Annotated in this window: 41 protein-coding genes; 30 read left to right on the top strand and 11 right to left on the bottom strand. The window is 30.1% G+C overall.

Annotated features, from left to right (window positions below; translation table 11 throughout):
• Window positions 1-825: 825 nt before the first annotated feature.
• The 8 genes from ACREVX_RS00435 (at window position 826) to ACREVX_RS00400 (ending at window position 6,921) form a co-directional block, all read left to right on the top strand.
• Window positions 826-1,392: an ATPase gene (locus ACREVX_RS00435; RefSeq protein WP_431542061.1), complete on the top strand. Its 567-nt coding sequence runs from the start codon at window positions 826-828 to the stop codon at window positions 1,390-1,392.
• Between the two features lie 1,225 nt (window positions 1,393-2,617).
• A complete protein-coding gene (locus tag ACREVX_RS00430; protein ID WP_431542071.1) occupies window positions 2,618-2,860 on the top strand; it encodes a type II toxin-antitoxin system prevent-host-death family antitoxin in 243 nt (80 codons plus the stop codon).
• An 88-nt stretch (window positions 2,861-2,948) separates the two neighbouring features.
• Entirely contained in the window at window positions 2,949-3,239 is a 291-nt protein-coding gene (locus ACREVX_RS00425) for a type II toxin-antitoxin system death-on-curing family toxin (protein WP_431542069.1), read from the top strand.
• 295 nt (window positions 3,240-3,534) lie between these two features.
• Window positions 3,535-4,923 (top strand): RNA/DNA-binding domain-containing protein, encoded by a 1,389-nt coding sequence (locus ACREVX_RS00420; protein WP_431542067.1) that lies wholly within the window; start codon window positions 3,535-3,537, stop codon window positions 4,921-4,923.
• 64 nt (window positions 4,924-4,987) lie between these two features.
• The gene (locus ACREVX_RS00415; RefSeq protein ID WP_431542065.1) at window positions 4,988-5,116 is read left to right on the top strand and encodes a hypothetical protein; all 129 of its coding nucleotides are present in this window, start codon (window positions 4,988-4,990) and stop codon (window positions 5,114-5,116) included.
• Between the two features lie 621 nt (window positions 5,117-5,737).
• On the top strand, window positions 5,738-6,037 hold the full coding sequence (locus tag ACREVX_RS00410) for a CPBP family glutamic-type intramembrane protease (RefSeq protein WP_431542074.1): 300 nt from the start codon (window positions 5,738-5,740) through the stop codon (window positions 6,035-6,037).
• A 150-nt stretch (window positions 6,038-6,187) separates the two neighbouring features.
• Window positions 6,188-6,352, top strand: coding sequence for a hypothetical protein (locus ACREVX_RS00405; protein WP_431542063.1), 165 nt, complete (start codon window positions 6,188-6,190; stop codon window positions 6,350-6,352).
• Window positions 6,353-6,354: 2 nt separating this feature from the next.
• Window positions 6,355-6,921: an ATPase gene (locus ACREVX_RS00400; protein WP_431542061.1), complete on the top strand. Its 567-nt coding sequence runs from the start codon at window positions 6,355-6,357 to the stop codon at window positions 6,919-6,921.
• 885 nt (window positions 6,922-7,806) lie between these two features.
• Here ACREVX_RS00400 and ACREVX_RS00395 read toward each other — a convergent pair.
• The gene (locus tag ACREVX_RS00395) at window positions 7,807-7,950 is read right to left on the bottom strand and encodes a hypothetical protein (RefSeq protein ID WP_431542060.1); all 144 of its coding nucleotides are present in this window, start codon (window positions 7,948-7,950) and stop codon (window positions 7,807-7,809) included.
• A 615-nt stretch (window positions 7,951-8,565) separates the two neighbouring features.
• Here ACREVX_RS00395 and ACREVX_RS00390 point away from each other — a divergent pair.
• Genes ACREVX_RS00390 through ACREVX_RS00375 form a run of 4 tightly spaced genes read left to right on the top strand, consistent with a single transcriptional unit; the run spans window position 8,566 to window position 10,814 of the window.
• Entirely contained in the window at window positions 8,566-9,174 is a 609-nt protein-coding gene (locus ACREVX_RS00390; RefSeq protein WP_431542073.1) for a DUF3231 family protein, read from the top strand.
• 12 nt (window positions 9,175-9,186) lie between these two features.
• Entirely contained in the window at window positions 9,187-9,558 is a 372-nt protein-coding gene (locus ACREVX_RS00385) for a DUF3231 family protein (protein WP_431542072.1), read from the top strand.
• Between the two features lie 49 nt (window positions 9,559-9,607).
• Window positions 9,608-10,621: a DUF3231 family protein gene (locus ACREVX_RS00380; protein ID WP_431542058.1), complete on the top strand. Its 1,014-nt coding sequence runs from the start codon at window positions 9,608-9,610 to the stop codon at window positions 10,619-10,621.
• A 31-nt stretch (window positions 10,622-10,652) separates the two neighbouring features.
• A complete protein-coding gene (locus tag ACREVX_RS00375; RefSeq protein WP_431542056.1) occupies window positions 10,653-10,814 on the top strand; it encodes a hypothetical protein in 162 nt (53 codons plus the stop codon).
• Window positions 10,815-11,700: 886 nt separating this feature from the next.
• Here the strand turns inward: ACREVX_RS00375 and ACREVX_RS00370 are convergent.
• The 3 genes from ACREVX_RS00370 to ACREVX_RS00360 all read right to left on the bottom strand — a co-directional run bounded on the left by ACREVX_RS00370 (window position 11,701) and on the right by ACREVX_RS00360 (window position 16,252).
• Entirely contained in the window at window positions 11,701-14,679 is a 2,979-nt protein-coding gene (locus ACREVX_RS00370) for a DEAD/DEAH box helicase (RefSeq protein WP_431542055.1), read from the bottom strand.
• 568 nt (window positions 14,680-15,247) lie between these two features.
• Window positions 15,248-15,463, bottom strand: coding sequence for a hypothetical protein (locus ACREVX_RS00365; protein WP_431542053.1), 216 nt, complete (start codon window positions 15,461-15,463; stop codon window positions 15,248-15,250).
• Window positions 15,464-15,853: 390 nt separating this feature from the next.
• Complete coding sequence (locus ACREVX_RS00360) at window positions 15,854-16,252, bottom strand: (deoxy)nucleoside triphosphate pyrophosphohydrolase (RefSeq protein WP_431542052.1); 399 nt, start codon at window positions 16,250-16,252, stop codon at window positions 15,854-15,856.
• Window positions 16,253-16,430: 178 nt separating this feature from the next.
• On the opposite strand from ACREVX_RS00360, the gene ACREVX_RS00355 reads away from it, so the two are divergent.
• The 3 genes from ACREVX_RS00355 to ACREVX_RS00345 all read left to right on the top strand — a co-directional run bounded on the left by ACREVX_RS00355 (window position 16,431) and on the right by ACREVX_RS00345 (window position 20,441).
• Entirely contained in the window at window positions 16,431-19,607 is a 3,177-nt protein-coding gene (locus tag ACREVX_RS00355) for a DEAD/DEAH box helicase (protein ID WP_431542051.1), read from the top strand.
• 46 nt (window positions 19,608-19,653) lie between these two features.
• Window positions 19,654-19,857, top strand: coding sequence for a DUF6440 family protein (locus ACREVX_RS00350; RefSeq protein WP_431542050.1), 204 nt, complete (start codon window positions 19,654-19,656; stop codon window positions 19,855-19,857).
• Between the two features lie 158 nt (window positions 19,858-20,015).
• Entirely contained in the window at window positions 20,016-20,441 is a 426-nt protein-coding gene (locus ACREVX_RS00345) for a helix-turn-helix domain-containing protein (protein WP_431542049.1), read from the top strand.
• Between the two features lie 81 nt (window positions 20,442-20,522).
• Here the strand turns inward: ACREVX_RS00345 and ACREVX_RS00340 are convergent, their stop codons facing one another.
• Entirely contained in the window at window positions 20,523-21,884 is a 1,362-nt protein-coding gene (locus ACREVX_RS00340; protein WP_431542048.1) for a homing endonuclease associated repeat-containing protein, read from the bottom strand.
• A 298-nt stretch (window positions 21,885-22,182) separates the two neighbouring features.
• Here ACREVX_RS00340 and ACREVX_RS00335 point away from each other — a divergent pair, with 298 nt between their 5' ends.
• The 6 genes from ACREVX_RS00335 (at window position 22,183) to ACREVX_RS00310 (ending at window position 30,037) form a co-directional block, all read left to right on the top strand.
• Complete coding sequence (locus tag ACREVX_RS00335; RefSeq protein WP_431542047.1) at window positions 22,183-22,698, top strand: SF0329 family protein; 516 nt, start codon at window positions 22,183-22,185, stop codon at window positions 22,696-22,698.
• Window positions 22,699-22,720: 22 nt separating this feature from the next.
• On the top strand, window positions 22,721-23,977 hold the full coding sequence (locus ACREVX_RS00330) for a nuclease domain-containing protein (protein ID WP_431542046.1): 1,257 nt from the start codon (window positions 22,721-22,723) through the stop codon (window positions 23,975-23,977).
• 174 nt (window positions 23,978-24,151) lie between these two features.
• Window positions 24,152-26,410 (top strand): McrB family protein, encoded by a 2,259-nt coding sequence (locus ACREVX_RS00325; protein ID WP_431542044.1) that lies wholly within the window; start codon window positions 24,152-24,154, stop codon window positions 26,408-26,410.
• Window positions 26,385-27,989, top strand: coding sequence for a DUF2357 domain-containing protein (locus tag ACREVX_RS00320; RefSeq protein ID WP_431542043.1), 1,605 nt, complete (start codon window positions 26,385-26,387; stop codon window positions 27,987-27,989). The genes ACREVX_RS00325 and ACREVX_RS00320 overlap by 26 nt, the downstream gene beginning before the upstream one ends.
• Window positions 27,990-28,381: 392 nt before the next feature.
• Window positions 28,382-29,308: an SMR family transporter gene (locus tag ACREVX_RS00315; RefSeq protein WP_431542042.1), complete on the top strand. Its 927-nt coding sequence runs from the start codon at window positions 28,382-28,384 to the stop codon at window positions 29,306-29,308.
• Between the two features lie 96 nt (window positions 29,309-29,404).
• On the top strand, window positions 29,405-30,037 hold the full coding sequence (locus ACREVX_RS00310; protein WP_431542041.1) for a hypothetical protein: 633 nt from the start codon (window positions 29,405-29,407) through the stop codon (window positions 30,035-30,037).
• Window positions 30,038-30,441: 404 nt separating this feature from the next.
• On the opposite strand, the gene ACREVX_RS00305 is transcribed toward ACREVX_RS00310, so the two are convergent.
• Window positions 30,442-31,503 carry a 4Fe-4S dicluster domain-containing protein gene (locus tag ACREVX_RS00305; RefSeq protein WP_431542040.1) on the bottom strand — a complete coding sequence of 354 codons (1,062 nt, stop codon included), beginning with the start codon at window positions 31,501-31,503 and terminating at the stop codon, window positions 30,442-30,444.
• 218 nt (window positions 31,504-31,721) lie between these two features.
• On the opposite strand from ACREVX_RS00305, the gene ACREVX_RS00300 reads away from it, so the two are divergent.
• Complete coding sequence (locus ACREVX_RS00300; RefSeq protein ID WP_431542039.1) at window positions 31,722-32,558, top strand: nitroreductase family protein; 837 nt, start codon at window positions 31,722-31,724, stop codon at window positions 32,556-32,558.
• A 13-nt stretch (window positions 32,559-32,571) separates the two neighbouring features.
• Here ACREVX_RS00300 and ACREVX_RS00295 read toward each other — a convergent pair whose 3' ends face one another.
• Together ACREVX_RS00295 and ACREVX_RS00290 are read right to left on the bottom strand one after the other, a co-directional pair.
• Window positions 32,572-33,444: a cation diffusion facilitator family transporter gene (locus ACREVX_RS00295; RefSeq protein ID WP_431542037.1), complete on the bottom strand. Its 873-nt coding sequence runs from the start codon at window positions 33,442-33,444 to the stop codon at window positions 32,572-32,574.
• A gap of 341 nt (window positions 33,445-33,785) precedes the next feature.
• Window positions 33,786-34,661, bottom strand: coding sequence for a YitT family protein (locus ACREVX_RS00290; RefSeq protein WP_431542036.1), 876 nt, complete (start codon window positions 34,659-34,661; stop codon window positions 33,786-33,788).
• A 272-nt stretch (window positions 34,662-34,933) separates the two neighbouring features.
• Between ACREVX_RS00290 and ACREVX_RS00285 the strand changes: the two genes are divergently transcribed.
• Window positions 34,934-35,428 carry a GNAT family N-acetyltransferase gene (locus tag ACREVX_RS00285; RefSeq protein ID WP_431542035.1) on the top strand — a complete coding sequence of 165 codons (495 nt, stop codon included), beginning with the start codon at window positions 34,934-34,936 and terminating at the stop codon, window positions 35,426-35,428.
• A 148-nt stretch (window positions 35,429-35,576) separates the two neighbouring features.
• Here the strand turns inward: ACREVX_RS00285 and ACREVX_RS00280 are convergent, their stop codons facing one another.
• From ACREVX_RS00280 to ACREVX_RS00270, 3 genes are read right to left on the bottom strand one after another with little or no spacing between them, the layout of a single operon-like run.
• Window positions 35,577-37,712, bottom strand: coding sequence for a methyl-accepting chemotaxis protein (locus ACREVX_RS00280; RefSeq protein ID WP_431542034.1), 2,136 nt, complete (start codon window positions 37,710-37,712; stop codon window positions 35,577-35,579).
• 37 nt (window positions 37,713-37,749) lie between these two features.
• A complete protein-coding gene (locus ACREVX_RS00275; RefSeq protein ID WP_431542033.1) occupies window positions 37,750-39,834 on the bottom strand; it encodes an efflux RND transporter permease subunit in 2,085 nt (694 codons plus the stop codon).
• A 24-nt stretch (window positions 39,835-39,858) separates the two neighbouring features.
• Entirely contained in the window at window positions 39,859-40,482 is a 624-nt protein-coding gene (locus ACREVX_RS00270) for a TetR/AcrR family transcriptional regulator (protein WP_431542031.1), read from the bottom strand.
• A 264-nt stretch (window positions 40,483-40,746) separates the two neighbouring features.
• On the opposite strand from ACREVX_RS00270, the gene ACREVX_RS00265 reads away from it, so the two are divergent.
• From ACREVX_RS00265 to ACREVX_RS00235, 7 genes are all read left to right on the top strand, one after another.
• Window positions 40,747-41,142 carry a hypothetical protein gene (locus ACREVX_RS00265; RefSeq protein ID WP_431542030.1) on the top strand — a complete coding sequence of 132 codons (396 nt, stop codon included), beginning with the start codon at window positions 40,747-40,749 and terminating at the stop codon, window positions 41,140-41,142.
• Window positions 41,143-41,493: 351 nt separating this feature from the next.
• Window positions 41,494-43,167, top strand: a complete 1,674-nt coding sequence (locus ACREVX_RS00260) for a PTS transporter subunit IIBC (RefSeq protein WP_431542029.1) — start codon at window positions 41,494-41,496, stop codon at window positions 43,165-43,167.
• A 1-nt stretch (window position 43,168) separates the two neighbouring features.
• On the top strand, window positions 43,169-44,014 hold the full coding sequence (locus ACREVX_RS00255; RefSeq protein WP_431542028.1) for an endonuclease/exonuclease/phosphatase family protein: 846 nt from the start codon (window positions 43,169-43,171) through the stop codon (window positions 44,012-44,014).
• 128 nt (window positions 44,015-44,142) lie between these two features.
• Window positions 44,143-44,790 carry a beta-phosphoglucomutase gene (pgmB, locus tag ACREVX_RS00250; RefSeq protein WP_431542026.1) on the top strand — a complete coding sequence of 216 codons (648 nt, stop codon included), beginning with the start codon at window positions 44,143-44,145 and terminating at the stop codon, window positions 44,788-44,790.
• A 22-nt stretch (window positions 44,791-44,812) separates the two neighbouring features.
• Window positions 44,813-47,110: a glycoside hydrolase family 65 protein gene (locus ACREVX_RS00245; RefSeq protein ID WP_431542025.1), complete on the top strand. Its 2,298-nt coding sequence runs from the start codon at window positions 44,813-44,815 to the stop codon at window positions 47,108-47,110.
• A 57-nt stretch (window positions 47,111-47,167) separates the two neighbouring features.
• Window positions 47,168-48,166, top strand: coding sequence for a LacI family DNA-binding transcriptional regulator (locus tag ACREVX_RS00240; RefSeq protein ID WP_431542024.1), 999 nt, complete (start codon window positions 47,168-47,170; stop codon window positions 48,164-48,166).
• A 265-nt stretch (window positions 48,167-48,431) separates the two neighbouring features.
• The gene (locus tag ACREVX_RS00235; protein WP_431542022.1) at window positions 48,432-49,085 is read left to right on the top strand and encodes a DUF975 family protein; all 654 of its coding nucleotides are present in this window, start codon (window positions 48,432-48,434) and stop codon (window positions 49,083-49,085) included.
• Window positions 49,086-49,280 lie beyond the last annotated feature (195 nt).

Genomic DNA, 49,280 nt, shown 5'->3' with positions numbered 1-49,280 from the left:
TAATAAAGAAAAACTAGATAATCTTCTTCCATGGTCTAAGGATTTACCGGATAGTTGCAGAAAGCCACTAAAGAAATAATATCATAGCCCAAGCCTTAGTTTAAGGTGTGGGCTATTTTACGCTTACCGTTGTAAAATTTGTAAGCATAGCGTAAAAGTTTTACTTTCTAACAATCTTTTATGTCATTGTAGTGACAAAACTAAAGATTAATTGTAAACTAAAGAAATTAATTTTAAAGTACTCAGTGGGATTGAAGCTTCCCTGAATTTTCAACACTTATTGACAGGAATGGTAATCTGAATAAAGGTATTTGGAAATTAATGTAGAATTATAATATGTGTAAAGTTAAGTATCTAGAGGGTGTATAGCTATAGATGACTTAATACTGTTATGGCTAATAAGAAATAAACGCTGCAACTGTTAGGGCCATACTTTATGATGAAGTGTCCAGTGGATTAATATATAATATATAAGGTGAAAATAAAATAGTAATTGAAAATAATCAACACTTTTAAAGAAAAAATTGGAATTAAAAAGTTTTTTAGGATTTTGAGAAATTATGGGTTAAATATAGGAGGTGACTATAAGCTTTTATACATATTTACATTTATTAGTTGGCTGATGCGACCCCATTACAGAAATTGGTAACGCAGTGGACAAGTTCTGTTTGTTAACGAAATATATGACATTTTTTTAAGCCTATCTTATAGTCAATTAAAGGATTTATTTAGGAAGTCAAAGAGTAAACAAGAGCAAGATTTTTATATGATGTTATCTAATATGGTTTTACAAAGAGAACAAGAAAAGGTAATAGGTAAGTAATTATGCCAACCTATACAATATTTGCAGGTACCAATGGTGCTGGTAAAACTTCAATATATAAGTCGATATATTATAATGAAAATAAAGATGAAAAAAGAATAAACACTGATGAAAGTGTAGCCCGTATAGGCGCTTGGCAAGATAATAATCTTCAAATGAAATGTGCTAGAGAAGCAGTGAAACTAATAAAAAGTTATATTTCACAAGAAATATCATTTAACCAAGAGACTACACTATCTGGTAGAAGTATAATAAAAAATATAATGATTGCAAAGGATAATGGATTCTATATAGTGATGAATTATATAGGGGTTGAAAACCCTGAAATTGCAAAAGAGAGGGTTAGGCATAGGGTAAGTAAAGGTGGGCATGGAATACCTGAAGATACCATTGAAAGAAGATATTATGCATCACTAAAGAATTTAAAAGGGACTATTGAAATATGTGATGAAATCAATGTGTATGATAATACAGAAATATTTAAGGAAATAATTGAGTTCAAGGATGGCAATATAATTTGGGAAGATAAAAACATACCAAACTGGGCAAATAATTTATTAGATGTATAACTATTAAATATAATTATATTCAATAGTTATTTTTTTTATGGACCCACTCCATATTTTTTGATAACAAGATGAATTTAATTATAGTTAAATAAGTTATTGCTGGTATGCTTTTCTGCCCAATATATTATTCTGGTATTAATTATGATGATGATGTATATGGTAATACAAAAATTTTTAAGCAGATGATTGATTTCAAAGATGGTAAACTAATCTGTAAAGATAAAAATGTGCCGAGGTGGACAAATACTTTATAAACAAATAGCTTATAAAGAGATGGAGCCAGCAGATATACTTATCCGCTGGCTCCATCTCTTTGGTTTATATAAATTTATATTTAATTAAAAGGGGCTATAATTATTAAAAATCAATTACTTTCTATGTACTTATAATAAGAATTCTTTGTGTCATTATAGTAACAAAACTAAGATTAATTGTAAATTAAAGAAACTGATTTTAAAATATTTATTACATTTGAAGATTCGCTAACATTTCAACACTTATTGACAGTAATGGTAATCTATATAAGGTTATTTGGAAGTTAATGTTGAATTATAGTATATGTGAAGTTAAGTATTTAGAGGATGTATATATATAGATGACTTAATACTATTGGAACTAATAAGAAATAAACTCTGAAACTGTTATTGCAACACTTTATGATGAGTGTTCAGGGGATGAATATATAAAAGGTGAAAATAAAATAGTAACTGAAACAATCAACACCTTTAAACAAAGATTTAGAATTAAAAAACCTTTCAGCATTATGAGGAAGTATGGGTTAAATAATTGAAAGTAATATAAACTTTTATACGAATCTTACATATATTAGTTGGCTGGTGCGACCCCATTACAGAAATTGGTAACGAAGTGGATAAGTTCTGTTTGCTAATTTAGACGTATAGAGAAATTGTATAAGGACTCAATATTAAAACCAATAGACTTAGCTGATATGTGGAGAGAAATCTTGCCAAAGATATGAAATAGATAATGCAGTTGAATATTTTGCAAGTGATTTCTTTAGGAAACATAAATGCACGAATTTTACTCTGAAAATAGTAGATACACATTTAAAGAAAGATTTAGAATTAAAAAGTTTTTCAGGATTTTGAGAAGGTATGAATTAAATATATGATTATAAGTATAATATATATTATATTTAGGATATATTTATCCTAAATATGATATAATAATAGTATAATAATTTTAAATTATAGGAGGGTTGAATATGTTAGTAAATAGCCAAAAGATAGTTTCGATATCGGAAGCTAATCAGAATTTTTCTAAAATAGCTAAATTAGTAGATGAGGACAAATCTGTAGTCATAATGAAAAACAATAAGCCTAAATATATCCTTTTAGATTTTGATGAGTTTAGCAAAGGGGCAATAACAGAGGAGGAAAAATTAGAGACAATTGCTGATAGAATATTATTTGAAAATTTAGAAGCATTTCAGGAATTAGCTAAATGAAATATATATCAGTCCAATATATTCAGAAAATGCATGAAAACTTGATAATTGCAACCGGTGGTTCAAAGGGGATAAGGATATAGAACTTTTGAAATCTTCAATTGAAAACTCAAAAGTAACATTCGGCGGAGAAGATTTATACAAAACAATTGAAGAAAAATGCTCTAATATATGCTACTGCATAATAAATAACCATACTTTTATAGATGGGAATAAAAGAGCTGGAATATATGTAATGTTAATTTTATTAGAATATAATCAAATTAAATTATCATTTACACAAAAAGAATTAATAGATTTAGGATTAGGTGTAGCAAAAGGAGAAGTGAAACAGGAAAATATAACTCAGTGGATAAAAAGCCATAAAGATGTCTGCTAATGAGTATATTGAAAAATTAAATAGATGTAACAGCAAGAGGTTATTTCATAGAGTAATCTATGGAGTAGGCTTTTTCTAATTATTTTAATAACGAATCAGTAATTATTGATAAATATATTACCTTATATAGAGGTATATGGAAATTAATGTAGAAATATAGTATATGTTAAGTTAAGCATCTAGAGTGTGCGTAGCTATAAAGGACCTCATACCAGGGGCTAATAAGAAATAAACGTTGCAACTGTTAGGGCTATAATTTATGATATAGTTACAGGGTTTAAATAAAAAATTTAGAGTGGAAGTTGAAAGAATAAAACAAATTCTCAATGGTGGAGAAAGTATAACTGTTGAGTTCAAGCAAAGTAAAAATAAATTAAATAAAGATGTTTTTGAATCGGTATGCGCTTTTCTAAATCGAAATGGAGGTCACCTATTTCTTGGTATTGAAGATAAAGGTGGTATTGTAGGAATTAATCCGCACGCGATAGAGAAGGTTAAGAAAGAGTTCGTGACTTTCATGAATAATCCTCAAAAAATTAGCCCAACCTTCTATTTATCCGTTGAAGAAATAGAGATTAAAGGGAAAGTGGCTCTTTACATCTTTGTACCGGAGAGTTCACAGGTTCATAGGTGTAATGGGAAGATTTTTGATAGGAATGAAGATGGGGATATGGACATCACTGATAATACGAATCTCGTTTCTGAAATGTACATGAGAAAACAGGGCACATATACGGAAAATCGTATTTTCCCATTTGCGAAAATATCTGAACTAAAGGCTGAACTTTTAATAAAAGTTAGAAAAATGGCTGCAAATCAAAGATTAGATCATCCTTGGAAATCAATGAATGACCTAGAACTTTTAAAAAGTGCAGGCCTATTTCTTAGAGATCCTCAAAGTGGTAAAGAAGGCATTACTCTTGGTGGTATTCTCATTTTTGGAAATGAAGAGTTGATTCATGCAGCGTTGGCCCATTATAGAACTGATGCAATTTTACGAAGAGTAAATTTAGATCGATATGATGATAGGGATGATATTCGCGTTAATCTGCTAGAGAGTTATGAACGTTTGATGCAGTTTGTTTCAAAGCATCTAAATGATAATTTTTATCTCGAAGGCGATATAAGAATTAGCCTTAGAGACAAGATTTTTAGAGAAGTTATTTCTAATTTACTCATTCATAGAGAATTTGCTAACCCATTCCCGGCAAAGCTGGTTATTGAAAAAGATAGAGTTTATGTTGAAAATAGCAATAAGTCTCATGGGAACGGCATCATTGATCCTGAAAACTTTTCACCGTTTCCGAAGAATCCAACAATAGCAAAATTCTTCAAAGAAATTGGATGGGTGGATGAATTGGGATCAGGAGTTAGGAATATTTACAAGTACAATAAAATATACTCAGGTGCAGAGCCTACCTTTATTGAAGGGGATATTTTTAAGACGATTATTCCGCTGACCCCGCAAGCTACCCCGCAAGCTGATAAAGAAGTAAAAGAATTATTGGAATTTTGTGCAATACCAAAAACCAGAAGTGAAATGCAACAATTTATGAAACTTAGTGATAGAGAGAATTTTAGAAAGAACATTTTAAACCCTTTGATTAAAGGGGGGGTATTGAAATTAACAATGCCAGAGAAACCTACAAGTCCCAAACAGAAATATTATTCTAAAATAAGATAATACGTCATATTCAAATGATTTATACTAAGGCGATGACGTCCATTCATCGTCTTACTCATTGTGGATGGGTAAAATTTTAATAAATGAAGGACTTATTCTACTTTATTGGAATGAGGGAAAGTATATTTCAGAGCAAATGAAAACGCAAAAATGGGAAAGCTCATATATTAATGAGATAGCAAGATTTATATGAGAAAACTGTCCTGAGATTAAAGGATTTAATTAATGTGGTCTTTATAGAATGCATAATAACATCGTAGTAGGGATGAAGACAGATACACTTGCAGTAATGCTACACTTCGGGTCCAATCATATATGGTTATAATTTCCTTGTATTTAAATTTCTTAACAGATAATCCCTATCCCTAGTTCAGATGGGAGGGTGTAATTTTTTTACCTCAATGAATTTTCGTATGTGCAGAAGGAAAATAACTTTATGGTGGTTGGAGAATAAGTGTGAGACGTATCCAGGTAAGAACTGAAAAGAACGGAATATAGAGGAGACTGCAAGCGTAAAATAGTCCCCACCTTAACCTAAGGGCTGAACTATTTTACGCTTGCTAAATGACGATAAAAATCTATAAAATTTGTATTGTTTAACGCAGATTTTATTTTAAAAATAGTAGATACACTTTTAAAGAAGATTTAGATTTAAAAGTTTTTAGGGATTTTGAGGGAGTATGAATTAAATAATTGAAGGAAATATAATCTTTATACAAAATTTACATTTATTAGTTGTCTGGTGCGACCCCGTTGTAAAATTTGTAAGCAGCGCGTACAAGTTTTACTTTCTATTGGAAGATACCAGGATTTGATGTCATTATTGTGTATAGTTGTAATAGGGAGTGTTTTTGGATATATATTTATAAAAACTAAATCTTTATACCTCTCTATTGGATTACACTTTGCTTGGGATTTTTTCAGCTCACTTTTCGGTGTTGGAAAATCAATGTTTAATACAAACTTCATTTTAGTGTTTGAAAGCTCTAAAACTAGTGATTTCTTTGCGAATTTAATAATAGTAATCACATTTATCATATTATTTTTTGTTGTGGTATTTAAGTATAAAATGGATGAATCAAAAGGGAATTATAATTTGATAAATAAATCATAAAAAGTAGTTGTCACCAGAAAAACGTGAAGAATTACATAAAGTTGAGGTTTATGATTGCTAACGAATTTAAGATTAATAAGGTAATAGTTTATTATAATAGTGTATTGGTATATAATATTATATAAATAGTTAGAATTGGAGGTATTAGATATGGAAATTAAGAATAACGAAATATATGACATTTTTTTAAGCCTATCTTATAGTCAATTAAAGGATTTATTTAGGAAGTCAAAGAGTAAACAAGAGCAAGATTTTTATATGATGTTATCTAATATGGTTTTACAAAGAGAACAAGAAAAGGTAATAGGTAAGTAATTATGCCAACCTATACAATATTTGCAGGTACCAATGGTGCTGGTAAAACTTCAATATATAAGTCGATATATTATAATGAAAATAAAGATGAAAAAAGAATAAACACTGATGAAAGTGTAGCCCGTATAGGCGCTTGGCAAGATAATAATCTTCAAATGAAATGTGCTAGAGAAGCAGTGAAACTAATAAAAAGTTATATTTCACAAGAAATATCATTTAACCAAGAGACTACACTATCTGGTAGAAGTATAATAAAAAATATAATGATTGCAAAGGATAATGGATTCTATATAGTGATGAATTATATAGGGGTTGAAAACCCTGAAATTGCAAAAGAGAGGGTTAGGCATAGGGTAAGTAAAGGTGGGCATGGAATACCTGAAGATACCATTGAAAGAAGATATTATGCATCACTAAAGAATTTAAAAGGGACTATTGAAATATGTGATGAAATCAATGTGTATGATAATACAGAAATATTTAAGGAAATAATTGAGTTCAAGGATGGCAATATAATTTGGGAAGATAAAAACATACCAAACTGGGCAAATAATTTATTAGATGTATAACTATTAAATATAATTATATTCAATAGTTATTTTTTTTATGGACCCACTCCATATTTTTTGATAACAAGATGAATTTAATTATAGTTAAATAAGTTATTGCTGGTATGCTTTTCTGCCCAATATATTATTCTGGTATTAATTATGATGATGATGTATATGGTAATACAAAAATTTTTAAGCAGATGATTGATTTCAAAGATGGTAAACTAATCTGTAAAGATAAAAATGTGCCGAGGTGGACAAATACTTTATAAACAAATAGCTTATAAAGAGATGGAGCCAGCAGATATACTTATCCGCTGGCTCCATCTCTTTGGTTTATATAAATTTATATTTAATTAAAAGGGGCTATAATTATTAAAAATCAATTACTTTCTATGTACTTATAATAAGAATTCTTTGTGTCATTATAGTAACAAAACTAAGATTAATTGTAAATTAAAGAAACTGATTTTAAAATATTTATTACATTTGAAGATTCGCTAACATTTCAACACTTATTGACAGTAATGGTAATCTATATAAGGTTATTTGGAAGTTAATGTTGAATTATAGTATATGTGAAGTTAAGTATTTAGAGGATGTATATATATAGATGACTTAATACTATTGGAACTAATAAGAAATAAACTCTGAAACTGTTATTGCAACACTTTATGATGAGTGTTCAGGGGATGAATATATAAAAGGTGAAAATAAAATAGTAACTGAAACAATCAACACCTTTAAACAAAGATTTAGAATTAAAAAACCTTTCAGCATTATGAGGAAGTATGGGTTAAATAATTGAAAGTAATATAAACTTTTATACGAATCTTACATATATTAGTTGGCTGGTGCGACCCCATTACAGAAATTGGTAACGAAGTGGATAAGTTCTGTTTGCTAACGTACCCCGGGGGTTTTTATGAGCGGAGCGAATTTGCTACTTCTAATAAACTGATGTTTTCTTGCAATCTCTTCAATTTTATTAAGGTTGTACACCTTTTCTAAATTATCAATTATTCGCTTTATTTTTTCTCTATTCAACGTAAATAACATCCTTTCGCTTATACTTATATATAGTTACATAAAGGTTATATATAAACTAATTATGTATTATTTAACAATAAAACAAAAAACAAAAGGTGTATTTTATACCATAATTAGGTATAAAATACACCTTTTATTAAAATAAATATTAATATTTTAAATCATAATTTTTACCCTGTTTTTATTCATATCTATATAAGATGTTTAATTAATATATTTCACTATTTACATTTAATGGTTACGTTAGGTTGATGGCTATGGGGGGTTTTTATGAGCGAAGCGAATTTGCTACAATTATATAATGTTTCCAATGTTACTGCTTCATTATAAAAAACCAGTATATGCTTGGATTATTGCCCTCATAAGCCCTCATATTTTATTCTTTTTAATGAAAATACCATATAACAGAATAAGATAAGCTCATTTTAAGCATGATATACATATTAATCATAAAAAGACAAGTGAAGGTTTTAGGATGGATGGATGGAAGACCTCCTCAAATAGAAGATAGAAATCAGCTTACAAAAATAATGAAATAAATATACTTACTTAGGTACATTAACTATAAAAGATTTATTAGAGGAGGTTTTTATTTATGAGTAAAAAACAACAATATCATTAATATTTTCTGAAATGGCAGGAATATGGAATGCTTATATGAGTGAAAGCTTAACGGTAAGAGTTCTAAGCTATTTTCTAAATAGAGTTGAAGATAATGAAACACGTGATCTTCTACAACAAACATTTGACAAATCAAATCAACATGTCACAGAGCTTACTGGTTTGTTTAATCAGGCAGGATTACCTTTGCCAGACGGATTTACGGATAATGATGTTAATATTAATTCCCCACGTTTATTTTCAGATACTTTCTACTTGGTATATCTATCATTTATGTCAAGAATTGCAATGTACAACTACACATTAATTTTAAATCAAATAGCTCGTTCTGATATTAGAGATTACTTCTCCAAACAAATTGATGATTCTATAGAACTATATAACAAACCAACAGATTTACGATTATCAAAGGGTATCTTTATAAGAGCACCATTTGTAGAAGTAGCTAAAAAAGTTGAGTATGTTAAAAGTCAAAATTTTATGATAGGGCTTTTGGGTGAAAAACGACCAATGCTTTTAAGCGAAGTTACTCAATTGTTTGGAATTACTTTTTCAAATATAATTGGAAGAGCGATAACTACTGCATTCGGACAGGTTTAACAGAATGAAGAAATATCAGATTTTTTCTTTAAAGGTAGAGATCTAACATCCAAAATAACCTCCGAATTAACAGAGGTTTTTTCAGATGACGATATTCCAGTTCCTTCTACTCCAGATTCTTTTGTAACTGATTCTACAATATCGCCTTTTTCAGAGAAATTGATGCTAACTCATATGTTAGTATTGTCCGCTTCAGCAGTAAGTAGTTTTGGCATGGCTATTTCACAAAGTTTAAGAGTCGATTTGTATGAAATGTATGCTAAATATACAACTCAAACTATGAAATACGCCCATAATGGCACTAAAATCATGATTGAAAATAAGTGGCTTGAACAACCCCCCACTGTATTAAAACATAAAGATCTAGTAGGAAAACAAAAATAATTTTCTTAATTATCCAGTAGTAAAAATTTAAATAGAAAGAAGGGTTTAAATGACAACCGAAGCAAAAATACAATTAACTTCAACAGAATTAGGTACATTATGGATGGAATATATTTCAATTTCAGGAAGGGTAAGCTTTTATAATTATTTTAAGGGGAAAACTATTGATAAAGAGGCTCAAAACCTATTAACTAATGTTGCAACTGAAATGCAAACTGTACAAAATGAAATTGCTAGTATATTTAATAATCAAAAGGTAGTTATTCCAATAGGATTTGCTGAACAAGATATTGTAAAAGAAGCACCTCCTTTGTTTGATGACATTTTTAATATAATGTTACTTCGCCAAATGTGCAAACTAGCTTTTGCGCATAATTCTGTATTTTTAGCTATGTCATATTCGATAGAAGTTCAAGATGTATTTAAACATCATATAGAAGTTGCTGAAAGATATTATACTTTGACAACAAACTATCTATCAGTAAAAGGAGTGCTTGCAAAACCACCATATGTAACTATGCCAAAACAAGTAGAATTTATTGAAAATAAGAATTATATGAGTGGAATTAACCCCTTTTCTGCAAAACGTTCATTAAATACACTTGAGGTTGGCTTTCTTAATGAAGCTATTGAAGATAACATTTTTGGTATGCAGTTGATGACAGGATTTGCACAAGCCGCCAAAGAAAGTGAAGTTAAAAAATACTTCATAGAAGGTAAAGAATTATCAAAAAAAATTATTTCAAAATTGAGTGATTTGTTATTACAAAGTGATATTCAGCCTCCGAGTACATGGGCAGGTAGAGCTACAGATTCAACTATGGCACCTTTTTCGGATAAACTTATGATGTTTAAAACCAATTTAATAACCAACTCAGCACTAGGTTTAAATTCTTTAGGTTCAGCTTTTAGTTTGAGAAGCGATTTACATACAAAGCTTGCAACTATTGTTGAGGATACATTTGATTTTGCAAAAAAAGGTGGGAAAATAATGATTGCACATAAATGGATGGAAGAACCACCTCAAATGGAAGACAGAAATCAGCTTACAAAATCTAAATAAAAAGTGTCGCTATTAAAGAGGAGTGATTATTTTGAAAGATGATAAACTAGTGATAGCAGGAGTAATAGGTGCTTTATCTACAATTCCATCAGAGATTGTGACTCAAATATTAGCAAAACAAATTGTGGTTACAATTTGTTCACGACCAACGGTGGGGGGGGGGCTTTATGAGCGAAGCGAATTTGCTAAATAGGGATAGACAAGTATAACTTGAAAAACTAGCGCGTTGTTGAAGTAGTTTAGAAAGAAATGGAGCCAACAGATATATATATCTGCTGGCTCCATTTCTTTGGGTTTATGTAAATTTATATTTAATTAAAGGGGGACTCTAATTAAAAAAATCAATTGCTTTCTATGTACTTATAATAACAATCTTTTATGTCATTGTAGTGACAAAACTAAAGATTAATTGTAAATTAAAGAAATTAATTTTAAAGTACTCAGTGGGATTGAAGCTTCCCTGAATTTTCAACACTTATTGACAGGAATGGTAATCTGAATAAAGGTATTTGGAAATTAATGTAGAATTATAATATGTGTAAAGTTAAGTATCTAGAGGGTGTATAGCTATAGATGACTTAATACTGTTATGGCTAATAAGAAATAAACGCTGCAACTGTTAGGGCTATACTTTATGATGAAGTGTCCAGTGGATTAATATATATAAGGTGAAAATAAAATAGTAATTGAAAATAATCAACACTTTTAAAGAAAAAAATGGAATTAAAAAGTTTTTTAGGATTTTGAGAAATTATGGGTTAAATATAGGAGGTGACTATAAGCTTTTATACATATTTACATTTATTAGTTGGCTGATGTGACGCCATTACAGAAATTGGTAACGCAGTGGACAAGTTCTGTTTGTTAATAGTTGTTAATAGAAGGTAAACAGTAAAACTAACTACGAATCAGTTGGTCGCGCCGTCGCTCTAGTGGGGCGATACAAAAGCCCTAGAAATTTTAATTCTTCTAGGGCTTTTGCTATTTTAACTGTCTACAACAGCCTGTATTTTATTTAGAAAAAACAAGGAGAATTTGAAATAAGGATAAAAATTAAGAACAACTTTCACTATAAAACCTTATGAAATAATATAATCGAAAAGATCTTCCCTCACAGGTGTATATAACTGATACTTAATTTCCACAGCACTCTTATTAGTATTTCCCATAATAATCGGATTAGGAACACCTACGGCATTAATTTTCCCCAAATAATAAAACTCCTTTGATAATTTATCATCTTTATTTTTTCTTACAAATAAACTCATTTCAACACCATCTTTTTTAGCATTATATGCTTGTACAACATCAGCAGACTTTTCTGTTCTCCCTGATTTGGATATTGCAATTAATTGTGATGGGGATTCAAATCTATCTTCATAATTTATAGTGGCATTAATATCTTGAGATTTATTGTAATTAATAAATACGGGATATGTCTTGGTTTTCTTATCAAACCTGTAACCTCCAATGTTAAGGGCTACCTCGCATTTTTCCCATTCTAATAATTTGCATACATCTTCGTATGTGTATTTTTGGTATAATTGAAAATTTGTATTCATGTAATGGTCACTATAAGATCTTTTATATCTATCTATTCCAAACTCAACTAGTTCTATGACTATGTTTTTGAATTCTTCATTTTGTAAAATTTCATTAAAGACCTCCGAGAGTTTATATTCTAAACCATCTTTCTCTAAGAAAATACAATCTTTATATGTTGATTTGGCAGACCCACTTGCAAATTGATTAGTAAGTACATTTACTAGTGAGGTCTCTGTACTATCCTTAATATCTATATCATATTCTTCTTTTAGAATATGTTTTAGCCTAGATATTAAATCACTCTTATAATTTATCGCACATCTAATCATTTCTAGCTCGTGAATCCGTTTACCGGAAGCAAGTTTTTTAGAAATAAACTCTATAAAAGATTCTTGGACTTCGCTAAGCTGCACGGTATATTCTTTTTCATATTTTGTTAAAAATCTATGATATGATCCTAGGCTATTACTATCGAAAATTCTTATAGGATCAATGGAGTCGTGCAAATCAAAATCATTTAAACTAGGGATTCTACCTAGCTTTTGTTTTAAACTATTGTAGCTCTCCTTAATAAGTTTAATATCATTAAAATTGGCTTTATCAATAGAAGCAAAAATACGTTTCTTAGAAATTTCATCAAAATTCACAGTAGAGCAACCTGGAATTATTCTATTACCTTCCATAACATATTTTCTAATAGTATCTTTATTATAGGTTCGATCTCCTGACAGTGCTATAGGAATTAAAAAGTTAGTATCATAGTTTCCTACAAAGTCTATGATGACAACAAATTCTTTATAATCATATTTTCTAAGACCACGACCCAATTGCTGTATAAAGATTATAGCTGATTTAGTAGCTCTTAACATAATAACTTGGTTAACTGAAGGTATGTCTATTCCTTCATTAAAAATATCAACTGTAAAAATATAATCTAAACAATTACGGGGGTCATCTTGTTCTAAACGCCCAATAGCTTCTTCACGTTCTAGTTGAGTATTATCTCCTGTTAAGGCTAATGTTTTTAAGTTAAGTTTATTAAACTTAGTTGATAACTCAATAGTTTCTTTTTTATTACTACAAAATATTAGTCCTTTTACTCTATCGCCACAGTAGCCATAAAAGTTAATTTTATCGATAATATGATTAACTCTTTGGTCACATACTAAATACTTGAAATCTGTAGTATCATCTAATCCATTACCATCTATATTTATATCCGTAATTCCAAAATAGTGGAATGGACAAAGTAAATTTTCTTCTAAAGCTTGTTGTAACCTAATTTCATATGCTACATTATGATCAAACATTTTAAAAATATCAAAATCATCAGATCTTTCTGGTGTAGCTGTCATCCCTAATAAAAATTCTGGCTCAAAATAATCCACAATCTTTTGATAACTCTTGGCACCGGCCTTATGTACTTCATCTATAACAATATAAGCAAATTCATTTCTGCGAAAGTTTGATAATATTTCATCTTTCGATAAAGTCTGAACCGTTGAAAATATAAAATCTTTATCAATATCTTTTGAGTTACCTGATAGAATTCCCATACTTTTAGTATCTCCAAAAACATCTTTAAAGCTATCTAAAGCTTGTTTTGCAATTTGTTCTCTATGTATAATAAATAACGCTCTTCTTGGGTTGAAATTTCTAATATCAAATGCTGATAAATAGGTTTTACCTGTACCAGTAGCTGAAATTAATAAAGCTTTTTTAATTCCGTTTTCGCGTACATTGTCTAAAGCTTGAATTGCAGATACCTGCATCTTATTAGGTTTTAGTTTGTATTGAGAAATTCTTGGGACTTTGCTTTTCCTAGCAAATTCTCTTTGTTTTAAATATATCTCTTCATAAGCTTCAATCCAATCTATAGTTAAATCATCAGCTCCATTCCACATAGCTCGAAACTCAGTTAATACTTCATCTGTTAATGAGGCTTCTTCTAAAGAGGATAGCTTTATATTCCATTCTTTATTTTTAGTTAATGCTGATTGAGTTAGGTTAGAACTACCAATAATAAGCCTATAATGATCACTATGTTTAAAGATATAACCTTTAGTATGAAAATTATCTTTAGAATATAGTTTAATATGGATATTAGAAAACTCTAAAAGCTTCTTCAACGCCTTTGGTTCACTAAAATTCAGGTAATCAGTGGTTAAAATCTCACCTTTGATACCATTACTTTCTAAGTATTTTAAGGTCTCAAGTAGTGGGGTAATACCGCTACTTGTAATAAAGGCTACAGATATCATAAACTGATCGCAGCTCATAAGCTCTGTAATAATATCACTTAATACTTTACTACCTTTACTATAATCGTTTAAAATAAGCTTTGGCCTTAGTGCCAAATTAGAATATACTGAATTATTTATTAATCCTGTTTCAGCTGCGCTCAAAATTTCGTCGGCAATATTAATTTGGTTATGGCTGCTTTCATCAATTGGTTTGAAATCTATAGAAGATTCTAAAATTTTATGTTTTTCTATTTCAGATAAAGTTTTCAACGTTACACATCCTTTAAAAGCTGCTTATTTTTATCTATATATACATAATTAATTCATGCCTCTTAGGTTATATGTTAACTTTTTTATAATATAGATACATTTTTAAACGTATCAGGTGTTGTAATAAACACAAAAGAATTAAATTTGATAACGACCTTCATATGAGTCTATTTTACTTAATATTATAACAGATATATATAATTATGACTTGAGAAACCAAAATGAAAACAATAATCGCATTTTGAATATATTATTAATGCTTGCTAAGGAATATCAACTAAGTAATAAGTTTTCTAGAGATATATTGGCACTTATAGGATCTAAACTACCGTAAGAGAATGAAATGCCAGTATGTTTATATACAAAATAAAAAAAGGTATAGCAATTTTATCAAGGGGTTGGGTTTTGAGGTGCATATGTAGTAATTATCACGTCAAATAGCATCTATTTTAATAAATGAATAAGCAGAAGGATTAACATCCTTCTGCTTACATTTATTTATAATTTTATAATGAAAGTAAAAAAATTATAATTTCTTAATTTTGTTCCTAAATATGTTTTCTATCTATTAAACATTCTTTTTAGAATTAGTGTCTCTATTTTTATATGATTTATAGATTACAATATTACTAAAAAAAATGGTAATAACACAAAATAATATAATACCCGCAGTCCAACTTGGAGTTCCTTTAATTCTTGCAAATACAAAGGTTATTAAAGCAATAATAATTGCAAATACAGAAATAATTATTCCTAATTTTGAGATTTTCGTATTATATTTCATTTGAATCCCTCCACATACACAAAATATAAATAAGCCTCATTAAATAATTTTATACAAGAACATATTTATCATGTTTTTAATAACATATACAGACTACAAATAAATTATAACATATTTTCTACATGTTAGTATCAAAATAAATTGCTAATAATATAATAAGGTAAAATTAAAGATATTATTTAAAATATATAATATCGCTTAATTTAAATCTTTTATACCAAATAACATACAAAATATGTACTTCATAAACTAACATTTTTAGAAATAACGTCACCAAATCGTTTAATACGAATAAAAATAACGTGCTAATTATAATGTTAATTAGCACGTTAAATGTTATGTTATTTCATTAAAAGCACCTCAAAAGCGAACAAGTTGCAATTTTATTTGTTATACCTTATCGTGTGCGAGCTGATTTACAGCCTTCATATCTGCTGGAGCCCATTTTAGTGATAGTAAATTTTCTCTATGTAACCATATTAATTTTGAATGTTCACTAGCTGTAGGTGTACCGGATGTTATACAGCACTTAACAGTAATTAAATTAACTATAAATTTATCATATTCATGAGTATTATCATTAAATACATCAATGAATTCAACTTCACATGATAATTCTTCTTTTATCTCTCTTTCAATAGCTTCTTTTAGCGTCTCATTACTCTCTATCTTACCACCTGCAAACTCCCACATGTTTGGGAGAGACATTATGGGGGAGCGAAGAGCACATAATATTTCATTGTTTTCATTCTCTATAATTGCGCCTACAACTTTTATCAATTTTTTCATACAAAACACCTCTAGATAAGTTTAGCATAAAAGGGGTGTGTGTAAAAGTGATGGTTATTAAAGTATAATACATGAGAATTACTTATATTTAAACTTGCGGATAATTGTTAAAAAAGGAATCCATCCTTAAATCTCGAATACTCCATATAATAACAATTAAATTGGAGGTATAGTCTCAATGCTAAAAGAAGGAATCTACGAACAGATTATATATGAAGATATTAAAAATCAATTGATAAAATTGGATTCAGATAAATATATATTTCAAAAGGAACCCATGGATGTAGAAGAGGCTAAAACTCAATTATCTAGCTATATTTCCTCAGTGGCAAAGAAATGCCTACGGTTTATCAGAGAAAATAATAAACAAAATGATAAGGAAGCACTGCTTTCACAGATAAAGGCTTGCAATGAACTTATTAAGGGCTTAAGTAGGCTTGCTGAGGATAGAAATATTGAAGGACTGAAAGTTGATGAAGAGGGAGAAATCCTTACAGCATTATATTCAAAGATAAACAATATAAAAGGAGTCAAAGAAGGTAAAGCAATTAGACCTGTAACTCCACTTTCTCAAAGCTCACTTTTTACTGGTACAGTACAGGAGCCTAACATGATGGGAGAAATAAAAAAGGAGATATTGTGTAGTGATTCTGTGGATATGCTTGTTTCCTTTATTAAATGGAGTGGACTTAGGTGCATAATTGATGAGCTTAAGGAATTTACGGATAATGATAACCATAAACTTAGGGTAATTACAACGTCTTATATGGGAGCAACAGATTATAAAGCTATTGAAGAGCTGAGTAAATTTAAAAATACAGAAATTCTGGTTTCGTATGATACTGATAGAACAAGGCTTCATGCAAAGGCATATTTTTTTCAAAGGGAGACAGGTTTTACTACAGCATACATAGGTTCATCAAATTTATCTAATGCAGCGTTAACATCAGGTCTTGAATGGAATATTAAAGTTTCAGAAAAGGATTCTTTTGATATTATAAAGAAATTTCAGGCGACATTTGAAGGATACTGGAATGATGATGAGTTTGCACCCTTTAATGGTCAGAATGAAGAGGATAAGAGAAGACTTAAAAACTCATTGAATAAGGAAGGGAAAACTGATAATGATGTAAATTTCATGTTTGATATAAGACCTTATTATTATCAAAAGGAGATTTTGGAGAAACTCAAAGCTGAGAGAACTCTATTTAATAGAAACAAAAATCTAATTGTTGCAGCTACAGGAGTTGGAAAGACTGTAATCGCTGGATTTGATTATAAGGATTTTAAAAAGGAACATAGAAAGGATAAGAATAGGCTTTTGTTTATTGCCCATCGTGAGGAAATATTAAAGCAAAGCAGAAGTACTTTTAGAGCTATTTTAAAGGACAATAATTTTGGCGATTTATTTGTAGGTGGAAATGTGCCAGATTCATTAGATTACCTATTTATGAGTATACAAAGTTTTAACTCAACTAAACTTTATGAAAAAACCACAGAGAATTTTTATGACTTTATTATAGTGGATGAATTTCACCATGCTGAGGCAATGTCTTATAGAAGGTTACTAGAATATTATAAACCTAAGATATTATTAGGATTAACGGCTACGCCTGAAAGAATGGATGGAAAAAATGTATTGGAGTACTTTGATGATAGGATAGCTGCAGAAATGAGATTACCAGAAGCTATAGACAGAAAGCTTTTAAGCCCATTTCAATATTTTGCAGTTTCTGATTCCATTGACCTATCTAAACTTAAATGGACAAGGGGAGGCTATGATAAACAAGAACTAGAAAATGTGTATACAAATAATGATATCAGAGTAAATGGAGTAATAACAAGTCTTAACAAATATGTTACAGATATTGATGAAGTTGTAGGACTTGGATTTTGCGTAAGCATTCAACATGCTAAATATATGGCCGATAAATTTAATAAAAGTGGAATACCTTCCATGGCTGTTCTAGGTGAAAGTAGTGGTGAAGATAGGAGCAACGCTAAAAGAAAACTGGTAAGTGGAGAAGTTAAGTTTTTATTCACTGTTGATTTATATAATGAAGGTATAGATATACCTGAAATAAATACAGTGCTGTTTTTAAGACCAACAGAAAGTTTAACGGTATTTCTGCAGCAGCTAGGGAGAGGACTTAGACTTAATGAAGGGAAAGAATGTTTAACAGTTTTGGATTTTGTGGGGCAAGCTCATAAGAGTTATGATTTTGAACAAAAGTTTAAGGCTTTAATGGGAAGAGCAAAACATTCTGTAGAGCACAGCATAATTAACGGTTTTTTAAACTTGCCAAAGGGTTGTTACATACACTTAGAAAAACAGGCTAAGGAATATATACTTAGAAATATAAAGGATGCAAGGGTTACAAAAGCAAATTTGATAACTAAGTTAAAATATTTTATAGGAGACACAGGTAAGGAACTTACCTTAAGTAATTTTCTAGAGCATTACAATTATACATTGAATGATTTGTACGGAAAAAGTGGAAATAGAAGCTTTAGTAGAATGAAGGTTGAGGCAGGCTTAACGCTAAAGTTTGAGGTTAAAGATGAAGAGGTTATGACAAAGAGACTTAAAAACTTATTTCATATTAATTCAAGAAAGCTAATTGAGTTTGCAACAAATGTATTAGCTCCAGGTACAAAAATAGAAGGAACTCAGTTTAATAAAGAAGAAAAATTAATGCTTGGAATGATATATTATAGTTTTTATTTAGAAGCACCAGAAAAACTTGGTTTTAGTTCTTTTGAGAAAGCTTTAGATACTCTTTATGCAGATAACAGGATTCTCATAGAAGAAGTAGTTGAGATAATGCAGTATAATTATTTGCACATTGATTTTGTTGATGAAAAAGTAGAACTCGGTACCATTTGCCCTTTAGATTTATATTGCTCATATTCTACGGATCAGATTATGGCAGCATTTGATTACTTTAATGAGAACTTAAAGCCGACGTTTAGAGAAGGTGTAAAGCATTTTAAAGATAAGAAGGTTGATGCATTCTTTATAACGTTAAATAAATCAGAAAAAGACTACTCACCTTCTACGTTATATGATGACTATGCTATCAACGAAAGGTTATTTCATTGGCAAAGTCAGAGCAGGACCACTGTTGAAAGTGATATGGGACAGAGGTATATTAATCACGAAAGTACTGGTAATAAAATAATTTTGTTTGTCCGAGAAAATAAGAAAAAGGATGGAGTAGTGGCAGCATATACTTATCTTGGAGAGGCAGAGTATGTAAGTCATAAGGGGAACAGTCCTATAAATTTTGTTTGGAGATTGAAAGAAGAAGTGCCAGCGGCACTTATGAGAGTTGCTAATAAAAGCATTGTTTAGTGGAAATTTATAATACAATACTAATAAAAAAGGAAGGAGTGAAGAAATGTTTAATAAGAAGGATAAAGAAGATAAGAACAAAAATAAAAGATTTAAAACTGTATATGAGGAAGGGAATATGGCATCACGTTGTAAAATAATTGTTGATACAGAAACAGGAATAAACTATTTAATTAATGTTGATGGTTATGGTGGCGGGATTACTCCGTTGTTAGATAAAGATGGAAAGCCGGTGATATCGTCAATATAGAAATAATATTATTATATTTTTAAATTAAGACTAAACTTAATAGTGCAGTCTTTTTGTTGTCTTATAAATCAAAACTAAATATAACAAAACCCATTGAGTAGAGAGGTGGATGTTTGGCCATAATTATAAATAAAGTTATAGTTATGGAGGAGTTTATTTTGAATACTTTTGGAGAAAGATTTAAGAGTGTAAGGTTGTCAAAAAAAATGACTCAGCAGCAAATCGCAAATGAGTTTAATAGTATATATGGATATGCATTCACAAAAACAACTATTAGCCAATATGAGAATAATAAAAGACAACCAGAGATGAATGCGATTAGGAATTTTGTAGAATACTTTAATGTTTCATTGGATTATTTGTTATGTAATGATATACATGTTATTAAGGAATTGGACCATGGATATTCCATGCATAATGACTCTCAATTTATTGAATTAGAAAAAATATCTGGTTTAATAAAAAGTTTAGCTGCGGAAAATAAAATACTTATTAATAACAAATTAATAAGTGGAGAACAAAGAAAAATAATATCAAATGGTATTGATATTATTTGTGGCTTGGTAAAAAAAGAAACAGACTAGATACGATAAAATAGTACACACCTAATTTGTGGATAAGTATACTGTTTTAGCATAGTGTTGTGGATGAAATTATTTTAATATTTAGTATTTCATATTAGGTTCTATGGAATTTTCCAAATGGATTGTTAAATTTTCATAACTGCCAAAATTATCATTGACCCAGTGATAGCTAGGGAGGTTATTCTTAGTTCCGAACTCATTAATCGCTGGCATCCGGTTGTGAAGAGTTTTAAACTCTATTATTTGATCAAGTCTTAATTTTATGTTAAGGGTACTTGCCGAATATTTTAATTTCGTGTAATTAAGTCCAATCGAGTTAACACAACCTTCAATTCCTCCCCAATATTTAAAATATACTTTTTTAGTGAATGTAGTATTAGGGCGACCTAGCTCTCTGCATAATGGCAACCGTCCATTGCTATTAATAAAATTTAGTAAATCATCTTTAGCTACTTTTTCATTAAAAGGTAAATTAGCAAAGGTATTTATTTTTAATTTAGATGCAAGCAATGCATTATTAAAGGTTCCAAACAAATTTGTTATAGTTGATGAGGAAGGGTAGTCTGGGTTACATATAAAGTCCCTGCAATAAGGGGTTCTACCATTTTTAAATTTAAATTCCTTTAATTTCTTTATTACATAGTCTTTTTTATGTATTTGATATTCTTCCTTAAAATCTTTATAAACTATATGAAGGTTTTTAATATCATAACATAATTTGTGATAACCTAAGGCTGATAATTTAATAATTATGTCATCAGCAAAAACATATTTCAGATTTGGAAAGTTTAAACCGGGCCTGTTATTTTTGTTTAAGCACCAATATTCTACGCAAGCACCTTTATCGGTAGCTTTTTTATATTGCTTCTCCTTATGTTTGCATGCGTAATTGGAAGTAGCCGCATCAATCACTTTATGCTTAAGAGGAATATAGATATCTGGTTTAAAATCTAAACCGAATCCACAGTATTGGAATAGACAGTCCCCCTCCAAAATTGAGGCTGATAATTCAACAAGATACTGCCATGCAGACCAATAGTCTCTAAAGTCTAATGGAGTAACACCTGCCAACATTAAAATATCATTCCAACTAGAAACCTTTGTATCAGATTTGTAATAAATAAAATGTCTATAATATGTTTTAAAATGGGGATATTTATCAGAGTTATCAAAGTCAACTGTTGTAGGTGCCCGTTTAAATTCATTATAAAAATCCTTTATGATTTGTAGTAATTCTTCATCACTTACAGTTGAATATTGCTTTGATTTATAAGGGAGCATCACTCTGCCTTCTGTCGAGGCTTTTCTTTCCTTATAGACTCTACTAAAATGTTTATTACATTCTTTACAGTATTTTTGATGGCCATCTTTTGAAGATTTATCTAAACTAAACTGTTGTAGTTCCTTGGTTTCTTTGCAGTGTCTACATTCCTTATAATCCATATTAACCTCAGTCCTTTTTTATTAATACTTTAAGGTTAGTATTTGCAATTCCTCATTTAGTATACGTTAATGTAGTATTAATAAATATCAGTATACTTTTAAGTTAATATAGTGAATATGGTAAATATAATAATATTCCTTATATCCACATAAAGATAAAGTATTGTATACTAAGGTAAAGAAGACTTTTGGGTCAAATTAAAGTCAGCAATGTGTGATAGTGTAACAATTAATAAAAATTATTTATATAAATACTAATGAGGGGTAAAAATTAAAAAGATATCTATAGGGGGCTTATATGCAAAGGAAATGGAGTAAAGTTAAGAAAAATCTAGAAAGTTTTATATGTGATTCATTAAAAAATAGAGTAGATTTCTTTGTTGTAAATTATAAGAAAGCACATGATGGGTTAGGGAGGGCATACATAACAGTTGATAAGAAAGAAGTATTAAATATGTGCACATATACAGCAGAAAGTAGGCAGAATGCTATATGTGATAAATTAAGGTTTCCGGATGAGAATTACAGGGTAGATGATTATGAGACTAACAGAAGAATTAGTGATGAAGCACATGAGTTAACGAAAAAAGAAGGTATTTTTGGTCAGTATGATTTTTTTGATGCATTAGAAGTTTATTTTAGTTACTCTATTGATGAATCCTTAAATGCTGATAATATGCTTATTAAGATTCTTGCATTTCTTGATAAACGAACTGGAAAAAGAACATTAGAAAGATTAAAAGATACAATGAAAAATGACGTGGAGATTGTTGACTATTTCTATAAGTTAAGATGTGAAGCAGAGGGCATATAGATTAGTATTCATGTGGTGTTATATGAAAATACATCATATTCTCAGTGATCTAGGGTACCGGGTTGAGGAATATGGAATATTAAAGTATAAGGACAATGGGTTCTATTTAACATTATCTCAGGATGCGGAAGCTAAGATGATTTATTCTAATAAGAAAAATAGGATAGAATTATGGTATAACAAGTCATATACGCCTCCAACAACTAATCAAAGGCCGGATACTGTACTTAATATTAGAAATTTAAATAATAAAGATGATAATAGAATTTATATATTTGATGCTAAGTATAGAATAAATGTTGATGATAGCGGCGTTATAGGTCCAGTTGAGGATGATATAAATGTTATGCATAGATATAGGGATGCAATAGTATCAAAGCTTAGTAAGGAAGTTAACGAAGTCCAATTTAAATATGATACATTCGGCGCTTATGTTATGTTCCCCTATGGAGATGAAGAGAAGTTTAAAGAGCATCACTTTTACAAGAGTATAGAAGAAGTAAATATAGGAGCTTTTCCTATGTTGCCAGGAAGCACAAAGTTAATAACAAAGCAGCTAAAGAAGATTATAGAACAATCCTCAGTAGATGCAAGAAATGATAGGATAGTTCTAGATGAATATGATGATGATGGTAAGTTTAAACATCTCAATGTAATGGTTGTAAATGTTAAGAATAAAGAGCATTTAAAAGCGTATAAAGAAAATCTGTTTTATCATATTCCAATATCAAAACTAAGAGAGGTTAGGGAGTCAGTTAAGTATTTAGCATTTTATCAATCCAAGGAAAGCTTTAAAGATGAGGGTGGAGTAAGATATTTCGCAAGGATAAAAGAATGTATAAAGTACAAGCGAGAAGATTGCACTGAACTTAAAGCAAGAGCTGGTACGAAAAACGATGTTTACATAAGAATTAATTTAGAACCTATAGAAGAAGTAGATAATATAGTTCCAATTCAAACAGGGACTAGACTAGTAACTTATACAACTTTGTATCTTTTGAAAAACGCAGAAAACACACATCAGTTAAAAGTATCAAGTAGCTTGGAACTTAGGGTATATAAAATTCTAAAAAAGGTAGCTAAGGAAAAGGGCATTACAATTAAAAAAATTGATAAGGAGAAGGATGCTAAAACTAACAAGAGAGATAAAATTAAGGAATATGTTATAGGGGATGTTATTGTAGAAATTGTAGATGAAATTTTGAATCGGGTGAATGGGGTTGTAACTGATTTAAGAAAATTAGAAGATGATGTTTTGTATGCTATGGAAAATCAATAATTATAAGCTTTGTTTGGAAGGGGGGATATCATCACGTTGTGGATGAAATTCCTTTATTTTTTATACAAATAATGAAGGATAATTGTAAAATAGTGTTGAATTAGGATAGTAGAATGTTTTATTAAAATATGTGCTTATAGGAATTAATTATATTTGATACGGGGTGAAAAGTTTATGATAAACATTAAAAGATTTGAAGAGATATTAAATCTGGAAAATACAGCAGAGAGATGTGAAAGGGTATTAACTGAGGTTCAGCCTGTTTTAAATGGCATTGTACACGATTTTGTAAAGAACTATAGCACGCAGGATAGTTCATTACTAGATTATGAGCTTAGTACTTATGAAGCTACTTTAAAAAACATTAATAACGCTTCTATAGAATCTAGTTATGCGAAGACTGATCTAGATAAGTCTATAGGAACGAGGGATTTTTCTGTTCTTATGAAAAAATTTGATAACAATGTAGAACTTTTCATATTAGGACTTACATGCTATGGGGAAAGTAGAACAGTTCGGATAGGTATGGAAATAGAGTTTGACTATTTGTGGCAATTATTAAGGACAAATGGTCTTGAGGGAATTGCAAATAACCTGAGTGAAGATATTAAAATATTTATAATAGGGGCTTCATTTGAGGAAATACCTAAAGAAAAATTTATTGAAACTGTTAAGAGAATTTCAAAAATTAGAAACAGATCTCCGATTTTTATCGGAATGGAGCTATCTTTTGAAACTATAGGCGATGAGGTCGAATTAGTTGATGATTTATGGAAAGTATGGTGTGAACTTAAAAAATTAAGAGAATTTAATTTGAATAATGCAGTTGAGCAGAGTAAGTCTTTAGGAGTATTAAATTTGATAAAAGGCTATAATGAAAATTTAAAAATAAGTCTTTATGGGCATGAATATGAAGTTAAGATTGGTGAATTTAAAGAGCATAAATTAAGATCGGGATACTTTCAAAAGTACTTTCTAAATGAAAATGGACAGATGGTCACTAGCGGATTTATAAATTATTATAAAAATAATAACGCACAATCATCCTATGAGATATTAAGTGTTTATGTAAATGGTTTTGAGCAAATTTATACTGGGCCAAGGGTATTATTTGAAGAAAATAAGGTGAAATGGTTTATAAAAAAGGGTTTCTCAAAGCGTGGGCAGGACAATGCAATCCTTTTAATAAAAGCAATGGAGGATTTACAGCTTCATGGATTTGAAGTTAGAGATAACAATTACTATATTGCAACTTTTGATAATTCAGCTATGAGTTTTTTAGAGAATATAAGTGAGGTTAAGGAACGTATTTTAAAAGCAGCATTAATATTTGCGGATACCAGTAAAGTAATAACTCTGCCAAAGGAAATTATTATAGAGGATGGTGGAGATATAGGTGATGATAATGACAATGAGGGTACGGAAGGTGATCTTGAAAAATATATAAGTAATTTTGATTTATATGAGATTATAAAGGCTTTTGAAGAAAGTAAATTTATTTTCACTAAGGATATTATTAGAGATTTTCATTTGAATCTAACAGCCCTAGGTGATAAACATTTTGTAATATTAAACGGTATATCTGGTACGGGAAAAACTCAAATTTGTAGTCTTTATGCAAATGCTATATATGGACTAGCTTACGAAGAGCAAAATCCTTATCTAAAAGTAATACCTGTAAGGCCAGATTGGACTGATACTAGCGCGCTTTTTGGTTATTATAGTGCGTTGCAAAAGAGATATGTAATGACGGAGTTTTTAGAATGTATACTTAATGCATTAGAAGAAAGAGATAAGCCTCACTTTATAGTACTAGATGAGATGAATCTTGCAAGAGTAGAGTATTACTTAAGTGATTATTTAAGCGCAGTGGAATCAAGAAAACCAATAAGGTTACATAGTGAAAAAAATATTGAAAATGTTCCTGAGGAAGTCATAATACCTCCTAATATCTATATCATAGGAACTGTAAATATAGATGAAACCACTTATACTATTTCCGATAAAGTTTTAGATAGAGCATTCGTTATGACATTATCTGACGTGAATTTAGAAAATTATTGGACATCTAAGGAGCAAACTATAAGAAATAAGTTTGAAAAAGAATTTAATATATTATCAGAACTACACAATATATTAAAGCCTTATAATTTGCATTTTGGTTATCGTTCTATGGATGAAATGATTAGTAAGATAAGCGCAAATACAAATCTACAAAATAATCTTCAAATGGATAGAATAAGAATGCTTGATGGAGTAATTTGTGAAAAAGTGTTTCCTAAAATACGTGGAGATGAAAGTATAGAAAACTTAATTAATCAATTACTTGCGTGGGCCGATGTACACTTTAGTAATGGTTCAAATATTGAAAAACATCTCTTAAGAATGAAAGGAGAGCTTGAACGGTATGGAACAGCTCAGTTCTGGAGATGAATTTAAAACCTTGGGAACATCAGACAATTATGAGGTAGAAATATTTGATGAAAAAGAAAAGTGTTGGGTAAGCATTGGGGAAGCATATTTTGAGGAAGCAAAAATTTATTCTTGGAGAATAAATAGTGAGAAATTAAAATACATTACAATGCAGGGGATACCGCAAATGATGAGAAAGAGCTGTGGAAACGTCCATAATGTAAATGGCTTTTTTGGTGAGATTCAGACCCCTTTTGCTTGCGGGATAATAGTTTTTGATATAGATGTGGGTGGTAATACACAAAGAGTAAAATCTTTTGTATATCCGGACAGCAGAAAGATTACCCTAAAGCAATATGAAAATATGGTTTATGAGATATTGGAGGAGGCAAATGTTTGTCTAAAGTATTCTGGGCTCGCAATGGCTATGGATACAGAGGGATTCCAAAGAAAAGTTTCCTTTGCACAATGGAATTATATTCAAAGAAGTATGAAGAAGCTGAAGAGAATATTTAGTAAAATAGAAAGTGCTCCACTTAAGGTGCTTATAAAGAATGAATTAATTACTGATGTAGAAAGAGTTAAAAAAATTGGTGTTAAAACTGAAAAATGGATAGAGAAAAATGGACCTAGATTTGGTGGAACGCAGGAGAAGCTACCAAATTATATAAAGGTTATTAGCTCTTATGAAACCTACAATATATACGAAAATAGGGTTGTAAAATTTCAGCTAATGGAACTTCAAGTGATTTTGAGAAAGTACTGTAAGGTTGAATACGAAGAGATGAAATTAAAAGCTAGGCAGTATTTAGATTTAGTTAACTATTGGCTTTCAAACTCTTATTTGGCTAAGGTACAGCCCTATAAAGGAAAGGTCGTTATATCACAGGTATTTAGGAAACATCCAGTGTATAGATTATGGTACAACTGGTTTCGTGAGTTATATAATCATAAGAAATGGAAGGTGGGTTTGAGTACACATTTTCCTTTAAAGGATACTTTTCATTTATATGAAATATGGGCATTCATGCAGGTGATTAAGGTCTGCAGAGAACTAGATATTTTAGAAGATACCTCTGAGATTTATTTAAAAAACGCAGATGGTATATTATTAGAGCTTAAGGAGCATAACCAAAGCAAGGTAAAACTGAAAAATGGGGGATTTATATATTATCAAAAATGTTTTCAACGTAACTCAAAACCTTATTACACCTATACTCAGAGAATGATACCTGATATTGTACTGGAGTTTAATGGAGAGCTTATTGTGCTGGATCCTAAGTATAGAGTAGATGCTAATTTAGGTAATGCACTTGCTGAAATGCACAAGTATAGAGATGGGATATTAAGAAAAGAGGATGATTGTAGAGTAGTCCTAGAAACATATATATTAGCACCATTAAAAGGAGAGAGGTCAGAGAAATTATTTGATTTGGAATATCATAAAAGATATAACATGGGTGCTTTTGTTTTTAAGCCTGGTTGTCAAATAGAAGAATTTAAAGATTTTCTTTCTAAGAAAATTTTATTATTAGCAAGTAAAACCTGTTTGCCTACGCTTCCTAATTTTACAGCGAGACAATACCACCCACTCCAATAAAGGGAATAATGCAATTCCTGATAAAAAAATTCAGTCATAAAAATTTTCAGGCCACAGCTTGATGCCAATTTAAATAATTGGCAAGAGAAAGTCTAAAGGGCACCTGCAATATGAACAACACCTTAAGGGCTGATGTGATGAATGGAAAAAGTTAGTGTTTATACTAACAATAAGGTTGGGAGAATTTAGAATGAATAAAAAGTAGATAACATGGTTCTAATTCAAACAGGAACTAGACTAGTAATTATACAATAGCCCAGAAATAAAAAAAAAGTAGAGAAATTAGAATTGAAATTAATATGGTTACATTTATTGTTGTGAAAAAATTCACTTTGTTTTTAATATATGTTAATATAACTTAAACTAATTAGCTTTATGAAAGGATACTCTAAATGATTTATTTATTTTTAGCTATAATATGTAGTTCATCTATTGCACTTATTTTTAAATATAGTGAAGGATATGAAATGAATAGGTATGCGGTTACCAGTGCAAATTATTTTACCGCATTTACTGTAAGCTTATTTATGATATTATTTCAATCGCCTATAAAAATTTATGAAATGAATATTTCTCTAACTAATTTTACTTATGAGTTTACAAAAGTTATATTAAAAAATAATGGTGCATTTTCAGAAGGTGCCAGTTTCATATGGGCAATACTGCTTGGGTTGATAGGTGGGATATTCTTCTTTTTATCATTTATTTATTATCAAAAGAGTGTAGGGAAAAATGGAGCGGCGATTTCAGGCACATTTGGGAAGCTAGGAATTTTAGTCCCAATGATATTCTCTGTTATTATTTGGAAAGAAATTCCTGAAATTGTACAATGGGTTGGAATTTTTATGGCTTTATTTTCTATTGTTTTTGTGAACTTTTCTTGGAATAAAGATGAGAATGGCAATATACGTATAAACTTAACTTTAATATTGTTATTCTTATTTGGAGGAATGGCAGAATTTCAAAACAAGTTATTTCAACAATATGCTCTAACAGAATATAAGAATGTATTTTTATTCTTTATATTTGTTATGGCTTTTTTCCTTAGTTTATATTTTGTTATAAAATCAGGATCAAAAGTAATGAAGAAGGACTTATTTGTGGGCTTTTTAGTTGGTATACCAAATTTATTCTCTTCATATTTTCTTATAATGGCCTTAGGCTTTATGCCTACATCTATAGCTTTTCCTGTATATAGTGCTGGAAGTATAATCTTTATAAGTTTGGGTGAAATGTTTTTATATAAGGAGAAGTTGTCAAAAAAGAATAAAGTTGCTATTTTATTAGTGATTTTAGCTTTAGTACTGATTAATATTTAATTATACTTCTTTCTGAAATGTCGTTAAAAGATAAAATAATTGCTAAATGGTATGGTATAATTTAACTTGAAAGTGGTGAAAAGGAGGTAGTCAATTATGGGAATAAAGACAATCAATATCATTCTATTTATAGCAATATTATTAGGTATATATACACTTATATTTCGATACAGAACAAAAAACAAAGTAATAGTTAAAGCAAAATTAATAAATATAGAAATATCAAAGAAGAAAAATAAAATAGTTATTTTAATAATTTGTTCATTAATGTTAGTTGGTCCAATATTATTAATGTTATATTCTAGCTTAGAAGAATTTCATAATACCAGAGTATTTCGAGTGGAATATGGTATAAGTTTTGGTGAATTAATCAATGATCATAAAATTGAGTTATTAGTGGCTAAACTTGAGGGAGATCAAAAGGAATGGGGAGAATGGTCTTTAGAAACAATTAAGCGATCTAAAATTATGTTAATTTATGTTATAAATATGATTTGTTTTATAGCATTGTTTTCGAAGATTGGAGCAATTAGAGTGGAAAATGAAGGAATCAGGAATTTTATATTTTTGACACCTTGGAATAAATATACAGGCTATTTTTGGAAAAATAATGAAATAACTTTTCTGTATGCGCAAAACGATAAATTTATTAAATTAAGGATAGACTATAAAGATAAAGCTGTTTTAGACCAATATTTAAGTGGGAAAATAAATTCAATAGGGAAATAAGAAGTTAAAGACAATAAAAAAGTGGGTGATTTCAATTAAAGAACTTTTTAAAGCTTATAAAAGGAATGTATTATTTTGTATTATACTTATTATATCAATTTTCGTTTCTATAACTTTTGGTGCTATTTCTATGTTTTTTATATCTTATTACACACAAAATATATGGTTATTACGACTTTCGTGTGCTTTGATTTTTAGTATAGTTCCTTTCATTTCTTGTTCAATTTTTAATATAAGATATGCAAGACAATTTGAATATAAACTTTCGACATTTTTGAAAGCATCAATTTTCTCCTATTTTCCTATTTTTGTATTAGGTTTTATAATATCCTTACTTGTAAGCAGCAAATAAACAATAAATCTAAAAATATTAAAAAGCACTCATATAATGAATGCTTTTTGTTTTATTTTAACCATTCAGGATTATCACGTATAATGGGTCTTATACCATACTTATCCTCAAAGTCTTTTAAAATAATTTGCCTAACTTCTGAGGAGGATTTAATATTAGAAATTAAATCTTTTGATATACCATAGGTAAATGGACAATTAGCTATACATAAACCGCAATCAGTCCCTAAACTCCTCCATCGTCTATAACACTCTTCGGTATTTATCTTCCAACTTGTTATGCCATTATCTTGTGTAAATTCACTTTTAGATATTGCTTTTCCGGGGCATGTCTTTGCACATCGTCCACAATCGAGGCAAAATTCCTTAACACCAAAATCTTCGCGTTCGTCAGGTATAATAGGCATATCCGTGGTTACTATACCAAGGCGTACACATGGACCATATTCTTTAGTTATAAGTAGTCCATTTCTTCCAAACTCACCAATGCCTGCATCTCTTGCTACAAGAGGTGCTATTACTAAATAGTTTCCATCCATATGATTTCTAGCATCATATCCCAGTTCTCTAATATAATATGAAAGTAACATGCCAACAGTTGCTGATTCTACATATCCTTTTACAACAGCTATTGCTTCTGGTAGTTTTGGTGCTCGCATAATCATTTCAGTATCCATAGGCAGTACAAACACAATTGCATACTTATGTTTTCTTAAGATTTCTTCACCATAGTTTTCTTCATGCCTTCCCCTATGAGAATAGTAATGATAATCTTTCATTTGGGTTATGCCAACTAATTTTGCACCATAAAACTTAGCGAGTCCCTTAATTCTTTCTGTCATAACAAGTGGATCTATGGCGGCTTTTTTTGTAGCTACCGGACCTTCGCTAAGTTTTTTTATATCTGATAAATATTTAAAAGATGCATCTACAATTGGTGAGTTTATTTTATTAAACATCACTGAACCTTCACCACCCATAGGTGGCATGCTTCTTAATGAATCATCCACTTCCTTTAAATGAGGGTTATTACTATAATAATTGTTATAAATTTCGCTTCCTTCTTTATAATTCATTCTTGCAAATATAGTATCTTGTTCATTGAATTTTTTCATATATGCTCCTTCGATGTTTTAGAATTATATAATTTTTTCTTTATTATGTATTTTATCATAACTGTATAAATCCCACAATAAAAGTGGAGAAATATGGTATACTTGCTTTAAATAAATGTATACAAACTTTTAAAAATAAAAAAAATTAGAATTGAAATTTGGTGAAGCTAAGGGGTAACCCTAAGCCCAAACTCAATGATAACTTAAAAGGAGCAAGTATGAAATTTCAAAAGTCAGTTATCGAACTTATAAAGATGAGGACATCAAGCAGATCATTTGATCAAAAAAACATTGAAAGTATAACCCTTAAAAAGCTAAAGGATTATATTACAGAGATTAATGAAGAAACAAACTTAAGGGTTAGGTTTATACTTATACAAAGTAATGATAGTGATTCTAGGAAAGTAAAAAAATTAGGGACATATGGTGTTATATCAGGTGCTAATTCATTTATTATTGGAATATTAGAAAAAGAAGAAAAAGATGCGCTTGAATTTGGATATTTATTTGAAAAAATTATTCTTTTTGCAACAGATTTGGGACTTCAAACATGTTGGCTGGGTGGAACTTTTAATAAGGGTAATTTTGAACAAAATATGAGTTTATCTAATAATGAATTCATACCCATCGTTTCTCCCATAGGAACAAAAAAAGAAAAGCCTAGAGTTTTTGAATCAGCTATGAGAGCAGTTATTGGTGCTAATAAACGAAAACCATGGAGTGAGTTGTTTTTTGTAACGGATAGTTTAGTAACACTAAATGAGGATAGTGCTGGTGAATATGCTGTTCCATTAGAGATGGTAAGACTTGGACCTTCTGCTTCAAACAAACAACCTTGGAGAGTTATAAAGGATGAGAATGCATATCACTTTTTTATTTGCAGAACAAAAGGCTATGGAGTAACTGGTTATGATATGCAAAAAAATGACATCGGTATAGCTAAATGCCATTTTGAGTTATCTGCAAATGAACTTGGGTTAAAAGGCACGTGGCTAGAAATGAAAAATATAAATGCACCAAATGACTGGGAATATTGTTGCAGCTGGTCTAAATAATATTTTGATGTTTTTAAATGCTAGGATTAACATGTACCATGCAATGCTTGATCCTAGTGTCTACACTTTCTGTAGTATCATGAACTATCTGAGCAATTTCATGTGCCTCACAAATGGATAAATTCTTGTTAACACTTATCTCTACATCTACATAAAGTCTATTAGCACTTACTCTAGTCTTTAAGTCATCTACATTTATAACACCATCTGTTTTTTCAATCTCAATTTTTATATTTTCGATAGTTTTTGCATCAGCGCAATGATCAACTAATTGATCGATAGCTTGTTTATAAATATCTATTGCTACTTTAGTTATTAGTATACATATTACCAGTGATGCAATTGGATCAAATATTGGATAACCCATTCTAGCTCCTATAATTCCAATTAATGTTCCAATTGATGAATATGCATCGGATCTATGATGCCAAGCATCTGCCATGAGAGCTGAGCTTTCAATTTTTTTAGCACCCTTAACTGTATATCTATACATCCACTCTTTAGCTATTATAGAAAGTATTGCTGCATACATAGCAATCTTTTCTGGAATTAAAGTTGTTCCATTTATAATACTCTTAATACCATTGAATCCAATTAGCAAAGCAGTAATTAACAATATGCTTGCCAGTATCTTAGCCATAATAGGCTCCATTTTTTCATGACCATATGGATGATCTTTATCTGCAGGTTTTTTAGCTAATTTTAATCCCAGCATTACAGCTAGTGTACTTAATACATCAGAAAGTGAATGGATACCATCAGCAATCATAGCTCCACTTCTGCCTATAATACCTGCAAATAACTTAATTGCCGATAATGCAATATTAACAATTATTGTTATCTTAGATATTTTTATACCTATTTTAAATCTTTTTTCACTATTCAATTGAACCACCTCATTTTTAATTGATAATAGAATTTTAAATCTTTATCATTATTATATACTGATTTCAGTGGAGTTGCAAGCTTTTTTAACTTCAATATGTATTCTCAATTGACAATAACATCGACTATATTTTGGGAATGATTATTATGAGCAGTAGAGCTTACCATAAATTATAGTTCAGTATATGAATAAATTATACGATAATTAAATAGATTAAAGTTATAATTTATTTCCATTAAGAGAGGATGGTGTTTATGCAAGGAAGAGATGTTGGGAAATCTTTTAGAATTGAAGAGAGTGAGTGGCGGGTATAAAAATAAGGCATATTTATTCTAATTATTTTATTTATCGGATAAACTGTCAAATCCTATTCCTTTGCCCCACACTGAAATTACTGGCAAAACATTTACAAATGCTTCTGGATCAGTTTCTGCTATATATCTCTTAATTAACATAGATTCTCTTGGAGAGCAGATTGTTTGAAGTTTTAGACGTGTTAAGTTCTTATAACCACCTTTTACTTCATAACTGGTAACTCCTCTTTTAATACTGTGGATTATGTATTGAGTTAAAGCTTGATGATTATCACTTATTATTTCAAGCTTCACTTTCTTTGAACCAAATCCAAACATCACGGCTTGAATCATATTAACAATTATAATTTGTGAAATAATAGCATAAAGTGCGATATTTGAATTATATACTATAGCTGATGATGCAATTAGTGTTCCGTCAATACAAAGTAAAATCTCACTTATGCTTACAAAAGTGAAAAGCTTATGATGAAGAATTTTAGCAACAGTATCAGTTCCGCCCATTGAATATCCTCTTTTTAGAACAAGACCAGATCCAATTCCACAAATAAGTCCAAAATAAACTGAAGCCAGCATCATATCATTTTTTATAAAGGAATAACTAAATCCTTCAAAAACTATTAATACAAATGGGAATACTATAGATAGGGTAATTATCTTTATACCTTCTCTTTTTCCCATAGATATCCAAGCAATAGCTAAAACTAAAAGAGATAACGCATAATAAATATAGGTGTATTTAATATGAATTAATTTTTCTAGTATTATTGATACTCCAGTTATACCGCCAGTTATTAATCCATTTGGTCTTAGGATAGAAGTTATTGAAAATGCAATTAATACACAACCTAATGCTACAAATATGAAATCTAATACATTCTTATTAAAGTCAATTTTCTTCAAAATATAACACTCCTTGTAATTTATTTCATAGTTATTATAACAGATTATGTTTTAAATTTATAGGTAGTTTAGACTAAGTTTAAGTTATGACTACTGCGACATCATGTTCATATGCATACTTACAAGTAAGCATCAACTCCAAATATATCCACTCAGACGTTTCTCATGATAAATAGTGCAAAGGGTAGAAAAAAAAGATATAATATAGTTGATGATAATAAAAATGATCTTAATTATATTTAATATAAATATAACAGTAAAGGGGAATTATAATGAAACTTAAAATTAGAAAAGCATGTATAGAAGATTTAGATGAAATAACAAAAGTGGAAGCAAGTTGTTTTCCAGAGGCAGAAGCAGCTACAAGAATAGCTTTTGAACAACGTATTACGATATTTTCGGAAACATTTTTTGTAGCCGAAATAGATGGGATAATAATTGGGTTCGTAAATGGATGTATTATCAATGGAACTGTTATATATGATAAACTTTATGAAAATGCGTCATTACATATTCCAGATGGAAATTATCAGACGATTTTTGGGCTTGATGTAATAACAGAGTATCGTAACCAGGGAATTGCAGCACAGTTGATGAATTACATTATAGAGGTGGCTAAAGCAAATGGGCGCAAAGGTGTTATTTTGACGTGTAAAGAAAAACTTATTCATTATTATAAAAAGTTTGGATATAGAAATATGGGTATATCTGAGTCAGTACATGGTGGTGCGCAGTGGTATGATATGGTTTTAGAAATAGATAATTGAAAAAGATAAAGAATATAATATAGTTTAAAAAAGTAAATTTGGGGAATAAAAAAGCATCCATAAAATGAATGCTTTTTGGTGCAGAAATATTTGAAAGTGACTTTGGTACCATGGTAAAGTAATATTTTACTATTTCCTAATCGTATGGTTAGCTAAACAAATTCTTTATCCATCCCAATAATCCTATTTTCTCATCGTTAACAGTTTCTTTTTCGTCTTTAACTTTTGTAGTTTTCACTCTTATTTCATCAGTTTTCATAACAAATTTAACTTTACCGTCCATCTCGTCACCTATACCTGAGAAGGTACCATAATTGTTGGATATTTTTACAAGTTCATCTTTTACATCCATTACATCTTGTAAATCTGCTATTTTACTATCAACATCACTACTTATCTTTTGAATACCATCTTTATCGAATTTTATCATATTCTCATCTAATTCTTTACTTCCATCCACTAATTTATCAGCACCTTCTTTTAATTTTACTGATACCACAGAAAGTTCGTTAGCTGCTGAATTAAGCTTAGTTGTTCCTTCCATTAATGGTTTTACACCTTCTCTATTCAATTTTGCTAAACCATTTACTACACTTTGAGAACCTCCAACTAATTTTTGGGTGCTTTCTGCCATCGTTTTTGTTCCCGCACTTAAGTCTTTAGCTGCAATATTTAACTTAGCTGCTCCACCTTCAAGTCCATCGCTACCAGTTCTAAGACTTTCTGTAGCTGGGCTTAATTGTTCTGCTCCTTGTGAAAGCTCTCCTGCTCCTTTCGCTAATTCGCCAGTTTTATCAGATATTTGTTTTGCAGCATTAGCTAATTTTTTTGATTCTGATGCTGCATTTTTTTGTCCTTCTTGTAGCTGACCCATTCCTGAACTTACCTGCTCTGAACCAGCTTTAATTTTTACCATGCCTTGTTCAAGTTCATTTAACCCTTTTAGCAAGTCATTGTCGCCCTCCTTTAAAGCTAAGTTTTTTAGAACTTTTATAACTTCTAAGTTTTGATTCGATCCATCTATTACTTGCTTTTGACCTTGCTTTAGCGCTCCTGTAGAAGTCACCATTGTATCTAGTCCTTGACTTAATGCTTCCGTTTTAATTGTCAACGTATTTGTTCCTTCAAACAACTTCTTAGCTCCATCTGAAAGTCCTTTAGAACCTATTACTAATTTACCTGTTCCATCTGCTACCTTAACCGCTCCATCAGCAAATGCTTTTGAATTTGCAGCAAAATCTAATGCGCCTAATCCAAATTGCTGCGCTCCACTACCGAACTTTGTAGTACCCAACTGGAATACTTTTAAACCCTCAGCTACTTGCACCGCTCCGCTTTGTGCTGCATTTACACCTTCTCCAAGTTTTGTCATACCATTATTTAATCCTAAAGCTCCAATTGCGAGCTTACTTATCCCACCGTTAAATAATGTCATGTTATCAGCTAAAGCCTTTTGAACAACAAACAAGTTACCTGTTCCATCAGCTAACTTAGTACTAGCAGCTTTAATATCATTAATACCTTTTGTTAAATCATCTAAAGTAGATGCACTTTTAAATTCACTCATGTCAGGAAGTTCAGGTGTTCCCGTTATCATTATAGGTCCCATCTCAAAATTTTCAACCTGAGCAGTAATCTCTAAATTCTCTTTTAAATCTAAGGAGCTATCCTTTAAATCTAAACTTTCTTTCATTCCTGGAAGACAAATGAAAGTAACTATTTGGTTGTTACCATCATTAATCATTTTCCCACTATTAATTTTAACATCTTTAAAATTATCTACTGGCAAATCTAATACAGTTACAGTACTAAATGGACTGTATATTTTTCTCGTTTGCCCTTTAATATTAACCATGTGGCTATCATTATTTACATAATCAATTTTTATTTTTACTTCCCCACTTTTCCCTGCTAAATTCTCTGGCTTAATTTCCTTTCCATCAAGAAAATATTTAACATTTACATCTATAGGAAGTTTTTTATCAGTAGTCCCTCTATAATAAATATCGTTTCCCTTTAACTTCCAAGTTAAATTTTCACCAATACCATTTGGTTTTTCTTCACCCTTTACATTTTTTATATCCTTTAATATGGATTTATCTTGAATTTCAATATTTTTCTCATCTGAATGGAGCCAGTCACTCACTATTCTTTCTTTAACTTTTCCTTGCTGACTTAATGTTACATATACAGTTTCATCCTTTTTAATTAATTCTGTTGCATATACCATATTTGAACTAGCTAATGTTCCTATTAAAACTACACTTAATAATTTTTTTGACATACATTTATTTTTCAAGTTAATACATCTCCCCTTATTTTTAATTGCTAATTGTTCCTGGTTTAGTTTTAAAATTCCTACTAGTTGCCTGTATTACTTTTTCACTTACAATTAATATAGATGGAAGAACAAGCAAGATAATTGCCATACTTATTAATGCGCCTCTTGCCATCATTGTGCATAATGAACTTATCATTTCCATTTCAGAAATAATTGCTACTCCAGCAGTTGCTGCGAAAAAGGTTAATGCACTAGTTACAATAGATTTTGCCGAACCTTGAACAGCTATTTCCATAGCTTTTATTTTATCGTATCCATTTCTCATTTCTTCTCTAAACCTTGTTGTCAGTAATATTGCATAGTCAACTGTGGCACCTAACTGTATAGTTCCAATTACTATAGATGCTACAAAGGGTATAACAGCACCAGTATAGTATGAAATTGCCATGTTTATGAATATTGCAAGTTCTATGGCTAAAACCAGAATTACTGGTACAGATAGAGATGCAAATATTAGAAGTATTATTACAAATATTGCACCAATAGATGCTATGCTAACATGCTTAAAGTCTACATCTGCTACTTCGGTTAAATCTTTAGTAAGATTTCCTTCTCCTGAAACCATTGAGTTCGGATCATATTCTTTTGTGATTTTGATTACTTCATCTATTTGATCACTTTCCATACTTGTAGCTGCCTTGTATTTAGAATTTGCCATTATTAGTTTATATCCACCTTTTTGAACCATGGATTTAATATCCTCTGGTATAAAACTTTCTGGAACAAGTGGTCCTAAATATTTATCTGACGCAAGTACCTTTTCAATTCCATCTACATTTTCTATTTTTTTTACCATTTCCTTGACTTTATTAGTTTCAAGCTCATCATTTATTATAATAAAGTGTGTTGAGGTCATATTGTAATCTTTCTTTAGTTTATTGGTTGCTATAATAGAATCTAAGCTTTTTGGTAGAGATTCATCTAAATTATAATAAACCTTAGTGTGGTTATTCCCATAAATAGCTGGTATAAATAGGAGTAGAAATACTATAGTGATTATTTTATAGTGTTTCGTAGACAGTTTAGATAATTTATTAAATTCAGGTAATATGGTTTTGTGACTAAATCTATGAATAGGTTTATCAAATATTAAAATCAATGAAGGTAATACTGTTATCGTAGTTATAACTCCAAGTAATACGCCCTTTGCCATTACTATCCCAATATCCTTACCTAAGGTAAGTTGCATAGTACATAATGCTAGAAAACCTGCTATAGTTGTTAGTGAGCTTCCCGATATAGCAACCATGGTATTTGCTATAGCCTCCCCCATTGCTCCTATTTGATTATTTGGCATAAGTTCTCTTTCCTCATCATATCTATGAAGTAAAAATATCGAATAATCCATAGTTACACCGAGTTGAAGTACTGCTGCTAATGCCTTTGTTACATACGAAATTTGTCCCAGGAATATATTTGTTCCCATATTATATAATATGGCATACCCTATCCCTAATAAAAAAATAAATGGAATTATAACAGATTTCATAGTTAAAGATAAAACTATGACCGATAATATCACTGCAATCATTACATAAAACGGTGTTTCTTTATCAGCTAAATCTTTAGTATCCTTAACAATTGCGGATATTCCGCTTAAATAACACTGCTTATTTGTTACCTTTCTTATATTCGTTATACCATTTTGAGTGATTTCTGAAGACGCGGATTCTTTAAATTTAATTATTAACATAGTAGAATTTCGGCTATAAAAGGAACTTTTAATTTCTTCTGGTAAAATTTCCTTAGGTACAGTAGTATCTAAAATATCATCCACCCAAATAACTTTTTCTACACCTTCAACCTTTGCAACCTTTGCTTTTATTTTTAAAACATCCTTAGCTTCCATATCCTCAATAATAAGCATTGATGTAGCTGCGTTTGAAAATGTCTTATCCAAAATATTTTGTCCCTTCATGGAATCAAGGTTTTGGGGAAGATAGGTCAAAAGATCATAATTTATTTTTGTATTTATCATTCCCAGTACGGATGGAATGAGTAACAATGTAGAAATAATTAAAACTAGAATCCTGTTTTTCGCTATAAAATGTCCAAACTTTTTCAATTATGTCATCCCTTTCTTATAAAATTAATTTTGTAACATTTTTTTAATGGTTTTAAATAATACAGGTTTCATATTATCTATAGTATCTGGTTCCTCTAAAATAATTGAGCTGTAGCACACGGAACCTGTTAGTTCAATAATCATAAACAATGTTTTTTCAGCTTCGTTTATACACATAGTTTCACTCACTATATTATCCATAAATACTTTTGCAATTTTTTTCATTTCGTCATACTCCAAAGGTTCTGCTATAAACTTTCTATAAATACCCCAAGAAAGATTTTTATAGATAAGCCTTAATAGCCTTTTATCACTCCTTAAATACTCAATTATATAATCTACAAAGAAGATTACTTTATCATTAAATTCTATAAAATCCTTATTCATAGATACCTCAATAGCTTCTTTTAAAACTTTTGAACTCTTTTTTAAAATTATTAAGTCAATAATATGATATTTATCTTTAAAGTAAAGGTAAAAAGTCCCTTTAGCAACTCCTGCTTTTTTTACAATATCGTTTATAGCAGTGTCATTAACCCCTTTAGTTGTAAAAAGCTCATAAGCTGCATCGTATAGGTTCTTTTGTTTCTTTAACTTATTTATTTCTGATTTACTTTGTTTGTTTTTAATAATTTTATCTTTTTCCATAGTTCACTTACCATCCTTCTTCTCGTTTTATTTATGACTAACGGTCATTTGTTTGTCGTACTTATTTAGTATATACTTTTATGACCATTAGTCAACAATTATTTTTAAATAAAATATAAACATTTGTAATGTCATATTAGAATTGAAAAGGACTATTCTAGAGAAGTAAAATTATAAAAAAATACAAAATAAAATAGTAGGATTGGAATAAAGTAATGTGATATAATATAGTTAGATTAGAGAAACTATGGGCGGTGTAAGTGAATGGAAAACAAAGAATTAATTAATATGATGAGAGCATTGCTAAAAGAAGAAATGGAACCAATGAAGCAGGGTATAAATCAAATTGAGACAAAAGTTGATAAGAATACAATAATGCTAGAAGATTTAAATAAAAAAGTTCAAATTATAGCTGAAGTGCAGTCAGCACATAAGGAACAAGGGGATCAGAATTATAAGATAATACTAAAAGAACAGATTAACAATGGAACTTTACTAGGGAATTCATTAAAGAATGTTTCTGCTGATGTCAAAGAAGTGAAAATTGATGTTATAGAACTAAAGGAAACGGTAGAAGGTATAAGAAAAGATTTAAATGCAGTTGAGATAATTACATCAAAGAATTGGAATGAAATTGCACATTTAAAAGCAGTAAAATAATCTACATGTCATTTAAGATGGTACTAACCTAAGATTGTTATGAATATAGTGAGTGGAACATATTAGAATATAAGGAATCATAAGCTTAGAAGGTAAGCTTATGATTCCTTTTTTGAAATAAATAGAGGTAACTAAATTTATTTTAGTATCAGGTTGACAATTTTTTAACTGAGGAATATAATATACTTATCAGGGCAAACGTTTGCACAAATTAAATTTAATACATAGATTTGTTTTGCACTAAGATTTATATACATATAACTTAAAAGTTAAACAGAGGATTAACACTTTACAAGCTTGATTAAATAGATAGGTGTTTATTTGTAAAATATTAGAGGAGGTAAATAAAATATGGTTAAGAGTAAATCAAAAGTAATTTCATTCGATTTTTGGCAAAAATTTGGGAAAGCATTATTAGTAGTAGTTGCAGTTATGCCTGCAGGTGGACTAATGATTTCATTAGGAGTAGTTATAGGTCTTATGGCACCAAATATAGCAGCTGTGCAAACGTTATCCCTAGTTATTGGAGGTATAGGTTGGGCAATAATAGGTAATCTAGGAATATTATTTGCTATAGCTATTGGTGGATCTTGGGCTAAAGAGCGTGCTGGTGGAGCGTTTGCAGCACTGATTTCATTTATTTTAATAAATAAAATAACTGGTACTGTATTTAATATTACAAATGAGATGCTTACAGATGCAACTGCAACGGTAACTTCATTAACAGGACAACATCTTTTGGTTAAAGATTATTTTATTTCTGTTCTTGGATCTCCAGCATTAAATATGGGAGTATTTGTTGGTATTGTTTCAGGTTTTCTTGGAGCGGTATTATTCAATAAATATTACAACTATAATAAATTACCCAGTGCTCTCGCATTCTTTAATGGTAAACGATTTGTACCGTTTGTTGTAATAGTAGGTTCAAGTGTTGTTGCATTTGCATTTGTTATTGTTTGGCCATTTGCTCAATCTGTTATAAATGGATTTGGGAAGTGGATTGCAACATCACAAAATACTGCACCATTTATTTCACCATTTATATATGGTATGCTTGAACGTTTATTATTACCTTTCGGACTTCATCATATGATTACAATTCCAATAAATTATACAGATCTTGGTGGAGCATATAAAGTATTAACTGGTGCTAATGCGGGTAATACTATACTTGGACAAGACCCACTTTGGCTAGCATGGGCTACTGACTTAGGTAACTTAAAAGCAGCAGGGGATATGAGCGCATATAATAACTTAATTACAACAATTCATCCAGCTCGTTTTAAGGTTGGACAAATGATTGGAGGAGCTGGATCATTAATGGGTGTTGCACTTGCTATGTATAAAAGTGTAGCTATAGAAAAACGAGCAAAATATAAATCGGTATTTTTTTCAGCAGCTATTGCAGTTTTCTTAACAGGGGTTACCGAACCATTAGAATTTATGTTTATGTTTATTTCACCAATATTATATGGTGTTTATGCATTTATACAGGGACTCGCATTTATGTGTGCAGATATAATTAACTTAAGAGTTCATAGTTTTGGTATTATAGAGCTTATGGCTCGTATACCTATGATTGCAAAAGCGGGAATTATAGGGGATTTGGTAAACTTTGTACTAGTAACTATAGTATTTTTCTTCATAAATTATTTTGTATTTAAATATATGATTAAGAAATTTAATATATCAACTCCAGGACGTAATGGAAATGAAATTGAAATTGATATGGAGGATAGTTCAGTTAAAGCTGATACAAAGAAAGAAAATGTTTCTAATAACAAGAATGGCTTAGCTGTAAATATTATTGAATTACTTGGAGGAAAAGAAAACATTGTGGATGTGGATGCGTGTATGACTCGTCTTCGAGTAACAGTTAAAGATAGTTTGCTTGTAAAAGAAGAAAAAGAATGGAAAAAAAATCAGGCTTTGGCTTTAATAATTAAAGGTAATGGTGTACAGGCTGTATATGGACCTAAGGCAGATGTTCTAAAATCTGATATTACAGATATACTAGGAGTTTAGGATGAAATTATTAACTTTAAATTGTCATTCTTGGATGGAAGAATATCAAGAAGAGAAGATTAAAATTATTGCAAAAACTATAAAAGAGAAAAGTTATGATGTAATTGCGTTACAAGAGATAAATCAATCTATAAATGAAGACATAACTTATAGCAACATAAAACATGATAATTTTGTTTTAGTTTTACTACAAGAATTAGAGCTGTTAGGTTGCAGTGAATACACAATGCTGTGGGATTTTTCTCATATTGGTTATGATAAATATGAGGAAGGACTAAGTATTATAACTAAACATAAAATATTAGAACAAGGTACTTACTCATTTTTTATTAGCAGTAGTGAGGACAGAGAGTTTTGGAAAACTAGAAAGGTTGTAGGAGCTTCTATTAAAGTAGGTAAACAAATTATAGATTTCTACTCTTGTCATCTAGGATGGTGGGAGGACGAAGAGGAACCTTTTAGAAAGCAAGTAGATAAGTTATTTAGCAACTTGAAAGAGGATAGACTAACATTCCTTATGGGAGATTTTAATAATAATGCTCTAACAAGGGATGAAGGTTATGATTATTTAATGGTAAAAGGGATTAGGGATACCTACTCCCTTGCTAAAGAAAAGGATTGTGGGGTAACTGTAAAAGGTGAAATTGATGGATGGGACGCTAACAAAAATGATTTAAGGCTAGATTTAATTTTAGTAAATAAAGATGTAGATGTTAATTATTCTAAAGTAATATTCAATGATAAAAATGGCCGGGTGGTATCCGATCATTATGGAGTAGAAATAGATGTTAACGACATTTCAGAAGGAAAGTCTCTCAATTCTATAGATAGGAGTTACATACCCTAATAATTAGAAAATTTTAGGGGGAGAATAAATTTCCTTCTGAAGTCGTTAATATTACAGCTCCGCAGGAGATGATTTAATTTGGGATGAAATTAATAATTTGCAATAAAGTATAAGAGGAGGCAAAAATAATGTCAAAGGTTAAGGCTTGTTTGTTTGATTTAGATGGTGTGATTGTAGATACTGCTAAATATCATTATTTAGCATGGAGAAGGCTAGCGCTAGAATTAGGATTTGATTTTACGTTGCAGCAAAATGAAAGTTTAAAAGGGGTAAGTAGGATGGCATCCCTAAAAATACTATTAGATATAGGTGGGATAACCTTAAGTGAAGCGCAAAAAATAAGTCTTGCAGAGAAAAAGAATAATTGGTATCGCGAATTTATTGCAACCATGACTCCAGATGAAATTTTACCTGGTTCAAAGGAACTTTTAGAAAAATTAAGGATTAGTGGATTTAAAATTGCGTTAGGTTCTGCAAGTAAAAATTCTATGACTATATTAAATAATGTAGGGCTTGTAAATCACTTCGATGTTATAATTGATGGAACTAAAACAAGTAATGCAAAACCAGACCCAGAAGTCTTTTTATTAGGAGCAAAGGAGCTTGGCGTTTTACCTTCTGAATGCGTAGTTTTTGAAGATGCGAAAGCTGGTATAGAGGCTGCAATAAATGGTGGAATGTATAGTATTGGAATTGGTGATCCACTAGTTCTAAATAAAGCAAATATAGTTATTGCTTCACTTGCAGAGATGACACTTGAAAAATTAAACTTATAAATTATTATAAAGGAGGTCTAATATGAAACAATATTTAAAAATGGATGAATGGAATATCATAGAAGAAGGTTTTGATGAAGATAACAATGAAATATCTGAAGGTATTTTTAGTATAGGAAATGGATATATGGGACAAAGGGCAAATTTTGAAGAAAAGTATAGCGGGAAGTCCCTTAAAGGAAATTATATGGCAGGAGTATATTATCCAGATAAAACAAGAGTTGGATGGTGGAAGAATGGATACCCAGAATACTTTGCAAAAGTGTTAAATAGCACTAATTGGATTGGGATAGACATTAGTATTGATGGAGAAACTTTAGACCTTGCGAAATGTGAAGTAAAAGATTTTGTGAGAACTTTAAATATGAAAGAAGGATACCTAAGCAGAAGTTTTGTAGCTAAACTTCCTAGTGGAAAAGAGGTAAAGGTAGATGCAAAAAGATTTGTAAGCATAACATTAAAGGAAATAGGAGCAATTAAATATTCTATTACACCGATTAATTTTGATGGTACATTGAGTATACTTACTTATTTAGATGGTGATGTAAAAAATGAGGATTCTAATTATGATGAAAAATTCTGGGATGAAGTTTTAAAACAATGTGATGAACAAGGATCATCGTTAATAATAAAAACAAAAAAGCTAGACTTTCATTTATGTTCTGCAATGAAATTTGATATTTTTAAAGATGGTTTAAAGGTGGATTATAATCCTGAATTTATAAAAGCAGAAAAGTATGTAGGTAATTCTGTTAAATTAAATGTAAAACAAAATGAAGAGATTGTAATGTACAAATATGTTTGTAACATAACTTCAAGAGATTATGAAATAGAAGAATTATTGGCAGTTTGTAATAAAGATTTAGAAAAAGCTTGTGAAAAAGGTTTTGACATATTACTAAAAGATCAAGCAGATGTTTGGGGCGAAAAATGGAAACATAGTGATATTGTTATTGAGGGGGATGTATCTGCTCAGCAGGCGATTAGATTTAATATTTTTCAGCTAAATCAGACATATACAGGTGAAGACGATAGGTTAAATATAGGACCAAAAGGGTTTACAGGAGAAAAGTATGGCGGAGGTACTTATTGGGATACCGAGGCGTATTGTATACCATTTTATTTAAGTACTGCGAGCCCGAATATATCTAGAAATCTTTTGATTTATAGATATAAGCAATTAGGAAAGGCTAAGGAAAATGCAACAAAGTTAGGTTTTACAAAAGGTGCTCTGTATCCTATGGTTACTATGAATGGGGAAGAGTGTCACAACGAATGGGAAATTACTTTTGAGGAGATTCATAGAAATGGCGCTATAGCCCATGGTATATATAATTATGTTAATTATACTGGAGATAAAAGTTATTTAGGGCAATATGGATTAGAAGTGTTGGTAGAGATTTCAAGATTTTGGGAAGACAGGGTTAGTTTTGCCACCAATAAAGGGAAATATGTAATGCTTGGAGTTACTGGTCCTAATGAGTATGAAAACAATTCAAATAATAACTGGTATACTAATAGAATTGCTTGTTGGACGATGGAATATACTTCCAAGGTGATCGATTATTTAAAAAATAATGAAGCAGCTAGATATTTGGAGCTTGTAGAGATATTAGGCTTAAAAGAAGAAGAAGTTAGTAAGTGGCAAGATATTATTAAAAATATGTATTATCCAGTGGACGATGAGCTAGGAATATTCCTTCAGCAAGACGGGTATATGGATAAGGAGCAAATCCTTGTAAAAGATTTGGACCCAAAGCATTTACCACTAAATCAAAAATGGTCTTGGGATAGAATTCTTAGATCATGTTTTATAAAACAAGCTGATGTATTGCAAGGACTATATTTTCTCCAAGATGAATATGATCTAGATACTATAAGAAGAAACTTTGAATTTTATGAGCCAAGAACAGTACATGAGTCATCTTTATCTCCTTGTGTCCACTCTATCCTTGCTTCAAAATTAGGAAATGAGAAAAAGGCTTATGAGATGTATCTTAGAACAGCAAGACTAGATTTAGATAATTACAATGATGATACAAAAGATGGATGTCATATAACAAGTATGGCTGGAAGTTGGATGTCTATAGTTGAAGGTTTTGGTGGCATGAGAGTAGAAGATGGAAAACTTATTTTAAATCCTTTTATACCAGAAAAATGGAATGCGTTTTCTTTTAAGGTTATGTTTAGAGGGAATTTACTTAAAGTGAATATTAAAAAACATAAAGTTATTATTACTAGTGAAAATAAAAAGCTTATAACTTTATCTGTTAATGGTAAAGATTATACAACAGGGGATGAAATTGAGATTTTATCTTAAGAATAAAAAAATATAATAAGCATAGAATATTTTTAGAAATTGGGAAGTGAAGTTAACATGTCAGTAACTATAAAAGATGTGGCAAGGCTCGCCAATGTATCACCCTCCACCGTTTCAAGAGTAATTGCAGATAATCCTAGAATTAGTGATGAAACAAAACAAAGAGTTTACACGATAATGAAGGAAATTAATTATCATCCTAATGCAATAGCTAGGAGCTTAGTTAATAAAGCGACGAAGACTTTAGGACTTATTCTGCCAAATACAGATGAAGATTTATTTGATAATCCTTTTTTTATCCAAATTATGAGAGGTATAAGCCATTATGCTCAAAAAAAAGGATATTATATTATGTACACTTACAGTAACGATGAAAATCGTGAAGTAGAGGATATAGAAAGTTTAATAAATAGTGGAAGAGTTGATGGAATTATTTTACCAATAGTAAGAAAGGATGATAAATGCATAGCTTATTTGAAAAAAGTAGCTTATCCTTTCGTAGTAATTGGTAGACCTCAGAATTCTGAAGGGGTTTTATGGGTTGATAATGATAATTTTAAGGCAATGTTTAGCGCTGTTAATTATCTTATAAATAAAGGGGATAGAAAAATAGCATTTATAGGAGGGCCATCTGAGCTTAATGTAACTATAAATAGACTAGAAGGTTACAGGTCAGCTATGATAAACATTGGTGAGAAAATAGATGAAAATATGATACAGGTAGCAGAATTTACAGAGACTAGTGGATATAATGCTATGAAAAATATTTTAAAGAAATTTAAACCTACAGCCGTTGTTACCACTGATGATTTAATTGCATTTGGTGTTTCCAAAGCTATTAATGAAATGACGGATAAGAATATTAAAGTTATTGGATTTAATAACACACCACTTGCTGCCTTTAGAAATCCCACATTATCTTCAGTGGACGTTAATTCAGAAGAATTAGGGTATTATGCAGTTAGACTGTTAATAAATAAATTAGAAAATAATGAAGAACAAATAAATAACTATATTATTGATACAAAATTAGTTGAAAGACAATCAACCCAATAACATTAGATATACAAAACACACATTATGGAGTTCTATCTATGATGTGTGTTTTGATTTTTATTAAATCTTGATGATATAGGAGAAATAAGAGGATATTTTAAGGGACATGTTGAATTTATTAAGAACGATAGGGTTATTTTAATGACATTTCAGCACCGAAGGTGATTATTTAACTTTCCCTAGAATACTATTAGTAGAGACTAATAATATTAATTTGTAAGAAAGTTAAATTTTCTTAGTAATTATTCAGAGGGGGATAAAAAATATGCCACAAAATAGTAGTGATTTAAAACGAAGGGCGAAACAGCAGTTACAAGGTAAATGGCTTCAAGCTGGACTTGTATGTTTCATTGCATTTGTAATTACAATAGCCTTAAAAGGTGGAAATGCGGATTCTTTTCAATATGTTTGGCAGAATGGAGAAATGGTTAGAGGACATAATACAAACACATCAAGCGGTCTTGGTAGTTTAGTAAGTTTTGTTTTGTCTGGACCAATAACACTAGGACTAACATGCTATTTTCTTAAGTTAATAAGGAAAGAAGAAACTGTCATTGAGAATATGTTTAGTGGGTTCAAATTTTTTATAAAATCATTTGTTCTAAATTTTATTATAACAATTTTCACAGTTTTATGGTTGTTACTTTTTATAGTTCCAGGAATTATTGCTTCAATAAGATATTCAATGTCATACTACATTATGATTGATAATCCTGAGTTAAGTGCCTTTGAAGCATTAAGCAGAAGTAAACTCATGATGGATGGTTTCAAATTTAAACTGTTTAGTTTATGGTGTAGCTTTATAGGGTGGTTCTTATTAGGGATAATAACTTTTGGCATAGGATTTCTATGGATTAATCCATACTATAAGGCGGCTAAGGCTAACTTTTATCAGGACTTAAAATTTAAATTAGTTTAGAACTCTGCAATGGTGACGAAAATCCCAATATCATTATGATATTGGGGTTTTCGTCATTAGTTATTATAGTAAGCGTAAAATAGCCCACACCTTAAACTAAGGCTTGGGCTATGATATTATTTCTTTAGTGGCTTTCTGCAACTATCCGGTAAATCCTTAGACCATGGAAGAAGATTATCTAGTTTTTCTTTATTA

It is taken from the genome of Clostridium sp., from assembly GCF_050717545.1.
Taxonomy (GTDB): Bacteria; Bacillota; Clostridia; order Clostridiales; family Clostridiaceae; genus Clostridium_AD.
The sequence above is the reverse complement of the archived record's forward strand: the minus strand, read 5'-3'. Positions and strand labels throughout refer to the sequence as shown.

Coding starts and splice junctions, on each gene's coding strand:
- ACREVX_RS00320 (WP_431542043.1), top strand. CDS start 26,385: ATGGAACAGCTCAGTTCTGGAGATGAATTTAAAACCTTGGGAACATCA.
- pgmB (WP_431542026.1), top strand. CDS start 44,143: ATGTCAAAGGTTAAGGCTTGTTTGTTTGATTTAGATGGTGTGATTGTA.
- ACREVX_RS00435 (WP_431542061.1), top strand. CDS start 826: ATGCCAACCTATACAATATTTGCAGGTACCAATGGTGCTGGTAAAACT.
- ACREVX_RS00315 (WP_431542042.1), top strand. CDS start 28,382: ATGATTTATTTATTTTTAGCTATAATATGTAGTTCATCTATTGCACTT.
- ACREVX_RS00310 (WP_431542041.1), top strand. CDS start 29,405: ATGGGAATAAAGACAATCAATATCATTCTATTTATAGCAATATTATTA.
- ACREVX_RS00410 (WP_431542074.1), top strand. CDS start 5,738: ATGTCATTATTGTGTATAGTTGTAATAGGGAGTGTTTTTGGATATATA.
- ACREVX_RS00270 (WP_431542031.1), bottom strand. CDS start 40,482: ATGGAAAAAGATAAAATTATTAAAAACAAACAAAGTAAATCAGAAATA.
- ACREVX_RS00300 (WP_431542039.1), top strand. CDS start 31,722: ATGAAATTTCAAAAGTCAGTTATCGAACTTATAAAGATGAGGACATCA.
- ACREVX_RS00415 (WP_431542065.1), top strand. CDS start 4,988: ATGGGTAAAATTTTAATAAATGAAGGACTTATTCTACTTTATTGGAAT.
- ACREVX_RS00245 (WP_431542025.1), top strand. CDS start 44,813: ATGAAACAATATTTAAAAATGGATGAATGGAATATCATAGAAGAAGGT.
- ACREVX_RS00260 (WP_431542029.1), top strand. CDS start 41,494: ATGGTTAAGAGTAAATCAAAAGTAATTTCATTCGATTTTTGGCAAAAA.
- ACREVX_RS00430 (WP_431542071.1), top strand. CDS start 2,618: ATGTTAGTAAATAGCCAAAAGATAGTTTCGATATCGGAAGCTAATCAG.
- ACREVX_RS00365 (WP_431542053.1), bottom strand. CDS start 15,463: ATGAAATATAATACGAAAATCTCAAAATTAGGAATAATTATTTCTGTA.
- ACREVX_RS00305 (WP_431542040.1), bottom strand. CDS start 31,503: ATGAAAAAATTCAATGAACAAGATACTATATTTGCAAGAATGAATTAT.
- ACREVX_RS00335 (WP_431542047.1), top strand. CDS start 22,183: ATGCAAAGGAAATGGAGTAAAGTTAAGAAAAATCTAGAAAGTTTTATA.
- ACREVX_RS00255 (WP_431542028.1), top strand. CDS start 43,169: ATGAAATTATTAACTTTAAATTGTCATTCTTGGATGGAAGAATATCAA.
- ACREVX_RS00325 (WP_431542044.1), top strand. CDS start 24,152: ATGATAAACATTAAAAGATTTGAAGAGATATTAAATCTGGAAAATACA.
- ACREVX_RS00405 (WP_431542063.1), top strand. CDS start 6,188: ATGGAAATTAAGAATAACGAAATATATGACATTTTTTTAAGCCTATCT.
- ACREVX_RS00265 (WP_431542030.1), top strand. CDS start 40,747: ATGGAAAACAAAGAATTAATTAATATGATGAGAGCATTGCTAAAAGAA.
- ACREVX_RS00330 (WP_431542046.1), top strand. CDS start 22,721: ATGAAAATACATCATATTCTCAGTGATCTAGGGTACCGGGTTGAGGAA.
- ACREVX_RS00400 (WP_431542061.1), top strand. CDS start 6,355: ATGCCAACCTATACAATATTTGCAGGTACCAATGGTGCTGGTAAAACT.
- ACREVX_RS00280 (WP_431542034.1), bottom strand. CDS start 37,712: ATGTCAAAAAAATTATTAAGTGTAGTTTTAATAGGAACATTAGCTAGT.
- ACREVX_RS00355 (WP_431542051.1), top strand. CDS start 16,431: ATGCTAAAAGAAGGAATCTACGAACAGATTATATATGAAGATATTAAA.
- ACREVX_RS00240 (WP_431542024.1), top strand. CDS start 47,168: ATGTCAGTAACTATAAAAGATGTGGCAAGGCTCGCCAATGTATCACCC.
- ACREVX_RS00350 (WP_431542050.1), top strand. CDS start 19,654: ATGTTTAATAAGAAGGATAAAGAAGATAAGAACAAAAATAAAAGATTT.
- ACREVX_RS00235 (WP_431542022.1), top strand. CDS start 48,432: ATGCCACAAAATAGTAGTGATTTAAAACGAAGGGCGAAACAGCAGTTA.
- ACREVX_RS00285 (WP_431542035.1), top strand. CDS start 34,934: ATGAAACTTAAAATTAGAAAAGCATGTATAGAAGATTTAGATGAAATA.
- ACREVX_RS00360 (WP_431542052.1), bottom strand. CDS start 16,252: ATGAAAAAATTGATAAAAGTTGTAGGCGCAATTATAGAGAATGAAAAC.
- ACREVX_RS00340 (WP_431542048.1), bottom strand. CDS start 21,884: ATGGATTATAAGGAATGTAGACACTGCAAAGAAACCAAGGAACTACAA.
- ACREVX_RS00380 (WP_431542058.1), top strand. CDS start 9,608: ATGACAACCGAAGCAAAAATACAATTAACTTCAACAGAATTAGGTACA.